Origin of the sequence: Catellatospora chokoriensis (genome assembly GCF_011297315.1) — a bacterium.
GTDB classification, from domain to species: domain Bacteria; phylum Actinomycetota; class Actinomycetes; order Mycobacteriales; family Micromonosporaceae; genus Catellatospora; species Catellatospora citrea.
Window position 1 is genome coordinate 1 of record NZ_JAAOTI010000044.1, and the last position, 57218, is coordinate 57218.

Annotated in this window: 52 protein-coding genes (1 of these 52 running past the window's edge); 28 read left to right on the plus strand and 24 right to left on the minus strand. The window is 71.8% G+C overall.

The features are described 5' to 3' along the window. The first annotated feature begins 105 nt into the window (after positions 1-105). A complete protein-coding gene (locus HAV39_RS39380; RefSeq protein ID WP_191844198.1) occupies positions 106-510 on the plus strand; it encodes a hypothetical protein in 405 nt (134 codons plus the stop codon). 113 nt (positions 511-623) lie between these two features. On the opposite strand, the gene HAV39_RS39385 is transcribed toward HAV39_RS39380, so the two are convergent. After that, positions 624-1082 carry a hypothetical protein gene (locus HAV39_RS39385; protein WP_191844199.1) on the minus strand — a complete coding sequence of 153 codons (459 nt, stop codon included), beginning with the start codon at positions 1080-1082 and terminating at the stop codon, positions 624-626. Between the two features lie 182 nt (positions 1083-1264). Here HAV39_RS39385 and HAV39_RS39390 point away from each other — a divergent pair, with 182 nt between their 5' ends. The 11 genes from HAV39_RS39390 (at position 1265) to HAV39_RS39440 (ending at position 10443) form a co-directional block, all read left to right on the plus strand. After that, positions 1265-1480, plus strand: a complete 216-nt coding sequence (locus HAV39_RS39390) for an AtpZ/AtpI family protein (RefSeq protein WP_120318337.1) — start codon at positions 1265-1267, stop codon at positions 1478-1480. Positions 1481-1508: 28 nt separating this feature from the next. After that, positions 1509-2309, plus strand: a complete 801-nt coding sequence (gene atpB, locus HAV39_RS39395; RefSeq protein ID WP_344403087.1) for a F0F1 ATP synthase subunit A — start codon at positions 1509-1511, stop codon at positions 2307-2309. 135 nt (positions 2310-2444) lie between these two features. Then, positions 2445-2651 (plus strand): ATP synthase F0 subunit C, encoded by a 207-nt coding sequence (atpE, locus tag HAV39_RS39400; RefSeq protein ID WP_120318338.1) that lies wholly within the window; start codon positions 2445-2447, stop codon positions 2649-2651. Positions 2652-2725: 74 nt separating this feature from the next. Beyond that, positions 2726-3274, plus strand: a complete 549-nt coding sequence (locus tag HAV39_RS39405) for a F0F1 ATP synthase subunit B (protein WP_191844200.1) — start codon at positions 2726-2728, stop codon at positions 3272-3274. Then, a complete protein-coding gene (locus tag HAV39_RS39410) occupies positions 3274-4095 on the plus strand; it encodes a F0F1 ATP synthase subunit delta (protein ID WP_120318340.1) in 822 nt (273 codons plus the stop codon). Before HAV39_RS39405 ends, HAV39_RS39410 begins: the two co-directional genes overlap by 1 nt. Before the next feature lie 127 nt (positions 4096-4222). Further along, positions 4223-5857, plus strand: a complete 1635-nt coding sequence (atpA, locus tag HAV39_RS39415) for a F0F1 ATP synthase subunit alpha (protein WP_191844201.1) — start codon at positions 4223-4225, stop codon at positions 5855-5857. A 2-nt stretch (positions 5858-5859) separates the two neighbouring features. After that, positions 5860-6789, plus strand: a complete 930-nt coding sequence (locus tag HAV39_RS39420; RefSeq protein ID WP_191844202.1) for a F0F1 ATP synthase subunit gamma — start codon at positions 5860-5862, stop codon at positions 6787-6789. Beyond that, the gene (gene atpD / locus HAV39_RS39425; protein WP_191844203.1) at positions 6789-8222 is read left to right on the plus strand and encodes a F0F1 ATP synthase subunit beta; all 1434 of its coding nucleotides are present in this window, start codon (positions 6789-6791) and stop codon (positions 8220-8222) included. The genes HAV39_RS39420 and atpD overlap by 1 nt, the downstream gene beginning before the upstream one ends. 128 nt (positions 8223-8350) lie before the next feature. Next, entirely contained in the window at positions 8351-9616 is a 1266-nt protein-coding gene (locus HAV39_RS39430; protein ID WP_191844204.1) for an LCP family protein, read from the plus strand. A gap of 97 nt (positions 9617-9713) precedes the next feature. Further along, complete coding sequence (locus HAV39_RS39435; protein WP_144120375.1) at positions 9714-9998, plus strand: F0F1 ATP synthase subunit epsilon; 285 nt, start codon at positions 9714-9716, stop codon at positions 9996-9998. Positions 9999-10020: 22 nt separating this feature from the next. Then, positions 10021-10443 (plus strand): DUF2550 domain-containing protein, encoded by a 423-nt coding sequence (locus HAV39_RS39440; protein ID WP_120318346.1) that lies wholly within the window; start codon positions 10021-10023, stop codon positions 10441-10443. Positions 10444-10465: 22 nt separating this feature from the next. Here the strand turns inward: HAV39_RS39440 and HAV39_RS39445 are convergent, their stop codons facing one another. From HAV39_RS39445 to HAV39_RS39460, 4 genes are read right to left on the minus strand one after another with little or no spacing between them, the layout of a single operon-like run. Continuing rightward, complete coding sequence (locus tag HAV39_RS39445) at positions 10466-11260, minus strand: ABC transporter permease (RefSeq protein ID WP_191844205.1); 795 nt, start codon at positions 11258-11260, stop codon at positions 10466-10468. A 22-nt stretch (positions 11261-11282) separates the two neighbouring features. Beyond that, a complete protein-coding gene (locus tag HAV39_RS39450; RefSeq protein ID WP_191844206.1) occupies positions 11283-12254 on the minus strand; it encodes an ATP-binding cassette domain-containing protein in 972 nt (323 codons plus the stop codon). A 48-nt stretch (positions 12255-12302) separates the two neighbouring features. Further along, entirely contained in the window at positions 12303-12689 is a 387-nt protein-coding gene (locus tag HAV39_RS39455) for a VOC family protein (RefSeq protein ID WP_373311610.1), read from the minus strand. After that, positions 12686-13264, minus strand: a complete 579-nt coding sequence (locus tag HAV39_RS39460) for a cob(I)yrinic acid a,c-diamide adenosyltransferase (protein ID WP_120318350.1) — start codon at positions 13262-13264, stop codon at positions 12686-12688. Before HAV39_RS39460 ends, HAV39_RS39455 begins: the two co-directional genes overlap by 4 nt. On the opposite strand from HAV39_RS39460, the gene murA reads away from it, so the two are divergent. Next, positions 13263-14639 carry a UDP-N-acetylglucosamine 1-carboxyvinyltransferase gene (murA, locus tag HAV39_RS39465; protein ID WP_191844208.1) on the plus strand — a complete coding sequence of 459 codons (1377 nt, stop codon included), beginning with the start codon at positions 13263-13265 and terminating at the stop codon, positions 14637-14639. The genes HAV39_RS39460 and murA overlap by 2 nt on opposite strands. 107 nt (positions 14640-14746) lie before the next feature. Here murA and HAV39_RS39470 read toward each other — a convergent pair whose 3' ends face one another. Further along, positions 14747-15067 carry a hypothetical protein gene (locus tag HAV39_RS39470; RefSeq protein WP_191844209.1) on the minus strand — a complete coding sequence of 107 codons (321 nt, stop codon included), beginning with the start codon at positions 15065-15067 and terminating at the stop codon, positions 14747-14749. A gap of 141 nt (positions 15068-15208) precedes the next feature. Here HAV39_RS39470 and HAV39_RS39475 point away from each other — a divergent pair, with 141 nt between their 5' ends. Continuing rightward, on the plus strand, positions 15209-16057 hold the full coding sequence (locus HAV39_RS39475) for a 3-hydroxyacyl-CoA dehydrogenase family protein (RefSeq protein WP_191844210.1): 849 nt from the start codon (positions 15209-15211) through the stop codon (positions 16055-16057). A 123-nt stretch (positions 16058-16180) separates the two neighbouring features. Here HAV39_RS39475 and HAV39_RS39480 read toward each other — a convergent pair whose 3' ends face one another. Next, the gene (locus HAV39_RS39480) at positions 16181-17041 is read right to left on the minus strand and encodes an ABC transporter permease (protein WP_239120237.1); all 861 of its coding nucleotides are present in this window, start codon (positions 17039-17041) and stop codon (positions 16181-16183) included. Next, positions 17038-17901 (minus strand): ABC transporter ATP-binding protein, encoded by an 864-nt coding sequence (locus HAV39_RS39485; RefSeq protein WP_239120239.1) that lies wholly within the window; start codon positions 17899-17901, stop codon positions 17038-17040. The genes HAV39_RS39480 and HAV39_RS39485 overlap by 4 nt, the downstream gene beginning before the upstream one ends. Before the next feature lie 127 nt (positions 17902-18028). On the opposite strand from HAV39_RS39485, the gene HAV39_RS39490 reads away from it, so the two are divergent. Beyond that, positions 18029-20023, plus strand: coding sequence for a protein meaA (locus tag HAV39_RS39490; RefSeq protein ID WP_191844212.1), 1995 nt, complete (start codon positions 18029-18031; stop codon positions 20021-20023). Here HAV39_RS39490 and HAV39_RS39495 read toward each other — a convergent pair. The 5 genes from HAV39_RS39495 to HAV39_RS39515 form a co-directional block, all read right to left on the minus strand. Beyond that, positions 20020-20676 (minus strand): hypothetical protein, encoded by a 657-nt coding sequence (locus HAV39_RS39495; protein WP_191844213.1) that lies wholly within the window; start codon positions 20674-20676, stop codon positions 20020-20022. The two genes, HAV39_RS39490 and HAV39_RS39495, sit on opposite strands and share 4 nt — an antisense overlap. Further along, complete coding sequence (locus HAV39_RS39500) at positions 20673-23381, minus strand: FtsK/SpoIIIE domain-containing protein (protein ID WP_239120241.1); 2709 nt, start codon at positions 23379-23381, stop codon at positions 20673-20675. The genes HAV39_RS39495 and HAV39_RS39500 overlap by 4 nt, the downstream gene beginning before the upstream one ends. After that, positions 23374-24384: a hypothetical protein gene (locus tag HAV39_RS39505; RefSeq protein WP_191844214.1), complete on the minus strand. Its 1011-nt coding sequence runs from the start codon at positions 24382-24384 to the stop codon at positions 23374-23376. The genes HAV39_RS39500 and HAV39_RS39505 overlap by 8 nt, the downstream gene beginning before the upstream one ends. A gap of 8 nt (positions 24385-24392) precedes the next feature. Further along, positions 24393-24653, minus strand: coding sequence for a hypothetical protein (locus tag HAV39_RS39510; protein WP_120318357.1), 261 nt, complete (start codon positions 24651-24653; stop codon positions 24393-24395). 92 nt (positions 24654-24745) lie between these two features. Next, the gene (locus tag HAV39_RS39515; RefSeq protein ID WP_191844215.1) at positions 24746-25348 is read right to left on the minus strand and encodes a DUF4126 domain-containing protein; all 603 of its coding nucleotides are present in this window, start codon (positions 25346-25348) and stop codon (positions 24746-24748) included. Positions 25349-25419: 71 nt separating this feature from the next. On the opposite strand from HAV39_RS39515, the gene nucS reads away from it, so the two are divergent. After that, the gene (nucS, locus tag HAV39_RS39520; RefSeq protein ID WP_155390215.1) at positions 25420-26079 is read left to right on the plus strand and encodes an endonuclease NucS; all 660 of its coding nucleotides are present in this window, start codon (positions 25420-25422) and stop codon (positions 26077-26079) included. 106 nt (positions 26080-26185) lie between these two features. Here the strand turns inward: nucS and HAV39_RS39525 are convergent, their stop codons facing one another. From HAV39_RS39525 to HAV39_RS39545, 5 genes are all read right to left on the minus strand, one after another. Next, the gene (locus tag HAV39_RS39525) at positions 26186-26773 is read right to left on the minus strand and encodes an acyl-CoA-like ligand-binding transcription factor (protein ID WP_191844216.1); all 588 of its coding nucleotides are present in this window, start codon (positions 26771-26773) and stop codon (positions 26186-26188) included. Beyond that, a complete protein-coding gene (locus HAV39_RS39530; RefSeq protein WP_191844217.1) occupies positions 26751-28274 on the minus strand; it encodes a DHA2 family efflux MFS transporter permease subunit in 1524 nt (507 codons plus the stop codon). Before HAV39_RS39530 ends, HAV39_RS39525 begins: the two co-directional genes overlap by 23 nt. Positions 28275-28386: 112 nt before the next feature. Beyond that, complete coding sequence (locus HAV39_RS39535; RefSeq protein ID WP_239120243.1) at positions 28387-29886, minus strand: aldehyde dehydrogenase family protein; 1500 nt, start codon at positions 29884-29886, stop codon at positions 28387-28389. Positions 29887-29927: 41 nt separating this feature from the next. Beyond that, the gene (locus HAV39_RS39540) at positions 29928-30611 is read right to left on the minus strand and encodes an SDR family NAD(P)-dependent oxidoreductase (RefSeq protein WP_191844218.1); all 684 of its coding nucleotides are present in this window, start codon (positions 30609-30611) and stop codon (positions 29928-29930) included. A gap of 129 nt (positions 30612-30740) precedes the next feature. Further along, positions 30741-31817, minus strand: a complete 1077-nt coding sequence (locus HAV39_RS39545) for an RNA ligase (ATP) (RefSeq protein WP_191844219.1) — start codon at positions 31815-31817, stop codon at positions 30741-30743. Positions 31818-31949: 132 nt separating this feature from the next. Here HAV39_RS39545 and HAV39_RS39550 point away from each other — a divergent pair, with 132 nt between their 5' ends. The 4 genes from HAV39_RS39550 (at position 31950) to HAV39_RS39565 (ending at position 36167) form a co-directional block, all read left to right on the plus strand. After that, positions 31950-32849, plus strand: a complete 900-nt coding sequence (locus tag HAV39_RS39550) for an alpha/beta fold hydrolase (protein ID WP_191844220.1) — start codon at positions 31950-31952, stop codon at positions 32847-32849. A gap of 233 nt (positions 32850-33082) precedes the next feature. Continuing rightward, positions 33083-34876 carry a 3-hydroxyacyl-CoA dehydrogenase family protein gene (locus tag HAV39_RS39555; RefSeq protein ID WP_373311611.1) on the plus strand — a complete coding sequence of 598 codons (1794 nt, stop codon included), beginning with the start codon at positions 33083-33085 and terminating at the stop codon, positions 34874-34876. A gap of 118 nt (positions 34877-34994) precedes the next feature. After that, the gene (locus HAV39_RS39560) at positions 34995-35321 is read left to right on the plus strand and encodes a hypothetical protein (RefSeq protein ID WP_373311612.1); all 327 of its coding nucleotides are present in this window, start codon (positions 34995-34997) and stop codon (positions 35319-35321) included. Between the two features lie 66 nt (positions 35322-35387). Continuing rightward, positions 35388-36167, plus strand: a complete 780-nt coding sequence (locus HAV39_RS39565; protein ID WP_191844221.1) for an alpha/beta hydrolase — start codon at positions 35388-35390, stop codon at positions 36165-36167. A gap of 82 nt (positions 36168-36249) precedes the next feature. Here HAV39_RS39565 and HAV39_RS39570 read toward each other — a convergent pair whose 3' ends face one another. The 4 genes from HAV39_RS39570 to mce all read right to left on the minus strand — a co-directional run bounded on the left by HAV39_RS39570 (position 36250) and on the right by mce (position 41124). Then, complete coding sequence (locus tag HAV39_RS39570) at positions 36250-37512, minus strand: coiled-coil domain-containing protein (RefSeq protein ID WP_191844222.1); 1263 nt, start codon at positions 37510-37512, stop codon at positions 36250-36252. Positions 37513-37590: 78 nt separating this feature from the next. Continuing rightward, entirely contained in the window at positions 37591-38823 is a 1233-nt protein-coding gene (locus tag HAV39_RS39575; RefSeq protein WP_191844223.1) for a coiled-coil domain-containing protein, read from the minus strand. Between the two features lie 229 nt (positions 38824-39052). Continuing rightward, positions 39053-40408 carry a crotonyl-CoA carboxylase/reductase gene (gene ccrA, locus HAV39_RS39580; RefSeq protein ID WP_191844224.1) on the minus strand — a complete coding sequence of 452 codons (1356 nt, stop codon included), beginning with the start codon at positions 40406-40408 and terminating at the stop codon, positions 39053-39055. Between the two features lie 236 nt (positions 40409-40644). Beyond that, on the minus strand, positions 40645-41124 hold the full coding sequence (mce, locus tag HAV39_RS39585) for a methylmalonyl-CoA epimerase (RefSeq protein WP_191844225.1): 480 nt from the start codon (positions 41122-41124) through the stop codon (positions 40645-40647). Positions 41125-41189: 65 nt separating this feature from the next. Between mce and HAV39_RS39590 the strand changes: the two genes are divergently transcribed. From HAV39_RS39590 to HAV39_RS39610, 5 genes are all read left to right on the plus strand, one after another. Then, the gene (locus HAV39_RS39590) at positions 41190-42371 is read left to right on the plus strand and encodes an acetyl-CoA C-acetyltransferase (protein WP_191844226.1); all 1182 of its coding nucleotides are present in this window, start codon (positions 41190-41192) and stop codon (positions 42369-42371) included. Positions 42372-42523: 152 nt separating this feature from the next. After that, positions 42524-43513: a methylmalonyl Co-A mutase-associated GTPase MeaB gene (meaB, locus tag HAV39_RS39595; RefSeq protein ID WP_191844227.1), complete on the plus strand. Its 990-nt coding sequence runs from the start codon at positions 42524-42526 to the stop codon at positions 43511-43513. Between the two features lie 354 nt (positions 43514-43867). Further along, positions 43868-46960 (plus strand): FtsX-like permease family protein, encoded by a 3093-nt coding sequence (locus HAV39_RS39600; protein WP_191844228.1) that lies wholly within the window; start codon positions 43868-43870, stop codon positions 46958-46960. After that, positions 46957-47907, plus strand: a complete 951-nt coding sequence (locus HAV39_RS39605) for an ABC transporter ATP-binding protein (RefSeq protein ID WP_191844229.1) — start codon at positions 46957-46959, stop codon at positions 47905-47907. The genes HAV39_RS39600 and HAV39_RS39605 overlap by 4 nt, the downstream gene beginning before the upstream one ends. After that, positions 47907-48563: an ABC transporter ATP-binding protein gene (locus HAV39_RS39610; RefSeq protein ID WP_191844230.1), complete on the plus strand. Its 657-nt coding sequence runs from the start codon at positions 47907-47909 to the stop codon at positions 48561-48563. The genes HAV39_RS39605 and HAV39_RS39610 overlap by 1 nt, the downstream gene beginning before the upstream one ends. Before the next feature lie 100 nt (positions 48564-48663). On the opposite strand, the gene HAV39_RS39615 is transcribed toward HAV39_RS39610, so the two are convergent. Both HAV39_RS39615 and HAV39_RS39620 read right to left on the minus strand, forming a co-directional pair. After that, positions 48664-51885, minus strand: a complete 3222-nt coding sequence (locus tag HAV39_RS39615) for a penicillin acylase family protein (protein ID WP_191844231.1) — start codon at positions 51883-51885, stop codon at positions 48664-48666. Between the two features lie 212 nt (positions 51886-52097). After that, entirely contained in the window at positions 52098-53342 is a 1245-nt protein-coding gene (locus HAV39_RS39620; protein ID WP_191844232.1) for a CDP-glycerol glycerophosphotransferase family protein, read from the minus strand. Between the two features lie 288 nt (positions 53343-53630). On the opposite strand from HAV39_RS39620, the gene icmA reads away from it, so the two are divergent. The 3 genes from icmA to HAV39_RS39635 form a co-directional block, all read left to right on the plus strand. Next, positions 53631-55304 carry a coenzyme B12-dependent isobutyryl-CoA mutase large subunit gene (gene icmA, locus HAV39_RS39625; RefSeq protein ID WP_191844233.1) on the plus strand — a complete coding sequence of 558 codons (1674 nt, stop codon included), beginning with the start codon at positions 53631-53633 and terminating at the stop codon, positions 55302-55304. A 150-nt stretch (positions 55305-55454) separates the two neighbouring features. Further along, positions 55455-56396 (plus strand): tetratricopeptide repeat protein, encoded by a 942-nt coding sequence (locus tag HAV39_RS39630; protein WP_191844234.1) that lies wholly within the window; start codon positions 55455-55457, stop codon positions 56394-56396. Positions 56397-56486: 90 nt separating this feature from the next. Then, the coding region annotated (locus HAV39_RS39635; protein WP_191844235.1) for an arginase family protein crosses the window boundary (this coding region is incomplete at its 3' end): on the plus strand, positions 56487-57218 show 732 of its 945 nt. Its footprint extends 213 nt past the window's final position.

The following is a 57218-nucleotide window of genomic DNA, read 5'->3' on the forward strand; positions in this document are numbered from 1 at the left end:
ACCCACCCACCCACTCCACCCGCTCCGCCTGGTTGATCATGAACTTGAGGGCGTGTTCGACGGCGTGTCGCTACCCTGGCACCGTGATCAGCGAGAAAAGACGGCGTGATGCTCGGTAAACGGTTGAGGTTCCTGCCGTTCATGCTGGGGGTGACCGCGGTGGTGGCCGTGGTGGCGCCGCTGGTGGCGTATCTGGTGGTCGGCTCGCAGGCCGCGTTGGGCGTGCTGGCGGGAGTGGCCCTGGTGGCGGCCAGCTACCTGCTGTCCAGTTTCGTGATCGCCTGGGCGGACTCGATCAGCCCGAAGCTGGTGCTGTCGGTCGGGCTGCTGATGTACGGCGTCAAGTTCACCGTGCTGTTCCTGGTGCTGGCCGTGATCGCGCAGACGGGCTGGGCGGGCCTGCGGCCCATGGCCATCGGCATCGGCATCGCCGCCATCGCGTGGACCATCGGCCACGCCTGGTGGCTCTGGCACGCCAAAATCCCCTACATCGACGAGCCCGAGAAGTAACACTCGGCACACCGCGCCCCGGACCTCGAGCTGTTGATCACGGCGCCGGGGAGGCGACGCGCCGTCGAACACGTCCACAAGTTCATGATCAACCCGGCGAGGGATGGCTGGGGTCAGCCGAAGATGGGTGGGCGGCAGGGGTCCTTGACGGCGCCGGAGATGAGGTTGTCGCCCTCGGTGTCCTTGCGGGATGTGCGCGACCAGTCGACGACGGTGCGGAAGGTGCCCGTGCGGCAGCTGATGCTCAGGTCCTTGGACTGGTACTTGAGTTCGGCGGCGTAGGTGGCCTTGCCCTTGAGAGTGTGTGTGCGGGAGGCCACACTGCGCCATACGTCACCGTCGCGGCGCTCGATCTTGATCTTCAGAACGAGGGTCTCGGCGCCGGGGGTGGCGCACCGGTAGCGGACACGACCGGCGAAGCTGTCGCGGTCCTCGTCGGCCTTCGGACCATCGACGACGACCGTGCAGTGCACGGGCTTGGTCGATTCCCGGTCGTCGTTGCCGCGTGGCTCACAACCGCTGCTCAATGCTGTGAGCAGCGCGAAAACTACAGGTATCGTGAGCTTGCGCATCGCCGCACCGCCGTGGGGGAGAACGGAAGGGTTGTCTCCATCTCAGCGGTTCGACGCGGTTAAATCAACATCGATCTCATCCTTGTGGAAGTTGACGTGCTGTCGACCTGGTGATGAACATCGCTCGCGTACGGGGGGTGCGTCGTCCACTGCAAGGGGTGGCTGATATTGTTCGCCGCGTCATGGCCGATGACCAGCCTCCGAAGCGCCCTCACACAGAGGGCGCCGATGCGGGTTGGGCGGCCATCGGGTATCTCCTCGGCGGAATGTTCGTCTGGGGAGGGGTCGGGTGGCTCATCGATAAGTGGCTGGGACTCCCCAACGTCGGGCTGTTGATCGGTTTGATCGGCGGCGCGGCCGCCGGGGTCTATCTGACCGTGAAAAGACTGGACGGGTGACCGTGCCCGATCGACGGAGGATGACAGGTTGATTACGCAGCCGGGTTTCCTTGCCTCGGAGTTTCCGCCGAGCGTGGATGTCTTCGACTACAAGACCCTGATTCCGTCGCTCGAAGGCAGCATGTGGGCCGGGGCCTTCACCAAGTTGAGCCTCCTGGTCTGGATGGCGGTCGCCATCGTCATCGTCTTCTTCCTCGTGACGTACCGCAACCCCACGCTGGTGCCGACCAAGAAGCAGTGGCTCGCCGAGTCGGTCTACGGCGTCGTGCGCAACAACATCGCCACTGACATCATCGGCCCGCAGGGCGTGCGCTTCGCGCCGTACCTGGCGACGATCTTCTGCTTCGTCTTCGTGACGAACCTGTGGAGCATCGTGCCGTTCGCGCAGATCTCCCCCAACTCGCACCTGGCCTTCCCGGCCGTGCTGGCAGTGCTGACCTGGCTGGTCTACATCGGCCTCGGCATCAAGAAGCACGGCGTGCTGGGCTACCTCAAGCACTCCACGGTGCAGCCGGGCGTGCCGTGGTGGGTGCACCCGATCCTGGTTCCGATCGAGTTCCTCTCGAACCTGATCCTGCGCCCGATCACGCTGGCCGTCCGTCTCTTCGCGAACATGTTCGCCGGCCACATGATCCTGCTGGTGTTCACCCTCGGTGGCGTGGCCCTGTGGAACGCGGGCCCGCTGCTGCTGAAGCCCGCCGCGCTCGGCAGCTGGGTGTTCGCCGTCGTGATGACGCTGTTCGAGCTGTTCATCCTCAGCCTGCAGGCATATGTGTTCACGCTGCTGTCGGCGACCTACTTCCAGAGCTCGATCTCCGAAGAGCACTGAGCTCCGGCGCACCGAGACACCCGCGCCGAGCGGCGCGACACACTCTGGCTTTCGATCCACAACTGAAGATCGTTCATACCTGTAACCAAAAACGTGCGCGTGACTGGCACGCGTCGAACTCAGGAGGAAACCAACATGACCGGCAGCCTTAACGTCATCGGCTACGGCATCGCCGCCCTCGGCCCGGGTATCGGCGTGGGTCTGGTCTTCGCCGCCTACATCCAGGCGACCGCCCGTCAGCCCGAGAGCGCCGGCCTCACCCGCACCTACATGTTCATGGGCTTCGCCGTCGTCGAGGCGCTGGCCCTGCTGGGCCTGGTTCTCGCGTTCGCCATCAAGTAAGTAGCGGGCCCGAGCGCCGAGCCGATCCGGTGACCGGTCCACGACGACCGGTCACCGCCGAAGGGGAGTGACCAATGAACATCGCACAAGAGGCGCCTGGCGCGCCTGAGGAGCACGCGTACAACGTGCTCGGTGTGCCGCTGGCTGAGGTGATCGTCGGCCTCATCGCCTTCGGTGTCCTGCTGTTCGTGCTGACCAAGTTCGTGTTCCCGCGTATGGAGAGCATGTTCCAGCAGCGCGTCGAGGCCATCGAGGGTGGTCTCGTCAAGGCGGAGAAGGCTCAGGCCGAGGCCGCCGCCCTCCTGTCGCAGTACAAGGCGCAGCTGGCCGAGGCTCGCACGGAGGCCGCGCGCATCCGTGACGAGGCCCGCGCCGATGCCGAGGGCATCCGTGCCGACGTGCTGGGCAAGGCCCGCGAGGAGTCCGACCGCATCATCGCGGCCGGTCGCGAGCAGCTGGCCGGCGAGCGGGCGAGCATCGTCCGTGAGCTGCGCACCGAGATGGGAACGCTCGCGGTCAGCCTGGCCGGCAAGATCGTTGGCGAGTCGCTGGAGGACGAGGCCCGTCGTCGTGGCACCGTCGAGCGCGCGCTCGCGGACCTCGAGAGCGCCGGAGCCCGCTGATGCAGGCGGCAAGCCGAGAGTCGTACGCCGCGGCGCGCGCGGCGCTGGAGGCCTCCACCGGAGGCGCCGGCGCCGCCGCCACGGCGGTGACCGCGCAGGAGCTGCTGTCCTTCGCGGATCTGCTGGCTCGCGAGCCGCGGCTGCGCCGCGCGCTGTCCGACCCCTCCCGTCCCGGCGAGGAGCGCGGCGAGCTCGCCGCGGGCCTGCTGGCGGGCAAGGTCGGCCAGGGCACGGTCGACCTCGTCAAGGTGCTCGCGTCCGGCCGCTGGTCGGCCGCGTCGGAGCTGCTGGAGGCCGCTGAGCGGCTCGGCGTCGACGCGCTGCTGGCCTCGGCCGAGCTGGCCGGCGACCTCAACGAGGTGGAGGACGAGCTGTTCCGCTTCGGGCAGATCGTCGACGGCGACCCGCAGCTGGCCGCCACGATCGGCGAGTTCGTCGTGCCGGTGGCGCGCCGGGCCGAGCTGGTCCGGGGTCTGCTGCAGGGCAAGGCGAAGCCGGTCACGGTGACCCTGGCGGAGCTGGCGGTGCGGGGCTTCGGCGGCCGCACGTTCGGCAACGGCATCACCCGCCTGGTGGAGCTGGCCGCGGAGCGCCGCGAGGCGCAGGTCGCCTACGTCACGGTCGCCGAGTCGCTGACCGAGGCGGAGGAGGCCCGGCTGGCCTCGTCCCTGTCCGCCATCTACGGCCGTCAGGTCTCGGTGAAGGTAACCGTCGACCCCGCGGTGCTGGGTGGGCTGCGCGTGCAGGTCGGCAGCGACCTCTACGACGGCACCATCGCACGGCGGCTGGCCGCAGTCCGCAACGCGCTCGCCGGCAAGTGAGCGCCGGAGTGCCGGCAGACGCCTGATGCGCCGCTTGAGCGGTGGCGCGCCGGGACGAACCGCACTCCGTGAGAACCGCAACCGAACCTGACTTTTGACAGTCACGACACCCGTTAGGAAGCTGAGGATGGCCGAGCTGACCATCTCGTCCGAGGAGATCCGTGGAGCGCTTGAGCGTTTCGTCTCCTCGTACGCGCCCGAGATCTCCCGCGAGGAGGTCGGCGTCGTCACCGAGGCCGGTGACGGCATCGCCAAGGTGGAGGGTCTCCCCTCGACCATGGCCAACGAGCTGCTGGAGTTCGCGGACGGCACCCTGGGTGTCGCGCTGAACCTCGACGTCCGCGAGATCGGTGTCGTCGTTCTGGGAGCCTTCGAGGGCATCGAGGAGGGCCAGCCGGTCAAGCGCACCGGCCGCGTTCTCTCCGTGCCGGTGGGCGACAAGTTCCTGGGCCGCGTGGTGAACCCGCTGGGTGAGCCGATCGACGGCCTGGGCGAGATCGCCAACGAGGGCTTCCGCGAGCTGGAGCTGCAGGCTCCGAACGTGATGGTCCGCAAGTCGGTGCACGAGCCCCTGGCGACCGGCATCAAGGCCATCGACGCGATGACCCCGATCGGCCGTGGCCAGCGTCAGCTGATCATCGGCGACCGCAAGACCGGCAAGACCTCGGTGGCGCTGGACGCGATCATCAACCAGCGTGACAACTGGAAGTCCGGCGACCCGGTCAAGCAGGTGCGCTGCATCTACGTCGCGATCGGCCAGAAGGCCTCCACCATCGCGTCCGTCAAGGGCACGCTGGAGCAGGCCGGCGCGATGGAGTACACCACCATCGTCGCGTCGCCCGCGTCGGACCCGGCCGGCTTCAAGTACCTGTCGCCGTACGCCGGCTCGGCCATCGGCCAGCACTGGATGTACGCCGGCAAGCACGTTCTGATCGTCTTCGACGACCTGAGCAAGCAGGCCGAGGCCTACCGCGCCGTGTCGCTGCTGCTGCGCCGCCCGCCGGGCCGTGAGGCCTACCCGGGTGACGTCTTCTACCTGCACTCGCGTCTGCTGGAGCGTTGCGCGAAGCTCTCCGACGAGCTGGGCGCGGGCTCGATGACCGGTCTGCCGATCATCGAGACGAAGGCCGGCGACATCTCGGCGTTCATCCCGACCAACGTCATCTCCATCACCGACGGGCAGATCTTCCTCGAGGAGTCCCTGTTCAACTCGGGTGTGCGTCCGGCCATCAACGTCGGCACGTCGGTCTCCCGGGTCGGTGGCTCGGCGCAGACCAAGCCGATGCGCAAGGTCTCCGGCCGCCTGCGTCTGGACCTGGCCCAGTACCGGGAGCTGGAGGCGTTCGCCGCCTTCGCCTCGGACCTGGACAAGACCTCGCTGGCCCAGCTGGAGAAGGGCGGCCGGCTGGTCGAGCTGCTCAAGCAGCAGAACTTCTCGCCGTACCCGATGGAGGAGCAGGCCGTCTCGATCTGGTCCGGCACCGAGGGCAAGCTCGACGACATCCCGATCGCCGACGTGCGCCGCTTCGAGGCCGAGTTCCTGCAGCACCTGCGCAGCTCGCACAGCGACGTGCTGAAGACGATCGCGTCCGGCACCTGGGACGACGACGTCGCGGCCAAGCTCGACAGCGTGATCACCGAGTTCAAGAAGGGCTTCCTGCCCGCCGAGGACTCCCAGGTGGTCGTGGACGTCGAGGCCGAGGCGCTCGAGGGCGACGAGAAGACCGAGACCGTCACCCGCATCGTGGCTGAGAAGAAGTAGCCATGGCCGGGCAGGTACGAGTTCTTCGTCGGCGGATCAGGGCGACCCGCTCGACGAAGAAGATCACCAAGGCGATGGAGCTGGTCGCGACCAGCCGCATCGCCAAGGCTCAGGACCGTGTCGCGGCGTCGCTGCCCTACGCGAACGCCATCACCGGCGTGCTCACCGCGCTGGCGTCGAACACCACGGCCCAGCATCCGCTGCTGGTGCCGCGGGACCCGGAGCACCGGGCCGGTGTGCTGCTCATCACGAGCGACCGCGGCCTGTGCGGCGGGTACAACGCCAACGCGATCAAGCTCACCGAGCAGCTCATCGCGCGGCTCAAGGCGCAGGGCAAGCAGGTGGCGCTGTACGTCATCGGCCGTAAGGGGATCTCCTACTACACCTATCGCGGGCGCGAGCTCGCCGGTAGCTGGAGCGGGTTCTCCGAGCAGCCGCGCTTCGAGGACGCGCGCCGGGTCGGCGAGCTGCTGATCCAGGCGTTCGTGCACGGTGCGGACGACGGTGCGGACCACGCGGGTGAGGACGGCGTGCTGGGCGTGGACGAGTTGCACATCGTCTACACCGAGTTCAAGTCGCTCATCAGCCAGAACGCCGCCACGAAGATCTTCGCGCCGATGCAGGTCGAGGAGCGCGAGGGCAACAAGGGCGAGCTGCTGCCGGCGTACGACTTCGAGCCGAACGCGGAAGAGCTGCTGGACGCGCTGCTGCCGAAGTACATCAACACGCGGATCTACGCGGCGTTGCTGGACTCGGCGGCCAGCGAGTCGGCGTCGCGCCGCCGGGCGATGAAGAGCGCCACGGACAACGCCGAAGAAATGATCAAGTCGCTGACGCGGGAGATGAACTCCGCCCGCCAGGCCGCGATCACCCAGGAAATCAGCGAGATCGTCGGCGGCGCGAACGCGCTGGCGGCGGCGGGGAGTGAATGATGACCACTGCTATTGACACCAAGGCGGGCGTCGGTCGAGTCGTCCGGGTCATCGGCCCGGTCGTCGACGTCGAGTTCCCGCGCGACGCGATGCCTGAGATCTTCAACGCGCTCCAGGTCAACGTGACCCTGAGTGAGGGTGAGCGCACGCTGACCCTGGAGGTCTCCAACCACCTCGGCGGCAACGTCGTGCGTGCCATCTCGATGCAGCCGACCGACGGTATGGTCCGCGGCGCGCAGGTGACCGACACGGGTGCCCCGATCAGCGTGCCGGTCGGCGACGCCACCAAGGGCAAGGTGTTCAACGTCCTCGGCGAGTGCCTCAACCTCGAGAAGGGGCAGAAGCTCGAGGTCACCGAGCGCTGGCCGATCCACCGCAAGCCTCCGGCGTTCGCCGAGCTGGAGCCGAAGACCGAGATGCTGGAGACCGGCGTCAAGGTGATCGACCTGCTGGCCCCGTACGTCAAGGGCGGCAAGATCGGTCTGTTCGGCGGCGCGGGCGTGGGCAAGACGGTGCTCATCCAGGAGATGATCATCCGCGTTGCCCGTAACTTCGGTGGTACGTCCGTCTTCGCCGGGGTGGGTGAGCGCACCCGTGAGGGCAACGACCTCATCGCCGAGATGGCCGAGGCGAACGTGCTGGGCGACACCGCGCTGGTGTTCGGCCAGATGGACGAGCCCCCGGGCACCCGTCTGCGGGTCGCGCTGTCCGCGCTGACCATGGCCGAGTACTTCCGCGACGTGCAGAAGCAGGAGGTGCTGCTCTTCATCGACAACATCTTCCGCTTCACGCAGGCCGGTTCCGAGGTGTCCACCCTGCTCGGCCGTATGCCGAGCGCCGTGGGTTACCAGCCGACCCTCGCCGACGAGATGGGTGAGCTCCAGGAGCGCATCACCTCGGTGCGTGGCCAGGCCATCACCTCGCTGCAGGCCATCTACGTGCCCGCGGACGACTACACCGACCCGGCGCCGGCGACCACCTTCGCCCACCTGGACGCGACCACGAACCTCGAGCGCAAGGTGTCCGACAAGGGCATCTACCCCGCCGTGGACCCGCTGGCCTCGTCCTCGCGAATCCTGGCCCCGGAGTACGTCGGCGCGGAGCACTACGCCGTCGCCACCGAGGTGAAGCGGATCCTGCAGAAGTACAACGACCTGCAGGACATCATCGCCATCCTCGGTATGGACGAGCTGTCCGAGGACGACAAGGTCACCGTGGCCCGGGCACGCCGGATCGAGCGGTTCCTGTCGCAGAACACCTACGCGGCCAAGCAGTTCACCGGTGTCGAGGGTTCGACCGTGCCGGTGAAGGAGACCGTGGAGGCGTTCAAGAGGATCTCCCAGGGCGACTACGACCACGTCCCGGAGCAGGCCTTCTTCATGTGCGGCGGCCTCGACGACCTCGAGAAGAACTACCGCGAGCTGACCAAGTAGGTCCGTTCGCAGCAAAGGGGCGCCTCTCCCACCCGGAGCGGCGCCCCTTTGCCGTCGAGCCCGGTCGGGTTCGTTCGGTGGGACAATGCAGGAGCCAACGTCGCATCTGCCTCGTTAGCCACATCATGGTGGCGAAACGGTGGCGTACGGCGGCGCGGTGGGCACGCTGGAGCGTGCTGGGCGGTACGGCGCTGATGCTGCTCAGCGGCGCCTCCCTGGTCACCGTGGACCGGGTGATCGCGCGCTACGAGGGCGCGATCCACAAGGAAGACCTCTTCGGCGACGAGTCGGGCCGCCAGGCGCCGCCGCGGCCGGAGGACATCAAGGGTCCGCTCAACATCCTGCTGGCGGGCATCGACCCGCGGCACGGCGACCCGTTCTGGATCCCGCGGGCCGACTCGATCCTGGTCATGCACATTCCCGCCGGCCTGGACCGCGGCTACCTGTTCTCGCTGCCCCGGGACCTGCTGGTGGCCATCCCTCCGTTCGCCAAGTCCGGCTACCCCGGCAACCCCGCGGACAAGCTCGCCCACGCGATGTACTTCGGCTCGATGGTGCCCGGCGACCGGCGCGCCAACCACGCGCAGGGCTTCGAGCTGCTGGCCGCGACGGTCAGCCAGTACACCGGGATCGCCCGGTTCGACGCCGGAGCGATCATCGACTTCAGCGGCTTCAAGGACGTCATCGACGCGCTCGGCGGGATCGACATGACGGTCGACGAGCGGGTCGCCTCGATCCACCTGGAGCCCGACGGCGATCCGCGGGACCGGGGTCCCGGCAGCACCGGCTACGTCGGCGAGCAGATGGTCTACGAGCCGGGCCTGCGCCATTTCAAGGGCTGGCAGGCGCTGGACTACGCCCGGCAGCGCTACGTGACCGGCGGCGACTATGCCCGCCAGCGGCACCAGCAGCAGCTGGTCCGCGCGATGATCTCCAAGGCGTTCAGCGACGACGTGCTGACCGATCCGGTCCAGATGGACACCGTGCTGCGGGCGGCCGGGCAGTCGCTCACCTTCAGCGGCCGCGGGCACAGCGTGATCGACTGGGCGTTCGCGTTGCAGGACCTGCGCCCCAGCACCGTGCACATGATGAAGCTGTCCGGGGGCGGGGTGGGCCGCTACGTCGTCGACAAGGGCAAGGACGACGACGAGGGCGACGGCGGCGGCGATGACGGCGACGACGGTGGGGACGACGGCGACGACGGCGATGACGGGGACGACGGCGGGGACGACGACGACAAGAAGGACGACAAGAAGAAGAAGTCCAAGCCCAAGATGAAGTACCAGTACCTCGGCGAGCAGCTGGACTCCTACGCCCGCCAGTTCCTCGCTTCGGTCGCCGCCGGCTCGGTTGAGAACTTCGTGGCGTTTCATCCGGAAATGTTAAGTAAGTGAGAGTGGCCCGCAGCTCACACTGACCGGTCCTGGTGGGGACCGCTGATCACCGGCGGTTAGACTCGCTGCACCAATCTTGCACACCTGAGGAGTCATCGTGGCCAAGCTGCTCCAGGTCGAGCTCGTCGCCGTCGAGGAGAAGGTCTGGTCCGGGCAGGCCGAGATGGTCATCGCCCGCACCACCGAGGGCGAGCTGGGCGTGCTGCCCAGCCACGCGCCGCTGCTCGGCCAACTGGCCAACCCGGGCGGGGTGCGCATCATCCTCCCCGGCGGCGAGGAAAAGGCCTACGACGTCCACGGCGGCTTCCTGTCGGTCACGACCGAGGGCGTGACGGTCCTGGCGGAGACCGCGACCCCGGTCGCCCCGGCCGCGCGCCACTGAGCGACCAGCGCCCCCGACGACGATGAGGTCGCTGCTCGAAGTAGTCGCCATCGGCCTCGTCGTCCTGCTCGCCCTGCTGGCGGGCCTCTTCGTGCGCCGCGAGGTGTTCGCGCGCGGCCACGGCACCGTCGAGCTCTACCTCCGGCTGCGTCAGACGGCCGGAGGGCGCGGCTGGGCACCCGGCTTCGCCCAGTTCCGCGGCGACGAACTGCGCTGGTACCGGATGTTCAGCCTCTCCCCGCGCCCCCGCCGTACGCTCTCGCGCCGCGACCTGAAGGTGATCGCCCGGCGCGCGCCCAGCGAGGAGGAGTCGGTCCTGGTGCCCGCCGACTGGGTGGTGCTGCAGTGCGCCGACTCGCGGGCCCAGGTGGAGATCGCCATGCCGCTGCACACGGTCACCGGTTTCCTCTCCTGGCTCGAAGCTGCGGCGCCCTACTCGACGTAGCGCATGCGGGGCCGCACCCTGATCAGGGTGCGGGCGCGCGGCGGTAGCGGTGCAGGGCGAGCGGGATCGCGAGCAGCAGGGCCGCGGCGACCCAGGTCAAAGCCAGGGGGTACGCCGAGGACGGGGTCGCGCCGGAGCCCGCGGGTTCGTTGCCCCACAGCAGGCGCAGCGCCGTGACGACGGCGGAGACGGGGTTCGCCTCGGCGAGCGGGCGCAGCCACGACGGCATGGTGTCCGGCGGCGCCAGCACGTTCGACACGAACGTCAACGGGATCAGGCACACCGGCACCAGCACCCGGGCCGCGCCAGGACCGCGTACGGACAGCCCCACGACAACGGACAGCCACGTGACGGCGTACCCGAAGGTCAGGACCAGCAGGAAGCCCGCCGCGGCCGCTGCGGGGCCGTGGTGGACGCGCCAGCCCGCGATCACTCCCGTCGCCGCCGCGACCGCCGCCGTCATCGCGATCCGGACCAGGTCCGCCGCGGTACGCCCGAACAGCACCGCGGACGCGGGCACGGGCAGCGTCCGGAACCGGTCGACCATGCCGCGGCGCACGTCCTGCGCGACGCCCACCGCGGCCATTCCTGCGGTGACGGCGACCGCCTGCACGAGCAGGCCCGGGGCCAGGAACCCGGGATAGGAGGCCACCCCCGGCACGGCGACCACGCCGCCCAGCACCACGCCGAACAGCAGCATGAACAGCACCGGTTGCAGCAGGGGCAGCGCCAGCAGGCGCGGCTCCCGCCGGCCGCGCAGCAGCCCCCGCCGGGCCGTGACCCACACGTCCTGCGCCGCCGCCGCCAACTCGCTCACACCGTCCCCCCGCTGCGCTCGCTCATGCGCGAGCCTCCTCGTCGGCGAGGGTCGGGGTGGCGGCCTGGCCGGTGAGCTTGCGGAACACGTCGTCGAGGCTCGCCCGGTGGATGCCGATGTCGACCGGCTCGATGCCCGCCGCGTCCAGCCGGCGGACCAGCTCGACCAGGGCCGGGGTGCCCGCCACGACCGGTGCCTGGACCAGGTGCTGATCCAGGAAGACCACGGCCCGGCCGCCGCAGACCCGGTTCAGGATGTCCTCGGCGACCTGGGTCTCGGCCCGGTTGCCCAGCACCACCTGCAGCCGGTCGCCGCCGATGCGCCGGGTGAGCTCCTCCGGAGTGCCGCGGGTGAGCACGTGGCCGCGGTCGAGCACCACGATCTGGTCGGCGAGCTCGTCGGCCTCGTCGAGGTGCCGGGTCGCCAGCAGCAGGGTCGTGCCGGCGCGCACCCGCTCGCTGATCACGTCCCAGATGCCCAGCCGGCTGCGCTGGTCCAGCCCCGCGGTGGGCTCGTCGAGCAGGACCACGGGCGGTGCCGTCACCAGCGCGCCGGCCAGGTCGAGCCGGCGGCGCATACCGGCCGGGTAGCAGCGCACGGGCCGGTGGGCCGCCTCGCTCAGGTGGAATCGCTCCAGCAGCTCCTCGGCCCGCAGCCGGGCCCGCCGCCGGCCGAGCCGGTGCAGCCGGCCGAGCTGCTCCAGGTTCTCGAAGCCGGTGAGGAAGTCGTCGACGGCCGGGCGCTGCCCGCACATGCCGATGTCCTGGCGCGCCCAGCGCGGACGGGACAGCACGTCGACGCCGTTGACCAGGCAGCTGCCCGCGTCGGGGCGCAGCAGGGTGGCCATGATCCGCACCGCGGTGGTCTTGCCGGCCCGATCCGGCCCGAGCAGGCCCAGCACGGTGCCCTCCGGCACGCTCAGCGACAGGCCGGCCAGCGCGGTCACCGAGCCGTACCGCTTGACCAGCCCTTCCGCGACGATCGCAGCGGCCATGGACACACGGTAGTCACGGTATGGACCTGGCGCGCCGGATCCGCCCTTTTACCGGGTCGCGACCAGTTCGACCTCGTAACCCTGCTCGTCCTCCAGGTATGCGGCGTGGGTGTCCGGGCCGCCCGCGTGCGGGTGCCGGTCGGCGAACAGCAGCCGCCAGCCGTGCTCGCCCGCCGCCGCGACCAGCCCGTCCACGTCGGCGGGAGACCCCGCGTGCAGTGCCAGGTGGTTCAGCCCGGGTGCGCGCCGCTCGTGCCGGTCGCCGACCAGGTCGGGCGAACTCTCGAAGACGACGTACGCCGTGCCGTGCCGCCAGGAGACCCCGGCTTCCCAGCGCTGGTGCTCGACCCAGCCCAGCTCGGTCAGCAGCCAGCCCCAGGAACGCTCGGTCGCCGCCAGGTCCGGCACCCACACCTCGACGTGGTGCAGGCTCACCGGTTGGCCCCGGGCACCCACTTCACGTCGGCCGTGCCGTCGGAATTGGCGACTCTTCCGAGGATGAACAGCAGATCGGAGAGCCGGTTGAGATACTGTGCGGGCAGCGGGCCGGTGCGCTCCGCGTCCACGCTCAGCAGCGCGAACGAGGAACGTTCCGCGCGCCGGGCGGTGGTTCGCGCGACGTGCAGCAGGGCCGCACCCGGCGAACCCCCCGGCAGGATAAAAGAATCCAGCTTGGTCAGTCGTGCGTTGAACTCGTCGCACCAGCCTTCCAGGCGGGTGACGTAGTCCTGCGTGACGCGCAGCGGCGGGTACTTCGGATCGGGGGTGATCGGGTTGCACAGGTCGGCGCCCACGTCGAACAGATCGTTCTGGATGAGGGTCAGCACGTTGCGCACATCGTCGGCTAGGTTGCCCAGAGCGAGCGCCACCCCCAACGCGGCGTTGCACTCGTCCACATCGGCGTACGCGGTGATGCGCGGATCGGTCTTGTCCACGCGCTCGCCGTTGCCGAGCGCGGTGGTGCCGGCGTCGCCGGTCCTGGTGTAGATGCGGGTGAGGTGAACAGCCATGACAGCGAGCCTAATGGTGGCCGACGGTGGTGACTCCGTCGGCGCGTTGCTGGCGGGCGTCCGGACGGGGGGTCCGGCTTCTACGATGGCCGACGTGGATGTGATCCGGGTCAAGGGCGGCGTACGGCTGGCCGGCGAGGTCGGCGTGGTCGGCGCGAAGAACAGCGCGCTCAAACTGATGGCGGCGGCGTTGCTGGCCGAAGGCGAGAGCGTGATCACCAACGTGCCGCGCATCACCGACATAGCGCTGATGGGGGAGGTGCTGCGGCGGCTCGGCGCGGACGTGCTCTTCGAGGACGATCGGGTGCGCATCAACGTGCCCGCGAGGCTGCACCCCGAGGCCGATTACGAGCTGGTCCGCCGGTTGCGGGCGTCGATCTGCGTGCTCGGGCCGCTGCTGGCGCGCTGCGGCAGGGTACGGGTCGCGCACCCGGGCGGCGACGCGATCGGCTCCCGCGGGCTGGACATGCACGTGTCCGGCCTGGCGAAGATGGGCGCGGACATCAGCGGAGAACACGGCTTCGTCGTCGCCGAGGCCCCGTCCGGCCTGCACGGCGCGAAGATCAGCCTGGACTTCCCCAGCGTCGGCGCGACCGAGAACCTGCTGATGGCGGCCGTGCTGGCGCGCGGCACCACGGTGATCGACAACGTGGCACGCGAGCCGGAGATCGTCGACATCTGCCGGATGCTGACCGGCATGGGCGCGCGCATCGAGGGCGCGGGCACCTCCGAGTTGACCGTGCACGGCGTCGACGCGCTCCGGCCCGTCGAGCACGCCACCATCGGCGACCGCATCGTCGCCGGCACCTGGGCCTTCGGGGCCGCGATGACCCGTGGCGACGTCACCGTGCGCGGCATCGACCCGCGGTGCCTGGAGATCGCCCTGGACAAGATCCAGCAGGCGGGCGGCTCGGTCGACTACGGCCCCGACTGGTTCCGGGTGCGCATCGCCGACCGGCCCACCGCGGTCGACGTACGCACCCTGCCTTTCCCGGGTTTCGCCACCGACCTGCTGCCGATGGCCATCGGCATGGCCGCGGTGGCCGACGGCGTCTCGCTGATCACGGAGAACATCTTCGACGGGCGGTTCATGTTCGCCGAGGAGCTCAAGCGGCTCGGCGCGGACATCCGCATCGAGGGCCACCACGCGATGGTCCGGGGCCGGGAGAACCTGTCCAGCGCCGAGGTCACCGCGAGCGACATCCGGGCCGGAGCCGGGCTGGTCATCGCCGGCCTGTGCGGCGACGGCGTGACCACGGTCCGCGCCGTGCACCACATCGACCGCGGCTACCCCGACTTCGCCGGCGACCTGCGGGCGCTCGGCGTCGAGGTCGAACGCGCCGAAACCCCCGCCGACCCCGAATACGGCTTCTGACCCACCCCCGGTGCCTGCGGCGCCGCCCTTCCGTGCGCGGGCGCTGCGGGCTGCGGCGGGCCGCGGTGGTGGGACCGGGTGCCGGCGGCGTTGACGGCAACCGGGGATCAGCGGGTCTCGCCGACGACGCGGCGGGCGCGGCTGACCTCGTCGGCGAAGACCAGCACCCGGATCCGCCCGTCGGGTGCGGTGGCGAGTGTGGCTCGGATGCCGACGCTGTGCAGGTGCTCGCGGATGAGCGTCGCGTCGGCGAGGGTACGAACGACGGCGGCGCTGGCGAGCAGGCCGTAGTCGTCGAGGGCGGGGCTCGGCACGACCGGGGCGGGTGTCTCGGCGTCGCGCTGCAGGCCGCGGTGCAGCACCACGGCGAGGACCGCGATCGTCAGGATCGCGACCATCGGGCCGGCGAGATAGGCACTAGCAGGCATGATCCCAGTCTGCACCTCGGTGGCGGGGTCGCGAGGCCGTTCGCACCCTCCTGAGCGATCGTTTAGGCTCGACGCGTTCGGCCGCGCGTCCACCGGCCGCCGGACGACACCGGATCATGTTCCCCAGTGGGAGGCAGTGCAATGGCAGGGAAGCTCGCGGTCATCGGGGCGGGACTCATGGGCGCCGGCATCGCCCAGGTGGCGGCGCAGGCCGGTTGGCAGGTCACGCTGCGCGACCTCGACGACGCGGCCACCGGGCGCGGCCTGGACGGCATCCGCACCTCGCTGGGCCGGTTCGCGACCAAGGGCACCATCACCGAACAGGACGCCCAGGACGCGCTGGCACGTATCACCACCACCACGGACCTTGAGGCCGCGGCCGAGGCTGACATCGTGATCGAAGCGGTCTTCGAGAAGCTGGAGATCAAGCAGGAGGTCTTCCGGGCGCTGGACCGCATCTGCAAGCCGGACGCGGTGCTCGGCACCAACACCTCCGCCATCCCGATCACTCAGATCGCCGCCGCCACCTCCCGGCCCGAGATGGTCGTGGGCACCCACTTCTTCTCCCCGGTGCCGATGATGAAGCTCTGCGAGCTGGTCCGCGGCCACCGCACCAGCGACGAGACGCTGGCCACCGCGCGGGCGTTCGCCGAGGGCATCGGCAAGACCTGCATCGTGGTGAACCGCGACATCGCGGGCTTCGTCACCACCCGCCTGATCGCGGCGCTGGTCGTGGAGGCGGTCAAGCTGGTCGAGTCCGGCGTGTGCACGCCCGAGGACCTCGACACGGCCTGCAAGCTGGGCTTCGGCCACGCCATGGGCCCGCTGGCCACCACCGACCTGACCGGCGTGGACATCCTGGCGCACGCGGCGCGCAACATCTACACCGACACCGCCGACCCGAAGTTCTTCCCGCCGGAGTTGCTCCAGCGCATGGTCACGGCCGGCGAGCTGGGCCGCAAGAGCGGCAAGGGCTTCTACACGTACTGAGCACTCCGCTTCCGCGCGCTTCACCACGCCGCGCGCCGCGGCCCTGTTTTACATAGACGCTGGCCTATTACATCGAGTATTTGTAGATCGGAGTCGATGTAATAGGCCAGCGTCAATATTCGGTCAGCCCTCGCGCTTGGTCGTCCAGCGGAAGCCGACCAGGCACAGGATCAGGCCGCCGACACACCAGGCGGCGAGCACCAGAGCGACCCGGCCCAGCTCGTACGAGCCGGTGACCTCCTGGGCCGCGAACGACTCGGGCAGGAACACGCTGCGCAGTCCCTGGCACATCCACTTGAGCGGGAACAGCGCGGCGAACTGCTGCATCCAGTGCGGCAGGGCGTTGTACTGGAAGAACACGCCCGAGGTGAACTGGAGGATCAGCGCGATCGGGGTGACCACGGCCGGCCCGGCCCGGCCGCTCTTCGCGACGCCCGAGAAGGCGATGCCGCACAGGGTGCAGGCGACCAGACCGAGCACGCTGACCCACCCGAAGGTGAACCACTTCTGCCCGGTGTCGGGCAGGTTGATGTCGTAGAAGGCCACCGCGACGCCGAGCAGCAGGACGACGGCGATGAACGCGAGCGCCGCCACGCACAGGATCTTGCCGGCGAAGTACACCCACTTCGGCATCGGCGTGCCGCGGTAGCGCTTGAGCACACCCCGGTCGCGCTCGATGGGGATGGTGATGGCCAGGTTCTGGAAGCCGGTGGCCATGATGCCCGAGGCGATCATGCCGGTGACGAAGTACTGCGACAGGGTCACCGCGGGGATCTCGCCCGGCGGGGTGATGACGACGTTGGCGAAGATCGACCCGAAGATCAGCATCAGCATGACGGGGAAGAGCAGCGTGAAGACCAGGGACTCCCGGGTACGCACGAACTGCTTGAACTCGATCCCGCCCTGCGCCAGGGCCAGGCTCAGCCCGCTCGCCTGCCGCACGGGCGGCTGCGCCGTCTCCCGCTCCGTGGTCTGTGCGCTCACGACGCCTCCTGCCCGTTCTCGCCGATCATCTTCAGGTAGACGTCCTCCAGCGTGGGCCGGGTGACGGTCAGCTCCGGCACCTCGCCGCCGAACGAGGCGGCCAGCCGCTGCACCACCTCGGTGGGCCGGTCGGTCTCCTCGCTGCGCGGCCCGCCCTCGTCGCGCCAGCTCACCGTGGCCGTGGCCAGGTGCCGCCCGCCCAGCTCGGCCGGGGTCGACACGGCGATCATGGCGCCGCGGGCGATCACGCCGACCCGGTCCGCGAGCGCCTCGGCCTCGTCCAGGTAGTGCGTGGTCAGCAGGATGGTCGTGCCGGTGTGCGAGAGCTGGCGGATGAGGTCCCAGAACTCGCGCCGGGCGGCCGGGTCGAAGCCCGTCGTCGGCTCGTCGAGGAACAGCACCTCGGGCTGGTTGACGATGCCCAGTGCCACGTCGAGGCGGCGCTTCTGGCCGCCGGAGAGGGTGTGCGTGCGGGCGTTCGCCTTCTCGGCCAGCCCGACCCGCTCGATGACCTCGTCGGGGTCGGCCGGGTTCGGGTAGAAGCGGGCGAAGTGGCGCACCACCTCGTGCACCTTGAGCTCGTCGAACTCGCCGGTGCCCTGCAGCACGATGCCGACCCGGCGCCGCCAGTCGCGGTCGGCCTTGGCCGGGTCGATGCCGAGCACGGACACGGTGCCGGAGTCCCGGGTGCGGAAGCCCTCCAGGATCTCGACCGTCGTGGTCTTGCCCGCCCCGTTGGGGCCCAGCAGCGCGAACACCTCGCCCGGCGGGACGGCCAGGTCGACCCCCGCGACGGCCACGTTGTCCGCATAGGATTTCCGCAGCCCGGAAACGCTGATCGCCAGCTCTTCGTGAGTCACACCCGGCACCATACGTCAGGGCCGCATCGAGACCGGCCGGTGCTCGGCCGGGCGCGAGCGACGCCACGAACCCCCAGTGAGATTCTTCACCGGCACAAGTTACTGAACGTTCACTTAGCATCGGCGTATGGAGCCACGTCTGCCCGATCGTGACCGTCCCTGGGTCATGCGCACCTACGCCGGTCACTCGAACGCGGCGGCCACCAACGCGCTCTTCCGGCGGAACCTGGCCAAGGGCCAGACCGGCCTGTCCGTCGCCTTCGACCTGCCCACGCAGACCGGCTACGACCCCGACCACGAGCTGGCCGCGGGCGAGGTGGGCCGGGTCGGCGTGCCGGTGGCGCACCTCGGCGACGCGCGGGCCCTGTTCGACGGCATCGACCTCGCCGCCGCGAACACCAGCATGACCATCAACGCCACCGCGATGTGGCTGCTCGCGCTGTACGTCACCGTCGCGCAGGAGCAGGGCGCGGACCCGGCGGCGCTGGCCGGGACCACCCAGAACGACATCATCAAGGAGTACCTGTCGCGCGGGACGTACATCTTCCCGCCCGGCCCGTCGCTGCGGCTGACCACCGACGTCGTCGCGTGGACCGTGGCCAACGCGCCCGCCTGGAACCCGGTCAACATCTGCTCGTACCACCTGCAGGAGGCCGGCGCGACGCCCGTGCAGGAGGTCGGCTTCGCGCTGGCCACCGCCGTCGCGGTGCTGGACCGGGTGCGCGACGGCGGCCAGGTGCCGCCCGAGCGCATGGGCGAGGTCGTGCAGCGGGTGTCGTTCTTCGTCAACTCCGGCGTGCGCTTCGTCGAGGAGATGGCGAAGATGCGCGCGTTCAACCGGCTCTGGGACGAGATCACCCGCGACCGGTACGGCGTCACCGACGCCAAGCAGCGGCGGCTGCGCTACGGCGTACAGGTCAACTCGCTGGGGCTGACCGAGTCGCAGCCGGAGAACAACGTCGCCCGGATCGTGCTGGAGATGCTCGGCGTCACCATGTCCCGCGACGCCCGCGCCCGTGCCGTGCAGCTGCCCGCCTGGAACGAGGCCCTCGGCCTGCCCCGCCCCTGGGACCAGCAGTGGTCCCTGCGCCTGCAGCAGGTCCTGGCGTACGAGTCCGACCTGCTGGAATACCCCGACCTGTTCGCCGGGTCGCACGTGGTCGAGGCGCTGGTCGACGAGATCGCCGACGGGGCCCGCCGGCAGCTCGCCGAGGTGCTGGAACTCGGCGGCGCGGTCGCCGCGGTGGAGGGCGGGCATCTCAAGAGCGCCCTGGTCGCCTCGCTGGCCCGCCGTCGCGGGCGGGTCGAGTCCGGGCAGGACGTGGTGGTCGGCGTCAACCGGTTCGTCGAGACCGAGGCGTCGCCGCTGACCGCGGCGGGTGCGCAGGCCGTCGAGCAGGTCGACCCGGCCGCGGAGAAGGCCGCGATCGACGCCGTGCAGCGCTGGCGGGCGGAACGCGACGGCTCGGCGGCCGCCGACGCGCTCGACCGGCTGCGCGCCGACGCGGCCGGGTCGCGCAACCTGATGGCCGCCACGCTGGAGTGTGTGCGGGCCGGGGTCACCACGGGGGAGTGGGCCGGCGTGCTGCGCGAGGTGTTCGGCGAGTACCGCGCGCCCACCGGGCTGAGCAGCGGCGTGTCCGGCAGTGCGGACGGCTCGCTGGCCCGGGTCCGCGAGCGGGTGCAGGCCACGGCCCGCGAGCTGGCCCGCCCGGCGCTGCGGCTGCTGGTCGGCAAGCCGGGCCTGGACGGGCACTCCAACGGCGCGGAGCAGATCGCCGTACGCGCCCGCGACGCCGGATTCGAGGTCGTCTACCAGGGCATCCGCCTGACCCCCGCGCAGATCGTGGCAGCGGCCGTGCAGGAGGACGTGGACCTGGTCGGCCTGTCCGTGCTGTCCGGCTCGCACCTCAACGCGGTGCCCGCGGTGCTGGCCGGGCTGCGCGCGGCCGGCCTGCCCGACCTGCCGGTAGTCGTCGGCGGCATCATCCCCGAGGACGACGCCGAGGTGCTGCGTGAGGCCGGGGTGGCCCGCGTCTTCACCCCCAAGGACTTCGCCTTGACCGACATCATGGCCGAGCTCGTCACGGTCGTACGCGAACGCCACGGCCTCGGGGGTTAGGCGAGGGTGAGGGCGGTGGTGGCGAGCATGCCGGCCAGGATGGTGAGGGCGATGGCGCCGGGGTCGAGACGCGCGCCGAACCAGCGGTCGGCCAGGTCGCGGGCCGGGAGCAGGCCCGAGAGCGGGGCGCCGAGCAGGATCAGCCAGCCGGCGAGCAGGCCGATCGGGCCCTGGGCCTGCAGGAAGGCCGCGAGCAGGGTGACCACCGCGGAGCAGGCCGCGCCGAGGGCGAACAGCAGCGGGAGGATCAGCGGGGGCAGTTTCTCGCCGCCGCGCCGGGCCCGGTCGATACGGGCGGCCGCGGTCTCCAGCAGGGCGATCGGGTCGGTGGTCGCGGAGGCGGGCTGCTCGGGCAGTGGCAGCGGCGGCGGCACGGGGCCCAGGCGGCGGCCGCGGCGGCCGCGTACCTCCTTCAGTTCGTCCCACAGCGCACCCGCCGCGAGGTCGGTCTGCGCGACGAGCCGCTGCGCGTGCGCCATCCGGGCGCTCGCCGCGATCACCGCGTCGTCGGCGGCGGCGAGGTCGTGTTCGATGGTGGCGATGCCGTCCGCGTGGGACTGCACGGCCGCGGTCAGCGCCGTCTCGTGCCGCCGGGACGCGGCGACCAGGTCGGCGATCAGCGCGCGGTAGCGGACCGTCGGCGGGGAGGTCACGGGGCCACCTCGTACGGGATGATGATCTGCGCGCGGTGATGCACCGCGCGGTCGAAGTGCAGGGCGCGGTTGAGCCGGGGGAACCAGGGCGGGCCGCCGGGCTGCGGGTAGAGGGCGGACAGCTCGGGCCCGTGCACGTCCAGTGCCACCCAGGCTCCGATCGCGTCGAAGCGCGCCCCGGGGCCGCCGAGGTCGTCGCGCAGCCGGGCGACGGTGCGCCACCAGCCGAGCAGGTGGGTGCGCCGCTCCGGCCCCCGGGCCAGCACGGTGCGCAGCAGCTCGTGGCCGCTGGGCAGGCCGGGGCCGGGTCTGGCGGCCAGCTTGGCGGCGACCGCGTCCATGGCGAAGCCGAACACGTAGTGCGGCTGCTCGTCGGTGGCTTCGGCGAGTTCGGCCAGCAGGGCGGTGACACCGTCGGCGTCGTACCAGTCGCAGCGGTGGCGGGCGTCGAGCACCGCGTGCAGCGACTTCGCGGGCGTGGTCGCGTCGGAGTCCAGGCACAGCACGCTGAACCGGGCCGAGCCCGAGGTGTGCTGGCTGCCCAGGGCGTGCCCGGCAGCCAGCAGCACCGCGCAGGCCTCGTCGGCGCGGGTGCCGAGCACGGCCAGGTTGCGGCCGGGCGCGCGGTTCAGCCGCAGCGTGGCGGGGCGGCCCGCGACGTCGATGGTCTCGCCGAGCAGGGCCACCGCGCCCACCGCGGCGGGCAGCTCCGGCGCGGGCGGCGGCGGCAGCAGCGGGAACAGTGGGCGGGAGTCCCCGTCGAACAGCCGTGGCGGTTCGGCTCCCTCGGGCCGGGCCGACCACAGCTGCTCCTGCAGCCCGAGCCAGGTCGCGCGGTCGCCCGCGTCGGGCAGGCGCACGATGGTGTTCGCCGATGGCACGCCCGAGTCGGCGTTGACCACGGCGTGGCAGCGCGGGATCAGCTCGGCGGCCAGGTTCACATCGGACAGGATGCGGCGGGCCTTGGGCAGCGCGATGCGCAGCGTGAACTGCGAGACCAGGCCGGAGCGGCCCCACAGCGCCTCGATGCCGGACACGTCCTGGCTGGCCAGCACCAGGTGGATGCCCTGCGAGCGGCCCCGGCGGGCCAGGTCCTCCAGCAGGTCCACGGCCTCGCTGGTGACCGCGTCGCGCGCGCCCAGCAGCACCTGGAACTCGTCGATGACGGCGACGATGCGCGGCCAGGCACCGGCCGGATCCTCGGCCCGCAGCTCGGCGAGCTTGGTCGCCTCGTGCTGCTTGGCGGCGGCGGCCCGGCGCTTGAGCTCCTCGGCCAGGTGCCGCAGCAGCGCCAGGCCGAACTCCCGGTCGCCGTTGACGTTGACGCCGACCAGCCGCACCTGCGGCAGCCAGCTGGGGTCGCGGGTGCCGGGGGCGAAGCGGGCGAAGGACACGCCCTCCTTGAAGTCCAGCAGGTACAGCGACAGCTCGGCGGGGGAGTAGCGGGTGGCCAGCGCGGCCAGCCAGCAGTAGATCAGGTTCGTCTTGCCCGAGCCGGACGGGCCGCCGATCAGGGCGTGCGGCGGATCGTCGCCGAGCACCAGCTCGACGAGGCGGCCGTCGGTGCCCTCGCCGATCGGCGCGCGCAGCGCCTCGGCCGAGGACTGCCGCCAGATCTCGTCGGGCAGCAGCGCGGCGAACGGCACCGGCGGCGGTCCGGCGGTGGCCTGCTCGGCCAGCGCCCGGCAGACCCCGGTGACCAGGGCCGCGCCGGGCGGGGTGTCCAGCCGCACCGGGATCTCGCCGGTGAGGCTGGTGCGCGCGGTGCCGTTGGCGCGGATCGCGATCGTCTCCACGTCGGTGTCGGCGGTGAGTTCGAAACCCCGGCTGATCAGGTGTACGCCGGCCGCGACGCCGGTCCGGGCGACCCGGTCGAGCTGGGCGCGCTCGGCTTTGGACAGCTCCGCGCCGTTGGGGTCGGCCAGCAGCACGGCCACCCGCCACGGCTCGGGGCGGCGGCCGGTCTCCGCGGCGAGTTCGGCCACGCTCAGGTAGACCCCACCGAGCACGTTCTCGTTGATCCGGCGGATCTGCTCGGCGAGGTCGTCGAGCAGCGGGCCGAGCCCGCCCGGCCCGAGATACGAGATCAGGCCCGCTGGGGCCAGCGGGGCGAGCCCGGCCAGCGCGCCGCCGAGCCGGCCCGGGTCGTACACGCTGATCCGCAGCGAACCGGGCGGCACCGACGCCAGCGCGCGCAGCAGCATGGCGCCGATCAGGGCGTCCACCGCGGCCGTGCCGTCGCCGGACACGCCCAGGTGCGCGGTGTCCAGCAGCGGCACCAGAGCCGGGACGGGCACGTTCGGGGCGGGTTCCTGCACCAGCGAGCCGATCCGCAGCAGTCCGGGGGTGAGCCCGGCCTGCGGCTCGGGGCGCATGCCGGGTCGCCACGACGCCCACGTGCTGCCCGCGGTGCCCGGCGCGGCCGCCTCGGCGAGCCCGAGCAGGCCCCGGCCGAGCTTCGCGGTCTCCCGCTCGCGGCGGGCCCGTGCCTCGGCCAGCGCCGTGTCGCGCGTCGACAGCAGCTCGTCGCGCCGTTTGGGGGCGGACAGCCGGACGGCGTCGAGCTGCGCGAGCGCGGCGGTCCGGGCGGCCGCGGTGGCGGCCAGCGAGGCGCGGGCGGCGTGCCGGGCCGCGGCCAGTTCCCTGCGTACCGCCGCGACGATCCCTCGGCTGGTCGGCGCAGTCGCGGCGTCCTGCTCAGCCACCGCTGCGGCGGCGAGCCGTGGGCTGCGTGACGCGGCCCAGCTCGTCGACGGCGGAGCGGCGGCGGCCGCTGTCGGTGATGCGCAGCGCGGCCCGGTGAGCCTCGGCCCGTTCCGTGGCCCGCTGCTGCGCGGCCCCGGCGGCGGCCCGCTCGGCCTCGATGATCTGGTTCAGCTCGTCGGCTGCCCGGCCGTTGGCCCGCAGGAGCGCGGCGACCAGCAGCGCGGCGGCGGTGGCGGCGTCCACCGGGTGGGTGGGCGCGCGGTCGGCGGTGCGCTGGGGCGAGGTGTGGCAGACCCGCGCCACGATCTCCTCGGCCGCCTCGGCGGGCAGCTGCGGCAGCAGCTCCGCGGGCAGCGGCAGGGCCGCCCGGCGCACCCGGGCCAGGTCCTCCAGCCGCGGCGGGTAGCCGACCAGGTCGGCGGCGAGGTGGCGCAGCAGCGGCGGCGCGGTCGCGGCCAGGCCCAGCCCGACGGCGGGACCCGCCGCGACCAGGTGCCGGTGCAGCCGCCTGCGGTCGCCGTCGTGTGCCGCCTGTACGCAGCGGCGCAGCAGCTCGGCGCTGGACTGCGCGGCGTCGGCGCGGTCGCCGGTGAGCGTGGACGCGGAGAAGGACTCGCCGGTCAGCGCGGCGATCCGCTCACCCCACCAGTCGGCCAGCCGGCAGTCCCCGGAGCCGCTGACCTCGCCGCGCGGGGCCTGCGCGGGCACGGCGGCCTGCCAGCCCTCGTCGTGCCGGGCGTGGGTGTCGACGGGCATGCCCAGCGCCAGCGCGTACTCGTCGAGCCGGTCCTGGGCGACGCGCAACGCGGCGGCGGCGTGGTCCAGGCGTTCGACGGCGCGGCTCAGGTCGGGCACGCTGACGGGGGTCGCGCTGTGGTGCAGCACCCAGGCCAGCAGCCCGGTGGCGCTGCGCAGGCGCTCGGCGGCGGCGGAGACCTGCGGCAGTGGCAGCTCCTCGCGGGCGACACGCAGCTGGTCGGCAAGATCTTGAACGAGGCTCATGCCGCCGCTCACAACGTCGCGACGTACGACTCGGCCTGCTCCACCGCGTGCAGCGTCGCGGTGAGGCACTCCTCGAGTTCCGAGGCGGCCTGGGCGAGTGCGGCCTGCGCGGCGGTGACGGCCTCGTGCCCGGAGCCCTCGACCGCGGTGGCGAGGCTGAGCTGGGCCTCGCCGAGCCGGTCGTTGGCGGAACGGACCGCGTCCTGGCCTTCCTGCACATGCAGCATGGCGGCATCGATGGCGGCTTTGACCTCGGCGACGCTGGCCACGGCACCTCCACGGGGGATCGGATGGAATTCCTCCGCGAGAGTATGACGTTTTAGCCCGTTTGTAACCCTTTCGCCACGCCTGACGACGGTAGCTACTTTTCCGACAGTGCCCTGACCGTGCGCCGCTGCCGCCGCCTTCGGGAAACGGTCACCATCCACCAGACCAGGCCGATCAGGAAGACGACCACCAGGAACGGGATGATGACGGCGACGACCGACAGGCTCGCGCTCGCGCCGTCCTCGACCGTGGACACCACGGGAGCCGCCACGCCGAGCGTCGCCGCGTTCATGACCGGGCGGGCGACCGCCTTCGTGCTGTGCACGGTGAGCGCGATGAGCAGCCCGATCACGATCGGTATCCACAGCTTCTGCGTCCACAGCGCCGACGGGTCGGTGACCGTGACCGTCTCGGAGCCCGAACCCGCGGCGAACGCCATGCCGCCCGCGGTCGGCCGGACCACGGTCTGCACCACGTCGTTGACACTGTCCACCACCGGCACCTTGTCGGCGACGAACTCGATCGCCAGCAGCACCGCGAGGATCAGCAGCACCCACCCGTTGCTCAGCCACGACCAGGCCGAGGGCAGATTGATCAGGTTCGTGTAGCGGTCCAGCATGCCGATCACCAGCAGCGGGATGTACGCATTGAGCCCCGCGGCCGTGGCCAGCCCCGTGCCGGTCAGAAGTTCGAGCACGATCCCAGCATGCCCCGCCCGCGCCACGGACGCGAACGCTACGGCGGATACGCGTCCCTTAGGCTGGTTCGGTGCGTCTCGTCATCGCCCGGTGCACCGTCGACTATGTCGGACGGCTGTCCTCCCACCTCCCCTCCGCCAAACGCCTGCTCATCGTGAAGGCGGACGGTTCGGTCTCGATCCACGCCGACGACCGGGCATACAAGCCGCTGAACTGGATGAGCCCACCCTGCAAGCTGGTCGAGGAACCCGGCGTGTGGCGCGTGGTCAACAAGGCCGGCGAGGAGCTCAGGATCGCCCTCGAAGAGGTCTTCGAGGACACCTCCCACGTCTTCGGCCCCGACCCCGGCCTCCAGAAGGACGGCGTCGAAGCCCACCTCCAGGAACTGCTGGCCGCCGCCCCGCACACCTTCGGCGAGGGCTTCACCCTGGTCCGCCGCGAGTACATGACCGCCATCGGCCCGGTCGACCTCCTCTGCCGCGACGCCGCCAAGGCCCACGTGGCCGTGGAGATCAAACGCCGCGGCGAGATCGACGGCGTCGAGCAGCTGACCCGCTACCTCGAACTCCTCAACAGAGACCCGCTACTGGCCCCCGTAGCCGGCATCTTCGCCGCTCAGGAGATCAAACCCCAGGCCCGAGTCCTCGCCGAAGACCGCGGCATCCGCTGCGTCGTAGTCGACTACGACCGCCTCCGCGGCACCAAAAAAGACGAACTAACCCTCTTCTAACCCCAAGATCGCGACGATCTTGCGCGGCCTGTGGGTACGACACGCCCCAAACGGGCATATCCACGACAGTTCGCGCAAGATCGTCGCGATCTTGGGGTTAGGGGGGCTAGGGGGTGAAGCCTCGGCCGACTTTTTCGAGGGCGTTGTCGACGACTGTGGTGAGGTCGAGGGTGCCGTTGGAGTCGACCCAGGCGAAGAGGGCGGGGAGCATGGCGCCGACGCAGGCGCCGGCCATGATCTGGACCTCGAGGTCGTCGTCGGGGCGGCCGATGCGGGGTGCGATGGCGGTGCTGATCAGCTTGATGTTGCCGATCAGGCCGTCGAGCAGCCGGGCGCGCAGCGCGGGGACCGAGTTCTGCAGACGGCTGCGGAAGAGGATCTTGTCGCGGTCGGCGTCCGGCAGGTTGCTCATCGTGGTGCGTACGGCGTGCCGCAGCGCGTCGATCGGCCCCAGCTCGGCCGGGGCCGCGGCGACGGCGCCGGCCAGCATCGGGTCGTACTCGTCGTCGAGGACGACGTCCTCCTTGGTGGCGAAGTACCGGAAGAACGTGCTGGGGGAGATCTCGGCGGCGGCGGCGATCTGCTCGACCGTGGTGGCGTCGTAGCCCTGCTCGGTGAACAACCGCAGCGCGTGCTCCTGGATCAACCAGCGGGTCTTCTGCTTCTTGCGCTCACGCAACCCCGACGAGCTCATGTGCGGATTCTCCACCATCGCCGGGGTCGGGGCGGCGGGCGGGCAGCAGCAGGGCGGTCAGCGCCGCCCCGACGACCGCGATCGCGGCGCAGCTCCACAGCACCGCGGCCATGCCCGCGACGAACGCGTCGTGCGCGCTCGCGGCCAGCTCCGGCCGGCCCAGCGCGGCCGCCACGGCGTACGCCCCGGCGGCCGAGTCCTGCGCGGTCCGGGTCGCGTCGGCGCCGAGCCCGGCCACGTCGACCCGTCCGGTGTAGACGGCGTTCAGCAGGCTCCCGAGCAGGGCCACACCCAGCGCCCCGGCGGCCTGCCGCATGGTCATGGTCAGCGCGGTGCCGGAGCCGGCCCGCTCCGGGGGCAGCGCGCCCAGCACGGCGTCCATCGCCGGCGCCAGTGCCAGCCCGGTGCCGAAGCCGACGATCGCGCACCAGGCGGCCGTGAAGCCGTACCCGGTGGTGGGTCCGCTGCTCGCGCCGAGCGCCAGCCCGGCCGCGGTGACGACCAGGCCCGCGGTCACCGGCAGCCGGTGGCCGATCCGGACGGACAGCCGGGCCGCGAGCGGCGACGCCACGAACAGCCCGCCGATCAGGGGCAGCAGCCGCACTCCGGTGTCCAGGGCGTCGTAGCCGAACCCGAACGACAGGTACTGCGGCACGACGAAGAGCAGGCCGAACAGGCCGAAGGAGAGGATCGTGGCGGCGACCGCGCCCCACAGGAAGCCGGGGTCGCCGAACAGCCGCAGGTCGATCATCGGGTGCCCGGTGCGCCGCTCCCACCACCCGAACGCGGCCAGCAGCAGCAAACCGCCGGTCAGCGCGGCCAGCACCAGCGGGTCGCCCCAGCCGCGTTCGGGGGCGGCGACGATGCCGTACACCAGGGTCACCAGGCCGGTCGTGGAGAGCAGGCCGCCGGGCAGGTCGGCCGGGCGCGGCTGGGGATCGCGGTTCTCCGGCATGAGCAGCGCCACCGCGATCATGCCGAGCGCCGCGACCGGCACGTTGATCAGGAAGATCGAGCCCCACCAGAAGTGGTCGAGCAGGTAGCCGCCCACGATCGGCCCGAGCGGGATGCCCAGGCCGAGGCCGAGCATCAGCACCGCGACCGCCTTCGGCCGCTCGGCGGGGGCGAACAGCGCGGGCAGCACCGCGACCGCGGTCGGGGTGAGGATCGCCGCGCCGAGGCCCATCAGGGTGCGCGCGACCAGCAGCGCGCCCAGCCCGTCGGCGAACACGGAGATCAGCGAGGCCGCGCCGAGCACCGCCAGCCCGACCAGCAGCAGCCGGCGGCGGCCGTACCGGTCGCCCAGTGCTCCGAAGGGCAGCATCAGACCCGCGAACACCAGCACGTACGCGTTGACGACCCACTGCAGCCCGTCGGTGCCCGCGTCCAGGTCCGTCGCGATCGTGGGCAGCGCGATGTTGAGCACCGTCCCGTCCAGTCCCACCGTGAGCACGCTGAGCACCAGCGCGCCGAGCGCCCACCAGCGCCGACGATCTGACATGACATCGCCTCCAAAATGATAGTCACTAGAAAATGACAGTAGTTATCATAATTATGGAGCGCGAACAGCGAGGCCCCCGGCGGGTGCGCCGGGGGCCTCGTAGTGTCTCGGATCAGCGGTTGCGACCGTGCAGCAGCTTCGTCACGGTGAGCGCCAGCCGGACCGCCGACGGCTTGCGCTCGAAGGTGAGCAGCGCGGGCAGGCTCGGCAGCCGCCGCCGGGCGATGGCCTTGGCCCGGGTGAACTCGCGCAGGCCGTCCGCGCCGTGGATGCGGCCGAAGCCCGACGCGCCGACGCCGCCGAAGGGCAGCGTGGGCAGCACCGCGAACGAGAACGCCGAGTTCACCGCGGTCATGCCGGTGCGCAGCCGGCGCGCGATCGCCATGCCGTGGCGCTTGGAGAACACCGCCGAGCCCAGCCCGTACGCGGAGTCGTTGGCCAGCGTGATCGCTTCCTCGACCGAGGCGACCTTGGTGACCGTGATGGTCGGCCCGAACGTCTCCTCGCGCACCGCGGCCGAGGTCTCCGGCACGTCGACCAGGATGGTCGGCTTGACGTACGCGCCCTGCACCGAGTCGGGGCCGCCGAGCAGGGCGCGGCCGCCGCTGCTCAGGGCGTCGTCGATGTGCCGGGCGATGATGTCGCGCTGGCCGGGCATCGTGATCGGGCCGACCTGCTCGCCGACCGTCAGCTTCTCGGTGCGCGCCACCAGCTTGCCCACGAACGCGTCGTACACCCGCTCGTGCACGTACGCCCGCTCGATGCCGACGCAGGCCTGGCCGGCGTTGAAGTTGGCGCCCCAGGCCGCCGCCTCCGCCGCCGCGTCGAGGTCGGCGTCGTCGGCCACGATCAGCGCGTCCTTGCCGCCGCACTCGATGAGCACCGGGGTCAGCGACTCGGCGCAGGCCGCCATCACCTTGCGGCCGGTCGCCGCCGATCCGGTGAAGGCCAGCTTGTCCACGCCCGACCGGCACAGCGCCGCGCCGGTCTCGCCGGTGCCGTGCACGATCTGCAGCACCGGGTGCTCCGGCACGACCTCGCGGAACGCGTCCACGTAGAACTGGCCGACGGCCGGGGTGTACTCGCTGGGCTTGAACACCACGGCGTTGCCCGCGGCCAGCCCGTACGCGATGGAGCCGAACGGGGTGAAGATGGGGAAGTTCCACGGGCCGATCACGCCGATGACGCCGAACGGCTGGTACTCCAGGTGCGCGGCGTACTCCGACTGCATCAGCGAGCCGCCGACCCGGCGCGGGCCGAGGACCTTGCGGGCGTGCTTGGCGGCCCAGGCGGCGTGGTCGACCGAGACGACGATCTCCAGCAGCGCCTCGTCGACCGGCTTGCCGCCCTCGCGGTGCATCAGCTCGGCCAGCTCCTGGATGCGGTTGACCAGCAGGCTGCGCCAGGCCAGCAACCGCCGGCGGCGCTCGCGCCAGCCCAGCCCGGCCCACCACGCGCCGGCGACGCGGGCCCGCGCGACGGCGGCGGCCACGTCCGCGGCGGAGGCGACGGGCAGGCGGGCCACCTCGTCGCCGGTGGCGGGATTCGTCGAGATCAGCTCGCCGGCCTCGACGACACTCGCGCCGGGCGGCAGGGATGAGGTGGTGGTCACGCGCGCAGTCTAGGCCTACTGGTCAGTAATCCGAAACATCCTCACGCATGGAGGTGGTCCTCGATCAGCCGGGCCGCGATCGCGGCCGGATCGGGGAGCTCGTTGTTCTCGAACAGGTCGAGGAAGCGCTGCTGCCCGGCGAACCGGGCGGACCGGATCGTCTCCTGCATGCCGGTGTCCATCACCCCCGGGTTGACGATCTCCACCCGGATCCGCGGCTCGTCCGCGTACTGCTCGGCCAGGTGCGCGAAGAACTCCTCGCCCCCGCGCTTGGTCGCCGAGTACGCCGACCAGCCGTCGATGATCCGGTGCGCCGCGCCGGAGGAGACGAACATGATCACGGCGCGAGCCGTCGCGGGCAGGGCCGCCAGCAGGGAGTTGGTCAGCAGCATCGGCGCGGTCAGGTTCACCGCGACCGCGTTGGCCAGCTCGTCGGGCTCCAGGTCGCCGATCGGCCCGATCGGGGCGACCACTGCGGCGTTGTGGATCAGCACCACCTCGTCGGCGTCCGCGATCAGCTCGTTCAGCTCGGAGGCGTGCGGCAGGGTGGACGGCTCGGCCAGCTCGCAGTGGCGCAGGATAAGCCGCGGACCGGCGGCGATGCGCTGCGCGTCGGTGAAGCCGCGACCCAGCGCCAGCACCGTGGTCTCCTCGTCGGTCTCGAACTGGTTCAGCAGCGCCTCACCCAGCCCGCGGGACACTCCTGTGATCACGACATAACGCACGCTCACAGGCTAGTCCGTCAACCACCCCGCCCACGCGACCGCCGTCAAAGAACGGCCCACGCCCGGATCTTGGCGGTTTCTCGTCGCTCTGGCGACCAGGAACCGTCAAGATCCGGGACCGTACGGCCGTCACTCGTACTCGGTGCCGCCCTTGCGGGTGAGGTAGGCGGGGGAGACGAGCTTGCCGATGGCGCGGCCGCCGGTCACGGGGCTGTAGCGCTCCGGCAGCGAGCGCACGACCAGGCCCTCGCGCAGGTTCGCGCCCGTGCCGGACACCGTCTCGGTGCCGTCGGCCAGCGCGATCAGCTCCTGCTCGTCGTAGGCGCCCCGGTAGAGCACCGGGACCAGGGGCACCCCGTGCTCGGCGGCGAGCGGCGCGTATTCGTCCAGCGTCAGCCAGCGCACGCCGCCCCCGGCGTCCACGCACACGTCGAACACCGCGTAGCCGGGGCGCACCCCGGCGTTCGCGCCGTACGGCAGGTCCTGCACGCCCCGGCCGAACACCTCGCCGAACACGCCGACCCTGGCCGCGCCGAACACGCCGGCGACCCCGGCCGCGAACGCGGGCACGTCGAACGTGCGGATCGCGCGCCAGTAGAGGTTGTGGCCCGTCTCCTTGATGGCCAGGCGCTGCTTGCCGAAGCCCTTCGAGGACGCGTACACCTCGCCGGTGGCCGCGACGAACGTCATCAGCGTCGCCGAGCCGTGGATCTTCTCAGTGGCGATCACCGGCTCGCCGGCGGTGAACAGGTCCGGGTAGCGGCGGATGTTCTCCACCTCCAGCCAGGGCAGCAGGTCGGCGGCGGGCTCCATGTCCCCGGCCAGGTGCACCGGCACCGGCGGGTGCCACTTGACCACGCCGAGCAGCTCCGCGAAGTCCGTGCCCGCCGCTGCCGCCTGGGCCAGGTCCACGTCGGACAGCGCCTTCGGCAGGCAGACGATGCCCTGGGACAGCTCGCCGCGCAGGCGTACCGCGGTGATGCGGTCCTTGTTCGCGCCCGCCAGCCGACCGGTGAGGCCGAGCTCGGCGATCAGCGGCTCCGGCAGCACGGAGCCTTCGGGCAGGTAGACGGCGTGGTCCCCGGTGCGGAAAGCGCCCTTGGCGACCACCGCGCGCAGCCGTCCCACCTCGGCGAGCTCGAGCGCGTCGGCGTTGGGGTGCGGGTGGATCACCAGCCGTTCCGCGGTGACCTTGAGTGTCGACATGCCGAGCATCGTCCCGGCCCCGCATCCCCCCAGCAACCGACTTAAGCGTCGGCGCGGATTGTGTGGGCGGACACCACTGGCGCGAGGCGTCCAGTGTGGCAGCATCCCGCGCACGGCGTGGGAGGAGCGGAGATGGCTCAGCAGGTGGCATACCGGATGGAGAGCGTGCCCGTACGTGGTGGCGAGCTGCGGGTGGGCGTGTGGGGCCAGGACGGTCCGGTGCTCGTCGCGGTGCACGGCATCACGTCGTCGCACCTGGCCTGGACGCTGATCGGGCCCGAGCTGGGCCGCGACCACCGGGTGGTGGCGGTCGACCTGCGCGGCCGCGGCGGCAGCCGCGACCTGCCCGGCCCCTACGGCATGGCCGAGCACGCCGCCGACATCGCCGCGGTCGTCCGGGCGTACGCCGACGCCGCCGTCCCCCTGATCGGCCACTCGATGGGCGGCTTCGTGGTCGCGGAGACCGCGCGCCGCTTCCCGGAGCTGGTCGAGCGCCTGATCCTGGTCGACGGCGGGGCTCCGCTGCCGCTGCCGCCGGGCATCGACGCGTCGGCCGGCCCGGCCGCGCTGGAGGAGGCGATCGCCACGACGGTGGGCGCCGTCTTCGCCCGGCTGAACATGACCTTCCCGGACCGGGACGCCTACCTGGCGCTGTGGCGGCAACACCCGTCCTTCGGCCCGTGGCCCGAGGGCGCCGACGCGTATCTCGACTACGACCTGGTGGGCGAGGAGCCGCGGATGCGTGCCGCGTGTCGCATGGAGGCCGCGGTCCGCGACGGGCAGGACCTCTACGCGCTGCCGGGCATGGCGCCCGCGCCGCTGCCGCGTCCCGCGGTGTTCCTGCGCGCCCCGCGCGGCATGTTCGACGATCCGGACGCCCCGCTCTACACCCCGGGCCGGGCGAGCGAGTGGCTGCCGGGCGCGGCTGAGTCCGACGTGCCGGATGTGAACCACTACACGATCACGCTGGGCCGCGAGGGCGCGGCGGCCGTGGCCGCCGCCGTCCGGGCGGGCACCCGCCAGCCACGCTGACCTGCGCGGCGACGGCATCCGTCCGCCTGCTCGCCGCCGGGGCCGTCAAGAAGGGCACCTGCCACAACGCATAGCGATGTGCCGAGCTGCTGCTCGTCTCGCTGCCGCGAGCCGACGATGCCCTTCCTTTCGCTTGTGCACGAGTGGCTATGTTCACTTTCGGCACACGATGTGGGAACGCGGGCCCCATGGCAGACTCCCGAGTAGCCTTAGCGATCGTTTGGGAGATGGGGATGGGCACTGTGGCTCGCGAAATCAACACGGTGGGCGTGGTCGGCCTCGGCACCATGGGCGCCGGCATCGTCGAGGTATTCGCGCGCAACGGCCTGAACGTCGTGGCCGTCGAGATCAGCGAGGGCGCGCTGGAGCGGGGCCGGGCCAACCTCTCCGGCTCGACCGACCGGGCCGTGGCCAAGGGCAAGCTGTCCGAGCAGGACCGCGACGCGCTGCACGCCCGGGTCGACTTCCAGGTCGGGCTGGCCGCGCTGCACAGCGTCGACTTCGTGATCGAGGCCGTGCCCGAGCACCTGGACCTCAAGCAGGCGATCTTCGCCGAGCTGGACAAGGTCTGCCCGCCGCACGCCATCCTGGCCACCAACACCAGCTCGCTGTCCGTCACCGAGATCTCCGTGGCCACCCACCGGCCCAACCAGGTCATCGGCGTGCACTTCTTCAACCCCGCGCCGGTGATGAAGCTGGTCGAGATCATCCGTACCGTGGTGACCGCGCCGGAGGTCGTCGCCGACGTGGAGGCGCTGTGCGCCCGCCTCGGCAAGACCGACGTGACCATCAGCGACCGGGCCGGGTTCATCGCCAACGCGCTGCTGTTCGGCTACCTGAACCACGCCGTGACGATGTTCGAGAACCACTACGCCACCCGTGAGGACATCGACGCGGCCATGAAGCTGGGCTGCGGCCTGCCCATGGGCCCGCTCGCGCTGATGGACCTGATCGGCCTGGACACGGCGTACGAGATCCTGGACACCATGTACCGCCGCGGCGGCCGCGACCGCCGCCACGCCCCGGCGCCGCTGCTCAAGCAGATGGTCACCGCGGGCCTGCTGGGCCGCAAGACCGGCCGCGGCTTCTACACCTACGAGAAGCAGGGCTCGCCGGTCGTCGTCGCCGACGAGCTGACCCCGGCCGCCGGAGCGCACGAGGCCAGCCCGCGCCCGATCGGCACCGTCGGCGTGGTCGGCTCGGGCACCATGGCCACCGGCATCATCGAGGTCTTCGCCAAGGCCGGGTACGACGTGCTGAGCGTGACCCGGGGCGCGGAGAAGTCCGCCAAGGTCTGCGAGTCGGTCAAGACCTCGCTGAACAAGGGCGTGGTGCGCGGCAAGCTCACCGAGGCGGAGCGCGACGCCGCCATCGGCCGGATCACCTGGTCCACCAACCTGGACCACCTGGCCGACGTGGACATGGTCGTCGAGGCCGTCGTCGAGGAGCTGAGCGTCAAGAAGGCGCTGTTCGCCAGCCTCGACGAGATCTGCAAGCCCGGCACCGTGCTGGCCACCACCACGTCGAGCCTGCCGGTCGTGGAGTGCGCGATGGCCACCCACCGCCCCGCGGACGTGGTCGGCCTGCACTTCTTCAACCCCGCCCAGGTGATGCCGCTGATCGAGGTGGTCGCCACCATCCGTACCAGCGCCGCGACCCTGGCCACCGCCGACGCGGTGGTGTCGAGCCTCGGCAAGACCGCCGTGGACTGCGCCGACCGGGCGGGCTTCATCGTCAACGCCCTGCTGTTCCCGTACCTCAACGACGCGGTGAAGATGCTGGAGGCCAGCTACGCCACCGCCGACGACATCGACGCGGCCATGAAGCTCGGCTGCGGCTACCCCATGGGCCCCTTCGAGCTGCTCGACGTGGTCGGCCTCGACGTCTCCCTCGCCATCCAGCGCGAGCTCTACCTCGAACTCCGCGAGCCCGGCTTCTCCCCGGCCCCCCTCCTGGAGCACCTCGTCACCGCCGGCTACCTCGGCCGCAAAACGGGCCGCGGCTTCCGCGACCACACCCACCGCTGACCTGCTCCACCGCGACGATCTTGCGCGAACTGCGGGGATGACACGCCCTAATCGGGCATATCCCTAACAGTTCGCGCAAGATCGTCGGGTCTGGTGGGGTGCGCCGTATCTTGGGGACATGAGTCCGCGTCGTAACAACAAGAAGGATCGCCCGGAGCGCGATCTCGATGAGGCCATGTCGCGACGCGGGGTGGAGTACGTCCATGACGATCCGGACGGGGAGTTCACCGTCCGGCACCTGAGCGGCGAGAGGTCGGACAAGACCTACAAGTGCCCGGGGTGCCACCAGGACATCCGGCCCGGCGTGCCGCACGTGGTCGCCTGGCCGTCGCAGGGCTGGGGCGACGCGGGCGACCGCAGGCACTGGCACAGCAGCTGCTGGGGGAGCCGCCACCAGCGCAAACCCAACGTCGAACGGTCGCGCAACGCACCCCGTTACGGCTGAGCGGCCTGGTGTGATCACCGCGACGTCAGGGGGCAGGGCGGACCGTCGCGCGGGCAGACTGTAGGCGTGACCGCGATCCGTGCCAACTCGATCCTGCCCGCCCGGCGGCAGGACATCGAACTGCATACCGCCGACGGGTTGACGCTGGTCGGGGAGCTGGCGCTCCCCGCCGACCGCGACCCGGTCGCCACCCTGATCTGCCTGCACCCGCTGCCGACGCACGGCGGCATGATGGACAGCCACGTGTACCGCAAGGCCGCCTGGCGGCTGCCCGCGCTGGCCGGGATCGCGGTGCTGCGTTTCAACAGCCGCGGCACGTCCAGCGTGCGCGGCACCAGCGAGGGCGCCTTCGACCACGCGGTCGGCGAGCGCTTCGACGTCGCCGCCGCGATCGAGTACGCCGAGTTCCACGAGCTGCCGAACCTGTGGCTGGTCGGCTGGTCCTTCGGCACGGACCTGGCCCTCAAGTACGGCTGCGACCCGGCGATCGCCGGTGCGATCCTGCTGTCCCCGCCGCTGCGCTTCTCCCAGCCCGAAGACCTGGCGGTATGGGCCGACTCCGGCCGCCCGGTGACCGCGCTCGTGCCCGAGCACGACGACTACCTGCGCCCGGCCGAGGCGAGGGAGCGCTTCGCCGCGATCCCGCACGCCGAGGTCGTCGGTGTGCCCGGCGCGAAGCACCTGTGGGTCGGCGACGCCGAGACGGTGCTGGACGAGATCGTCCGCCGGGTCGCCCCCGCGATCGAGGTCCCGCTCCCCAAGGACTGGCCCGGCCCCATGGAGTACGGCGACGCCAGCGCGTACGCCGACCGCACCGTCGCCGCCTTCGCCGACAAGCCGGTCTGACCGCGGCACCGCCGCCGACCGCGGCCGGGTACGAAAAAAGCCGCTGTGCGTCCTGGGACGCGCAGCGGCTTCTTCGTGACTGTTACCGGCTGGAGGCCTCGGCGTCGCTGCTGCGCCCGTCCAGGCTGATGGTGGGCTCGTTGCCGGCCAGCATGATGGTGGGCTCGTCCCCGGCCTGCGGCTCGACCGGCTGTGCGGGCTGCGGCGGGCCGGACGGGGCGGGCGCTGCCTGAGCAGCGGGCGGCGCGGGCACGGACAGGGTCTGCGTCGGCGGCTCCTCGTCGGGACGCGACGCCTCGGCGCGCCGGCGCTCGGCCTGCTCGGCGTCGCGCTGCGCCGTGGCCAGCCGCTCCAGCTCGACGTGCAGCTGCTGCTTCAGCTCGGTCAGCCGGTGCTCCACCTGCGTGATGTCGGCCCGCATCGCCACCAGCTGCGCCTGGCCGTCCTCGTACTGCTGCTTGGCGGTGTCGGCGGCGGCCTGCTCGGCGGCGGCCCGGCCGCGGGCGAGCGCCACCTCCTGCTCGGCCTGGTCCGTGCGCTGGGTCGCCTGGGCTTCCACCTCGGACAGTTTGGCCGCGGCCGCGGCGGTCGCCTCGGCGAGCTGCTGCTCGGCCTGGGCGGCGGCGGCGGCCAGGCGCTGCTCGGCCTCCGTGGCGGCGGCCGCGAGCTGCTGCTCGGCCTGGGCGCGACTGTCCGCCGCGTGGCGCTCGGACTCGGCGCGCGCCGCGGCGATCTCCTTGTCGGCCTGGATGCGCCGGGAGGCGGCCTCCTGCGCCGCGGCGGTGCGCAGGCCCTGCGCCTCGACCTGGGCGTGCGCCAGCAGCTCGCGCGCCTCGGTGCGCAGGCGCTGCGTCTCGTCCATCAGTTCGACGCGGTGGCGCTCCTCGGCCTTGCGCTCCTCGGCGCGGCGGGAGGCCAGCGCCAGGTCGAAGTCGCGGGACGCGGTGGCGGCCCGCTCGCGGGCGTCGGTGAGCAGACGCTCGGCCTCGGCGCGCTGGTCGGCGATCTCCTGGGCGGCACCGTTGCGAAGGTCGTCGGCCTGGTCCTCGGCGAGCGAGAGGATCTGCTCGACCCGCGCGCCCAGGTGCCGGAAGGAGACCCGGGACGGCACGGCGCGGCGGGCGGCGTCGGCGAGCTCCAGCTGGAGCTGCTGCACCTGGCCGGCCAGCGCCTGCAGCTGCGAGATGGCCTGGTCACGTTCGGCGGCCAGAGTCGCCAGTTCGGACTCGACCTGGACGACGTATCGGTTCACCTGCTTCTTGTCGAAGCCCTTGAGGGATGTATCGAAGCTTGGTTCCGATGAGACGCCCTCACCGAGCGCGAACAGGTCTCCGCCGTGCGACATGCGGTCCATCTTCACATAAAGAGTCACGCCGCGCCCGACAGGTGCCGGGCGCGGCGTGATCAGATGTGGATCGGGTCGTTATTCGGCCTTCTCGGCCTTCGGCTTCTCCTCGGCCGCCGGAGCGGGCGCGGGGGCGCCGACGCCGGGCACGATGCCGGCCAGGCCGGACAGCATCTGGCCGAGCTGCGCGGTGACCGCGTTCTTCTGGCGGGTGAGGTCGTCGACCTCGCGACGGGCGGCCGTGGTGGTCAGCTCCGCCTCGTTGCGGGCCTCGGACACCAGGCGGTGCGCCTCGGCCTTGGCCTCGTTGACGGCCTTCTCCGCGGCGACGCGGGCCTTCTCGGTCGTCTCGACGGCGGTGCGCTCGGACTCGACCCGGCGCGCCTCGGCGCGCTGCTCGATCTCCTTGGCCCGGTCCTCGGCGGCGCGGGCGCGCTCCTCGGCCTCGCCGACCAGCTTCTGCGTGGCGGCGACGGCGGAGGAGTGGCGCTGCGACTCCTCGCGCTCGGACTTCTCGCGGCGCTCGGCCAGCTCGAGCTGCAGGGCCTGCAGGTCCTTGTCGCGCTTGTCCCGGGCGTCGGCCAGCATCTTGGAGGCCTCGGCGCGCTTCTCCTCCGCCTCGCGGGCGGCCTTGGCGCGCAGCTGGGTGATCTCCCGCTCGGCGGTGGCGCGCAGCGTCGCGACCTCGCGCTCGACGGTGGCCTTGAGCTCGGCCACCTCGTGCGAGGTGGCGGTGCGCAGCTGCTTGGTCTCGCGGTCGGCGTCGGCGCGCAGCGTGTCGGCCTCGCGGCGGGCCTGCACCCGGACCTCGGCGGCCTCGCGCTCGGCGGCGGTGCGCAGGTTGCCGGCCTCGCGCTCGGCGGTCGCCTTCATGGCGGCAGCCTCGGCACGCGCCTTGTCGGTGATCTCGCGGGCCTCGAGGCGGGCCGCGGACAGGATGCCCTCGGACTCGCGCTTGGACTCGCCGCGGTGGTCGTTGGCCTGCTCCTCGGCGAGGCGCAGGATCTGCTCCACGCGGGTGCCGAGGCCGGACAGGGTCGGACGGCTGTTCTCTTCCAGCTGCTTGCTCGTGTCGGTCAGCTTCTGCTCGACCGAGTTGAGGCGCTGCTCAGCCTGGCGCAGACGACGCTGGGCGTCGTTCATGCGCTGCTCGGCCTCCGCACGTGCCTGCTCCGACTGGGCAAGCTGAGCGTTCAGACGACCGACAAACGCGTTTACCTGCTCGCGGTCGAAACCGCGCAGGACGACTGTGAAGTCTTGTTGGGTATTCGCGCCATCGAAGAACGCGACGGAGGAGGGCTGCTGGGACATTGGCACATACTCGCAGATGACCCCGGGTGTCGCGCAAGGGCGTGGGGGTACTTTCGCCCACCGGATGTGGGCCGATGGCACGAAGGTGCCGGTGACCATAACGGATGGAAGATCCATACCGGAAGCTAATTGTCAGTATTGCCCGAAATGACAGACGGCGGAAGCGCTCCGTTGCGCTTCCGCCGTCCGGGTCCTTCGGCAGCCAGCCTCACCTGTGGTGAGCCAGGGATCACACGCCGCGGAAGCGGTTGATCGCGGGCAGGTGGCGGGCCCGCTTGGCCTGATCGCGTACGCCCAGACCCTCCGCGGGAGCCAGGCACAGCACGCCGACCTTGCCCTGGTGCGCGTTGCGGTGCACCTCGTAGGCGGCCTGGCCGGTCTGCTCCAGAGGGAACACCTTGGACAGCGTCGGGTGCACGCGGCCCAGGTCGACCAGGCGGTTGGCTTCCCACGCCTCGCGGTAGTTGGCGAAGTGGCTGCCCACGATCCGCTTGAGCGACATCCACAGGTAGCGGTTGTCGTACTGGTGCTCGTAGCCGCTGGTCGAGGCGCAGGTGACGATGGTGCCGCCCTTCTTGGCGACATACACGCTGGCGCCGAAGGTCTCCCGGCCCGGGTGCTCGAACACGATGTCGGGGTCCTCGCCGCCGGTCAGCTCCCGGATGCGCGCGCCGAAGCGCTTCCACTCGGCCGGATCCTGGGTGTGCTCATCGGACCAGAACCGGTAGCCCTCGGCGGCGCGGTCGATGACCAGGTCGGCGCCCATGCGGCGGCAGATCTCGGCCTTCTCCGGAGAGGACACCACGCACACCGGGATCGCGCCGCCGTTGAGCGCCATCTGCGTGGCGTACGAGCCGAGGCCGCCGCTGGCGCCCCAGATCAACACGACGTCGCCCTGCTTCATGTTCGCGCCGTGGTGCGACACGAGCTGCCGGTACGCGGTGGAGTTGACCAGCCCCGGGCTGGCCGCCTCCTCCCAGGTCAGGTGGGCGGGCTTGGGCATGAGCTGGTTGGACTTGACGATCGCCAGCTGCGCCAGCCCGCCGAAGTTGGTCTCGAAGCCCCAGATGCGCTGCTGCGGGTCGAGCATGGTGTCGTCGTGGCCGGCCGCGTCCTCCAGCTCGACGTTGAGGCAGTGCGCCACGACCTGGTCGCCGGCCTGCCACTTCGTCACCCCCGGGCCGGTGCGCAGCACCACGCCCGCCGCATCCGAACCCACCACGTGGTACGGCAGGTCGTGGCGCTTGGTCAACGCCGACAACCGTCCGTACCGCTTCAGGAAGCCGAACGTCGACAGCGGCTCGAAAATGGACGTCCACACGGTGTTGTAGTTGACCGCGCTGGCCATTACCGCGATCAGCGCCTCACCCGGCCCCAGCTCCGGAGTCGGCACTTCCTGCAGGTGGAGTGCCTTGCGCGGGTCCTTGTCGCGAGTGGCCAGTCCGTCGAACATGGCGGTCTCGTCCTCGCGTACAACCATCCCCTGGTAGGAGGCGGGCACCGGCACGTCGGCCAGGCTGCGCAGCCGCGCGGCGGGGTCGGCCGCGTTCTCGGCTTCCATGATCACGTCGAGGATGTCTTGCACGGCGCCACCTCCGTGGTGAGGGAACTGCGGCGTCCCGCGCTCGCGCTGCGGGCGGAGTTCCGGGTCTGCGGGCCATCCTTGGCGGGCCCTCCTGCGGGTCGCCATGTGGTCGGGCACACATGTGCGGTTCAGGTGAGCCGGACGTTACTGGTCGGTAGCTTTCGCGGGAACGGGTGTGTGAAAAAGTCCACGCTTTACTTAACGATCATTCAGTCGAGGTGGCCCGCAGGCGCCGTTCAGTGGCCGTGGCCGGGCTCCACCAGCTCGACGAGCACGCCGCCGGCGTCCTTCGGGTGCACGAAGTTGATCCGCGAGCCCGCGGTGCCGCGCTTGGGGGCCTCGTAGAGCAGCCGTACGCCGCGCTCACGCAGCGCTGCGCAGGTCGCGTCGATGTCGGCGACCGTGTACGCCATCTGCTGGATGCCAGGGCCGCTGCGGTCCAGGAACTTGCCGATCGGCGAGTCCGGGCGCAGGGGGGCGAGCAACTGCACGGCGCCGCCGTCGGGGTTCGGCCCGACCTGGAGCATCGCCTCGCGTACGCCCTGCTCCTCGTTGGTCTCCGTGTGCACGCAGGTCATCCCGAACGTACCTTCGTAGAAGGCGATGGCGGCGTCGAGATCCGGCACCGCGATGCCCACGTGATCGATGCGCAGCAGACCCACGAGCTGTGACGGAGTGCTCTGTGATGAGGTCGACAGGGATCCGGGTTCGGTCATGCGGTTAGTCTGACCGAACCATCGTTAAGGCGATACGTGAACCAGGCCACTCGGAGGGGTACACCATGACTTCTGTGATCGTGAGCGGAGCGCGCACCCCGATGGGCCGCCTGCTCGGCAACCTGAAGGACCTGTCGGCCACGCAGCTCGGCTCGGTTGCCATCAAGGCCGCCCTGGAGCGCGCCGGGGTCTCCCCCGACCAGGTGCAGTACGTGATCATGGGGCAGGTGCTGCAGGCCGGCGGCGGCCAGATCACCGCCCGCCAGGCCGCGGTCGGCGCCGGCGTGCCCATGAGCGTGCCCGCGCTCACCGTGAACAAGGTCTGCCTGTCCGGCCTCGACGCGATCGCGCTGGCCGACCAGCTGATCCGGGCCGGCGAGTTCGACATCGTGGTGGCCGGCGGCATGGAGTCCATGACCAACGCCCCGCACCTGCTCATCGGGCAGCGCACCGGCTACAAGTACGGCGACGTCGTGGTCAAGGACCACATGGCCCACGACGGCCTGTCCGACGCGTGGGACAACTGCTCCATGGGCGAGTCGACCGAGCGCCACAACGGCCGCTACGAGATCAGCCGCGCCGAGCAGGACGCCTTCGCCGCCGCGTCGCACCAGCGCGCCGCCGCCGCGATCAAGGACGGCCGCTTCGCCGAGGAGATCGCCCCGGTCACCATCCCGGCCCGCAAGGGCGACCCGATCGTGGTCAGCGAGGACGAGGGCGTACGCCCTGACACCACCGCCGACACCCTGGGCAAGCTGCGCCCGGCGTTCGCCAAGGACGGCACCATCACCGCCGGCTCCTCCTCGCCGATCTCCGACGGCGCGGCCGCGGTCGTGGTCATGCGCAAGGAGAAGGCGCAGGAGCTGGGCCTGACCTGGCTCGCCGAGATCGGCGCGCACGGCAACGTGGCGGGCCCCGACAACTCGCTGCACGCCCAGCCCGCCAACGCGATCAAGCAGGCGCTGGCCAAGGAGGGCCTGACCACGGCCGACCTCGACCTGGTCGAGATCAACGAGGCGTTCGCCGCGGTCGGCATCCAGTCCACCCGCGAGCTGGGCATCGACCCCGAGATCGTGAACGTCAACGGCGGCGCGATCGCCCTGGGCCACCCCATCGGCATGTCCGGCGCGCGCCTGGCCCTGACGCTGGCCCTGGAGCTGAAGCGCCGCGGCGGCGGCGTCGGCGCGGCCGCCCTCTGCGGCGGCGGCGGCCAGGGCGACGCCCTGATCCTCAAGGTCGCCCCCTGACCCACCACCGCCCGGGGGCGCCGCCTCGCGGCGCCTCCACCCGTGGCGCAACTCTTGAAGAGTCGCGGCATTCCGGGCAACCGGAAGCCGCGACTCTTCAAGAGTTGATGCGCATTGCTGACCTGTCCCGCCGTCTGTGAATGGTTGACCTGATGACCGAGTCGAGCACGCCGTCCCCGTCGCCCTCGCCGCAGCGGTCGGTGGCCGAACTCGTGGCACGGGCGAGGGAGGGCGAGGCCAGGGCGGTCGCTCGGCTGATCACGCTGGTGGAGTCGGGGGCGGCGGCACTGGCGGAGATCGCGGCGATGCTGGCGCCGACCGCGGGCGACGCGATCGTCGTCGGGCTGACCGGCTCGCCGGGCGTGGGCAAGTCGACCACCACCAACGAACTCGTGCGCGCGTACCGGGCCGCCGGCAAGCGCGTCGCGGTGCTGGCGATCGACCCGTCCAGCCCGTACACCGGCGGCGCGATCCTCGGCGACCGGATCCGCATGCAGGACCACGCCACCGACCCCGGCGTCTACATCCGGTCCATGTCCAGCCGTGGCCACCTCGGCGGGCTGTCCGCGGCGACCCCGGCGGCGGTGCGCGTGCTGGCCGGCGTCGGCTTCGACGTGGTGCTGGTGGAGACCGTCGGGGTGGGCCAGGCCGAGGTCGAGATCGCCTCGCTGGCCGACACCACGCTGGTGCTGCTCGCGCCCGGCATGGGCGACGCGATCCAGGCGGTCAAGGCGGGCATCCTCGAGATCGCCGACATCTTCGTCATCAACAAGGCCGACCGCGACGGCGTCGAGGCCACCCACCGCGACATCCAGGGCATGATCGCCCTCGGCGGCTCGGACCGCGGCCCGGGCGACTGGCGGCCGCGCGTGGTCAGGGCCGTCGCGGCCCGGGCCGAGGGCATCGACGGCATCATCGCCGCGATCGAGGAGCACCGCACCTGGCTGGTCGACACCGATCAGCTGACGGTCCGCCGCCGCCGCCGTGCCGCCGCCGAGATCGAGGCACTGGCCCTGGGCCAGCTGCGCGCCCGCTTCGCCGAACTGCCCGGCGAGGGCCTGTCCGCCCTCGCCGACAAGGTCGTCACCGGTTCCCTCGATCCGTACGCGGCGGCCACCCAGCTCCTGGACGAACTGGTCTGACCGCTTCCGGCCGCGCCCGGACAGATAGGCCCCACCGTATTTGCTCTGCACCCATTCCCTTGCTCTGCACCCGCGGACGCAACAGCCGGTCGGTGGTCGCGGCCGTTGCGTAGGTGGGTGCAGAGCAAGGAATTGGGTGCAGAGCAAATGCGCCGGCGGCCAATACCCGGCCGCATACGTCCGGTCGTCTGGTGCGCGACGAGGGGGAGCGAGCTAACGCTCCGTGAGCAGGTGATTTCGCCTGGAGAGCCGCTCGGACGCGGGTTGGCAACGATAGGCGAAGCGGCTTCACGGGCGGACTGACCAATCGCTAAGGTGTCGGGGCACATAGGGCTCTTACGCGTGGAGGCGATGGTGACCGGTTGGTCCGTCATGATGCGGGGCATCCGGCACCGCTCCGGCCGATCGCTGGTGGTGTTGTCGCTCGCGGCCTTCGCCACCGCCGCGGCGGTGCTCGCCCCGGCATACGGCCGGGCCGCGCAGCAGTCGGTGCTGACCGACGCGCTGAGCGCGGCCCCGGCCAGCGCCGCCGCGGTCACGGTGACCGCCGAGGGCAGCGCGAGCTCGGCCGAGGCGGCACACCAGCCGGTCGGTGACACCCAGTCGACCGTGAACGGTGCGCTGGTCAGGGCCCCGCACCTGGCCGCGGTGCTGGACCGGCCGGTCGGCTCCGTCAGCACGGACACGTCGCTGACCGCCGGCGGCTCGCGGTTCGCCGCCCGGCTGGCCTGGCACCAGGGCGCCTGCGCGCACCTGCGGATCACCGGCGACTGCGCCATCGACGCCGAGCAGGTGCTGCTCAGCGAGCGTGCCGCGGTCGAGGCCGGGGTCGAGGTCGGCGACAAGGTGTCGGTGCGTCCGGCCCAGGGCGAGGCATCGCCCCGGTCGTACGAGGTCGTCGGGCTCTACACCCCGCTCGCCCCCGACGAGGCCTACTGGGGCAACAACGGCTACTTCGCGCAGGCCCAGTCCGGCGGGGAGGGCGCGGCCCGGCTGGACGCCGTGTTCGCCGGCGCCGAGGACGACGTGCGGCTCGGCGACGCGGTGCCGGTGGCCCTGTCGGTGGCATACCCGCTGCGGCCCGAACTGGTGCGGCTGGACGACGTCACCGCGCTGCGCGGTGAGCTGGGCACGCTCGGCCTGGCGCTGAACGGGTTCGAGCTGCAGGTCGAGACGGCGCTGCCGGCGATCGTCGAGGACGCGGCCAAGGACCAGGACGCGCTCGCCCGGACCGTGCCCATCATCGCCGTGCCGCTGGTGCTGCTGGCCTTCGTGGTGCTGCTGCTGCTGGTCGCGGCGCTGACCGAGGAGCGCGGCCCGGAGCTGGCGCTGGCCCGGCTGCGCGGCTACGGCAGCGGCGGCACGATCCGCTTCGGACTGGGCGAGACCCTGCTCCTGATCGTCCTCGGCGCTCCGCTGGGCCTGGCGGTCGGCATGGGCGCGGTCGAGCTGGCCGCCCGCTCGGTGCTCGCCGAGGGCGTACACGCCGAGATCCGGTGGCCGGTCTTCGCCGCCGCCGCGGGCGGGCTGCTGCTCGCCTGCGTCGCGGCCTGGCTGGCCGCCCGCGCCACGCTCGGCCGCAGCGTGCTGGGCCTGCTGCGGCGGGTGCCGCAGCGCGGCACCTGGCGGGCGGGCGTGCTGGAGGGCGTGGCCGCGGCACTGGCGGTCGCCTCGCTGGCCGCGGCGCTGCGGGACCGGTCGGCTCCGCTGGCGCTGCTGGCCCCCGCCGCGCTCGCCATCGTCGCGGGCGTGCTCGCCGGCCGGGTGCTGAGCCTCTGGTCGCGGGTGCGGCTGGGCCTGGCCCGCCGTCGCGGCCGGCTGCCCGCCATGCTGTCGGCGGCGCAGCTGTCGCGCCGGCCCGGCGCGGCCCGCACCGTCGCGGTGCTCACCGCCGCCGTCGCGCTGCTGACCTTCTCCGCCACCGCATGGGACGTCGCGTCGGACGCCCGCGCCCAGCGGGCCGACGACGCGCTCGGCGCGCCGACCGTCTACGCCGTCTCCGCGGCGCACCCGCAGGCGCTGGTCAAGGCGCTGGCCGCGGCCGACCCGACGAACCGCTCGATGGCCGTGGTGCGGGTCGACGAGCTCTACAACAACCAGCGGGTGGAGCTGATCGGAGTGCAGTCCGAGCGGCTGCCCGCCGTCGCCATCTGGCGCGACCACGACGCCGCCGCACTGTCCGCCCTGGCCGGCCGCCTGCGCGCGGACGTGCCGCAGGTCGCCGAGGTCGGCGGCCAGCTGAGCGCGCGGGTCTCGGTGAGCACGCTCGGCGAGACGCCGGCGATCCTGGGTGCGGTGGTGTCCGCGCCCGGTGAGCCGCCGAACATCGTCTGGCTGGGCCGGTTGAAGCAGGGCGTGCGCGCCTACACCGCCGCCGCGCCGGCCTGCGCGAACACGCCGTGTCGCCTGGTGGGCCTGGCCGTCTCCCGGCAGACCGGGGAGGCCGGCCCGGTGCAGGTCCAGCTGTCCGTCGAGGAGCTGCGCTCCGGCGGGCAGGTGCTGCCGGTGCGCTTCGCCGAGTCGGCGGCCTGGCGGTTCGTGGTGGACCGCACGCCCAACGCGACCGTGCGGGTCACCCCCGGCCCGCAGCTCGGCCTCAGCGTGAACTCGGCCGACAAGGGTGACGTGCTCGTCTCGTACCTGGACACGCCCGCGGAACTGCCCGCGGTGCTGGCCGGCCCGGCGCCGAGCAGCGACGACCCGGACCACTTCGACCTGCCCGCGTTCGGCGAGGCGCCGCAGTCGTTCGGCGTGCTGGAGAAGGCGGCGATGCTGCCCCGCGCGGGCGAGCGCGGCCTGCTGTTCGACCTGGACCTGGCGACCCGGGCGGCCGCGGTGACGCAGGGCCTGTCCGACGCGAGCGACCTGCGTTACGAGGTGTGGGCCGGGCCGGACGCCCCGTCCGACCTCGCCGCCAAGCTCGCCGGTCAGGGCGTGCGGGTGCTGCGCACGGAGACCGTGCCCGACGAGCTGGCCCGGCTGGGCCGCCGCGCCCCCGCGCTCGGGCTGCGGCTCTACCTGCTGGCGGGCATCGCGGCCGCGCTGCTCGCGCTGGGCGTGCTCATGCTCAGCACCCGGCTGGGCGCCGGTGACCGCCGCACCGAGCTGGCCGCGCTGCGCGTCACCGGCGTACGCCAGCAGGTGCTGCGCCGCAGCCTGCGGCGGGAACGGTTCGCGCTGATCGGCCTGCCGATGATCGTCGGATTGCTGGTCGGGGTCGGGGCCGCGGCCCTGATGCTGCCCGGCATCCCGCTGGTCACCGTCGGCACGCCCGGGGCGCCGAACCTGACCGGAGACGTGCTCGGCACGCTGGTGCCCGGGCTGACCCTGGACGCGTTGCCGCTGGCGATCGCCGGCGCGGTGCTGGTGCTCGTGGTGGCGGTGTTGCGCGGCGGCCGGCTGGTCAAGCGGGCCACCCCCGAACTGATCCGAGGAGGCGGCCGGTGAACGGCACCGTTACCTGTCGCGGCCTGGTCTACATCTACCGGCTGGAGGGTTACGACGTCGTCGCCCTCGGCGGGGTGGACCTGGACATCGCGCCCGGCGAGTCGGTGGCCCTGCTGGGCCCGTCCGGCTCCGGCAAGTCCACGCTGCTGTCGCTGCTGGCCGGGCTGATCCGGCCGGCCGCCGGGCGGGCCACGGTCGGCGAGACCGACCTGGCCAAGGCGTCCGAGTCCGACCTGGCCCGGATGCGGGCCACCGAGGTCGGCGTCGTGCTGCAGGGCGCCGAGCGCAACCTGCTGCCGTACCTCACCGCCGAGCAGAACGTGCGCTTCGCCCAGCGGGCCGCGCGTGCCCACGGCGTCAGTGCCGCCGAGCTGCCCGCCCCGCGGGACGTGCTGGCACTGGTCGGCCTGCTCGGCGTACGCGGGCGGCTGCGCCAGCGCCCGCACGAGCTGACCCCCGGCGAGCGGCAGCGGCTGGCCCTGGCCGTGGCGCTGGCGCACAAGCCGGGGCTGCTGCTGGCCGACGAGCCGACCAGCCAGCTCGACTCGGTCGCCCGCGACGAGGTCATCGCCGCGCTGGAGTCGGTGCGCCGGGCCGGCACGACGGTCGTCGTGGTCACCCACGACCCCGAGGTCGGCGCGGGCATGGGCCGCCAGGTCACCATCCGCGACGGGCGGGTCGGCGGCGAGGGCCGGCTCGGCGAGGAGTTCGCCGTGGTCGGCCGGGACGGCTCGGTCCACCTGCCGCCCGACGTGCTGGCGATGCTGCCGCCCGGCACCCGGCTGCGGGTCCACCCGCGCCCCGACGGCACGGTGCTGCTGGCCCCGGCCCACGCCGCCCAGCCGGGCAGCGAGGTCGTGCCGGCCGACGAGTACGAGCCCGAGGACGACGGGACCGCGTACCGGCGCGGGCAGATCGTTCCCGACTACAGCCGTGAGGTGGCCTGATGACCCGCAAGCTGCTGGCCGACCGGATCACCATGGCGTACGGCAAGGACCGGGCGGTGCTCCGCGAGATCACCGCGGCCGCCCAGCCGGGCCGCATCCTGGCCGTCACCGGCGCGTCCGGCGCGGGCAAGACCACGCTGCTCTGGGCGCTTGCCGGGCTGCTGCGCCCGGTCGAGGGCCAGGTCACCCTCGACGGGACCCCGCTGCGGGACCGCGACCAGGCCGTCACCCACGGCATCATCCTGATCCCGCAGCACAACGGCCTCGCCCCGACCCTGACCGCGGCCGAGAACGTCCTGGTCGCGCTGGTGTCGGCGGGCGTGCGGGCCGCTGACGCGCGCCGGCTCACGGCTGAGGCGCTGGAGCGGGTCGGCCTGGCCAACCAGGCCGAGCAGCTGGTCGAGGAGCTGTCCGGTGGACAGCAGCAGCGTACGGCGATCGCCCGCGGCCTGGCCCTGCGCGGCCCGGTGCTGCTGGCCGACGAGGTCACCAGCGAACTCGACGCCGCCAACCGCCAGACGGTGCTGACCCTGCTGCGCGCCGAGGCCGAGCGCGGCGCGGCCGTCGTCTTCGCCACCCACGACCCGCAAGCGGCGGCCGCCTGCGACGACGAACTCCACCTCGTCGACGGCTACGCCGCCGCCCCCATCCACTGACCGACCGTCCCCTTTTCCCAACTCTTGAAGACTTGCGGCCTCCGAATAGCTCGGAGGCCGCAAGTCTTCAAGAGTTGCCCCAGGGGGATGGGCGGGCGGGTCAGCGGGGGTAGATCTCGAACTCCCAGAGGGAGTAGCCGTAGGTGGTGGCTCGTTGGACGCCCTGCATGCGGACGTAGCGGGCGTTGACGGGGGTGAAGGCGTTGTTGTCGACGGCGCCGTTGCCGGTCGTGGTGGACCAGGCGGTGGTCCAGGTGCTGCCGTCGGTGGAGACGTCGATGCGGTACGAGCGCCCGTACGCCGCCTCCCAGCGCAGGATGGTCCGGCCCACGCTGCGTACGCTGCCCAGGTCGACCGTGATCTGCCTACTGTCGGCGTAACTGCTGCTCCAGCGGGTGGTCGGGTCGCCGTCGACGGCGTTGCCGACCGGGTAGAACAGCTGGCTGCCGTTGGCCGAGACCGGGCGGCCCTGGGCCAGGTTGGCGATGTCCTGGCCGCGCCGGGCCGGGAACGACACCACCTGCTGGTAGGTCGGCCGGTTCTGCCACGCGGTCAGCGGCGCGGTGATGCCGCCCAGCGCCGACTGCAGGATAGCGTCGGCGCACCACTGGTCTCCGGCGGCGCAGTGCTCGTCGCCGGGGTACACCGCGCTCGCCGCCTGCCCGTTGGCACTGCCCAGGGTGGACAGCAGCACCGAGCGGCAGGCGCTGAGCACGCCGTTGCCGCAGTACGAGCGTCCGAGCCCGCCCGCGACCGGGTCGCCGAGCACGGTGCGGACGTCCTTCTCCACGTATCCCCACCAGCCGTGCTGGAACGACGAGCCCTTGTGCGCCTGCGCCGAGTTGAGCGAGCCGGGCAGGCTGGAGCCGGGGCCGTTCTGGCCGCCGGACGGGGACTCGTTGATCGACATGGCGTCGACCAGTGACCGGTAGAGGTCGTTGCCGAGCGCGCCCTGGAACTGGCCGCTCACCAGCAGCGGCCACCAGGCGTCGAAGATCCGGATCGCGTCGGCGTGGGCGTACACCTTCGAGCCGGGGGTGGTCTCCACACGCCGGGCACCGGCCTGCTGCCAGGCCTTGAGCTTGCTGACGGCACTCGCCAGCGCGGGGTCGGTGACGGCCTGGCTCTCGATCACGCGGAGCAGGTCGTCGAGCACCTTCCAGCCGCGCAGGTCGGTGACCCCGGCGTTCTCGACCAGGGCGGCCAGCGAGGACCGGGTGAACTTGTGCCCGCCGGCGAGCGCCGCCTTGACGGGGGCGTCGAGCAGGTCGGCGCGATGCACCGAGCCGAAGCTGAAGTCGCCGTCGGCCGCGCCGAAGTCCTTGGCCTGCCGGTTGTTCCAGCTGACGTAGTAGTCCTGGTTCACCGACTGCGGGTGGGTGGCGTTGGCCGCCCAGGTCGCGTTGTTGGTGTCAGGCTGGTAACCCAGCCACTCGTAGGCGGCGTCGCCGCGTACCGGCAGGTTGGGGTTGTGTCCTGCGGCGCGCTGCGGGTTGCTGCCGGACATGAAGTAGGCGGTGTCGGTGGAGTTCACGTAGAACCAGTTGAACGAGTAGCCGACGTTGCCCGCGGCGGCCTTGAAGTCGGCGGGGGTGCCCATCGCGGCCGGGTCGTTGAACATCTGGAAGCCGATGGCCGAGTCGGCCTCGTGGCGGTAGGTCGAGCGCAGGCGGGTGAAGGCGTGCGGCGCGCCGCCGACGGTGCCGCGCCAGGCCACCAGGCCGAGCTTGGTGCGATACGTGACCAGCTTGTACGACCCCGCGGCGGTGCCGTCGGCGGTCGTCGGCGTCCACGCGTTGGTGTGCGACAGCTCCTCCATCGCGGTGCACACGCCGCGGTAAAGGTACTTGTTGCTGTTCAGCGTGGGGGCGCTGCCGTCGGTGGTGCACAGCGGCAGGGAGTACGCGTCGGTGATGTCGTGCGCCGCCGAGGTGGCGCTCCACGCGTAGTCCTGGCCGCGGCCGAGCAGCACGTACAGGTTGAGCCCGGCGAACGCCGCGCCACGGGCGCTGATGCCGGGGCCCTGCAGCTCCTGCACCATCAGCAGCTGCGGGGAGAAGTAGCCGGTCTGCGGTCCGAACACGGCGATCGGGTGGCCGGTCGCCGAGTGCGCGGCGGAGATCACCGCGGCGTTGGACATGCCCTTGCCCTGGTGGCCGATGGTCAGGCTGCCCAGGGCCGCGGCGATGTCGGACTGCGCGGTGACGGCGCTGTTGGCCGAGCCGGTGGGGTTGGCGACGACGGGTTCGGGCACCGTCGAGCCCGCGTCGGGCAGCACGACCCCGGCGGCGTTGTCGTCGGCCGCGCCGTACGGGAAGCTCGTGCCGTCGTGGATGGTCAGCACGGTCTCGGGGTCGTTGCGGCTGCGGAACGCGTTCCACACCGCGTCGCCCTCGACCGCACCGTAGCGCGCCCGCGCGGCCACGCGGACCAGCGCGGACTCCATCTCACCGCCGCCACCGCCGCCGAACAGCCCGCCGACCACGCCCGCGATGGCGATCAGGTCGGTCATGGTGAACGCCACCGGGCCGCCCGCGTTGGTGATCGCGTCGAGGTGGCCGGTGAGCACGTACTCGCCGGGGCAGTTGCGGTCGGCCATGCACCTGGCGATGTAGGCGTTGACGCCCGCGATGTAGTTCTGCACGTCGGTGTAGAGCTGCGCGCCCCGCGTGCCGAGGTTCTGCAGCGCGTTGACCTGTGCCTGGAGGTCGGCTTCGGTGTACGGGGCGTTGCGCCACACGCTCTGCTCCAGCGAGCGGTTGCCCGCCGCGCCGCCCGCGAACGGGGTGAGCGTGCCGCGCCCGACGTGGCGCAGCAGGTCCATGGTGAACAGGCGGTCCTCGGCGCCGGCGTAACCGGCCCCGAACATGGTCCCGGCCCGGGTGGTGCCGGTGACGTGCGGCGTTCCGGTGGCCTTGTCGCGCACCACGGTCACGTCGGAGCGGGGCGCGTAACTGCGTTCGACCTGGCCGGCGGGCACGCCGAACGAGGCGTCGTTGAAGTAAGCCGGGATCTGCTCGTCGGTGAGCCCGGCGTAGTTGTAGACCAGGTTGGCGTACCGGTCGAGCTGGTCGGCCGAGTGCGCGGGCCGGGTGCCGAACACCTGGTGGCCGAGGATGTCGACGAGGGTGGCGTTGCCGTTCTGCCCGGGCGGCAGGATGTCGGAACACTCGGCGAGGCAGTAGTCGTTCGGGGCGAGCACCGCCGCGGCGGCGGGCGCCGATGGCGCGACCACCGCGAACGCACCGGCGGTGAGCAGTGCGAACGCGGCGGCGAGGGGGCGCCTGGGGCGGAGACGGGGGCGGGTGGCGCGTCGGGACATGGGGTGGATCCCTTCGGCAGGACGGGACGGGGGCCGCTGATCCGCATCGGACAGCAGGCCCACGCGCAGCCTGACGCGACGTGACCGCCGCCGACGCACTTACGTGAAGCAATTTCGTGTACCGGATGGTAACGAAGTATTCATCGCGATGAAAGAGATGCGCACGATCGTGCCGCCTGCCCGGCGGGCGGGCGGCAAGGTGCGGGCGGAGGTCAGGACAGTGCGGGCAGGGCCGGCCGGCCGGCGCGACCAGCCTGGTCCGGGCCGTCGACCTGCTCGCCGAGCAGCACCCGGCGCACCACGCGCTCGCTGGCCCGGCCGTCCTCCAGGGCGCAGAAGCGGTCCCGGAACGCCGCCCGCCGCTGCTGTGCCCGCTCGTCGTCGACCGCGCCGGAGGCGAACAGGTCGATCAGCTCGTCCTGGGTGGCGGCCACGACCCCCGGGTGCGCGTCGAAGATGTCGAAGTAGACGCCGCGGGAGGCTCGGTACTCCGCCCAGTCCGACGCGAAGACCACGATCGGCCGGTCCAGCACCGCGTAGTCGAACATGGTCGAGGAGTAGTCCGTGATCAGCACGTCCGCGGCGAGGTAGAGGTCCTCCACCCGGGGGTGCCCGGTCACGTCGACGATCTGTGCTGAGCCGCCCGGCGCGGCCGGCCTGCCCTCGTAGAAGTAGTGCGCGCGCACCAGGATCACGGCGTCGGGCCCGAGCGAGTCGGCCAGCGCGGCGACGTCGAGGAGGCCGGTGAGGTCGGTGGCGTTGCGGCCGCGGTGCGTCGGCGTGTACAGCACGACCCGCTTGCCGGGCTCGATGCCGAGCTGGGCACGGACCTTCGCGCCCTGGTCGGGTGCGGCGTTGACCAGGATGTCGTTGCGCGGGTAGCCGTACTCCAGCGACTCGTAACGCCCGGGGTAGGCGGTGCTCCAGGACTGCGCGGACTGAGGGTTGGCCGCGATGCTGTAGTCCCAGCGCGCGACGAGCTTGCGCAGCTCCTCGGCGGCGTTGCCGCGGCGGCGGCTGCTGACGGCCGCGAGCCCGTCCATGCCCATCAGCTTCAGCGGGGTGCCGTGGTGGGTCTGCACCACGACCGAACCCGGGCGCTTGACCACGTAGTCGGGGAAGTTGGTGTTGCCGATGAAGTACTTGGCGCGGGCGATGGTCCAGAAGTAGGCCGGTGACTCCTCGACCACGTAGTCGACGCCCGCCGGGATGTTCTTCACCCGGTCGGCCTTGACGACCCAGACGCCGCGGATGTGCGGGGCCAGCTCGCGGGCCTTCTCGTAGATCGCGGCCGGGTTGCAGCTGTAGCCCGCGCTCCAGTAGGACGAGTAGACGGCGAGCTGCTCGTCGACGGGCAGGCGCAGCTGTGCGCGGTACATCGCGTACTTCAGCGCGCGGGTCGGCTGGCGGATCACGCGGCGGGCCTGGGTCTTGATCGACCGCATCTGGCGCAGCATCGGCGTGGCTCCCCTCGCGTGCGTTCCCCCGTGGCGACGGGCCTGCCCGGCCCGTTCACTCCGTCACCCGGGCCGCCGACGGCCTGCGAACAGAGTGGGCCAGAAGATAACAGGGCGTCCCGGGTCAAGTAAACAGCAGCAGAACCGGTCGTGACCCGCTCGCGGGGAGCCGGAGCTGCGGCGCGTGATGTGACCGGCGGGTAGCGACTGGCTGAGCGATCGTTCAGGCAATCGGGCTACGCTGTGCTCGAAATCCTGTGATCCAGGTATCAGACCCCGGGAGGAAACGTGGACGCGAACGAGATCGCCGCCGGTCGCGAGCGTTGGCAGCAGCGGTACGACAAGGCGCACAAGCGCCACGCGGACTTCACCACGCTCAGCGGGGTCGAGGTCGAGCCGCTCTACGGCCCGGCCGAGGGTGTCGCGTACCCGGGCTTCGAGCGCATCGGCTGGCCCGGTGAGTTCCCGTTCACCCGCGGCCTGTACCCGACCGGCTACCGGGGCCGCACCTGGACCATCCGCCAGTTCGCCGGCTTCGGCAACGCGGTGCAGACCAACGAGCGCTACAAGCTGATCCTCGGCGCGGGCGGCGGCGGCCTGTCGGTCGCCTTCGACATGCCCACGCTGATGGGCCGCGACTCCGACGACGGCCGCTCGCTGGGCGAGGTCGGCCACTGCGGCGTGGCCATCGATTCGGCCGCCGACATGGACGTGCTGTTCGGTGGCATCGACCTGCAGAAGGTCACCACCTCGATGACCATCTCCGGGCCCGCGGTGCCGGTGTTCTGCATGTACCTGGTCGCCGCCGAGCGCCAGGGCGCCGACCTGAGCAAACTCGACGGCACCCTGCAGACCGACATCTTCAAGGAGTACATCGCGCAGAAGGAGTGGCTGTTCGATCCCGAGCCGCACCTGCGCCTCATCGGCGACCTGATGGAGTACTGCGCGCACAACATCCCGAAGTACAAGCCGCTGTCGGTGTCGGGCTACCACATCCGCGAGGCGGGCGCGACGGCCGCGCAGGAGCTGGCGTACACGCTGGCCGACGGCTTCGGCTACGTCGAGCTGGGCCTGTCCCGCGGCCTGGACGTCAACGTCTTCGCCCCCGGCCTGAGCTTCTTCTTCGACGCGCACGTCGACTTCTTCGAGGAGATCGCGAAGTTCCGCGCCGCCCGGCGCATCTGGGCCCGCTGGATGCGCGACGTGTACGGCGCGACCAGCGAGAAGGCCCAGTGGCTGCGCTTCCACACGCAGACCGCCGGCGTCTCGCTGACCGCCCAGCAGCCGGTCAACAACGTGGTGCGCACCGCGGTCGAGGCGCTGTCGGCCATCCTCGGCGGCACCAACTCGCTGCACACCAACGCCCTGGACGAGACCCTCGCCCTGCCCACCGACGAGTCCGCCGAGATCGCCCTGCGCACCCAGCAGGTGCTGATGGAGGAGACCGGCGTGGTGAACGTCGCCGACCCGCTGGGCGGCTCCTGGTACGTCGAGGCGCTCACCGACAAGATCGAGGCCGAGGCCGAGGCGATCTTCCAGCGCATCAAGGAGCGCGGCACCGACGGCACCATCACCAGCGGCATCCTGCGCGGCATCGAGGACGGCTGGTTCACCTCCGAGATCGCCGACTCGGCCTACATCTACCAGCGCGCCCTGGAGGACGGCCACAAGCGCATCGTCGGCGTCAACTGCCACACCGGCACCATCGCCAAGGATCTGGAGATCATGCGCGTCTCCCACGAGGTCGAGCGCGAGCAGGTCAAGCTCCTCCAGGCCCGCCGCACCGACCGCGACCAGGCCGCCGTCGACGCCGCCCTCAAGAAGATGGTCGACGTCTCCCGCACCGACGCCAACATGGTCCCCGCCATGCTCGACGCCTGCCGCGCCGAAGCCACCCTCGGCGAGATCTGCGACGCCCTGCGCGCCGAATGGGGCGTCTACCGCGAGCCCGCGCGCTTCTGACCGCACCAAGGCGACGATCTTGCGGGAACTGTGGGTACGACACGCGCGTATCCGGCAAAAAGGCAACAGTTCCCGCAAGATCGTCGCGATCTATGGGCGGGTGGGGACCTTTGCGGGGGGATTGTTACGGGCGTGGGAGACTGGGTAACCATGAGCGATCTCCGACCCGGACAGTCGATCTTCACGCGTGGCGCGGTGGATCTCGGCGCGCTGGCCGCGCGCAGTCAGCAGGCGCCCGCCGCGACCCCGGCCACGCCCGCGGCGACCCCGGCGGGTCCCGGTAACGGCGGAAACGGCGGCTTCCCCGGTGCGCCGGCGGGAGGCGGTCACGTGGTGGACGTGACCGAGGCCAACGTGCAGGACGAGGTCCTGCAGAAGTCGATGACCACGCCCGTCGTGGTGGCGTTCCTGGCCCCCGGCTACCCCGAGGTCGACCAGCTGGCCGACGCGCTGGCGCAGTTCAACGCCGCCGACGGCGGCAGCTGGGTGCTCGCCAGGGTGAACGCGCAGGCCGATCCGCGGCTGGCCGCCATGTTCCGGGTGCAGAGCGTGCCCACCGTGTACGCCGTGGTCGGCGGGCAGCCGATCGACGCGTTCGCCGGGCCCGTGCCGCCCGCGCAGCTGCGCCAGTGGCTGGACGCCGTGCTGCGGGCCGGTGGGGTCGAGGTGGCCGTGCCCGAGGACCCGCGCCTGGAAGAGGCCGACGAGGCCCTGATCATGGGCAACCTCGACGAGGCCGAGAAGGCATACCGCAAGATCCTGTCGGATTCGCCGAAGGACGCCGCGGCCGAGGCGGGCCTGGCCCAGGTGGTGCTGGCCAAGCGGGTGGCGGGCGTGGACCCGCAGGCCGCGGTGGCCGCCGCCGACGCCGCACCCGACGACCTGGCCGCGCAGCTGAAAGCGGCCGACGTCGAGGTGCTGGCCGGTCAGGCAGAGCAGGCGTATCAGCGGCTGGTCAATCTGGTGCGCCGCGTCTACGGTGACGATCGGGAGACGGTGCGCCAGCACCTCGTGTCGCTGTTCGCCGTCGCCGGCCCGGACGACCCCGCGGTGGCGGCCGCGCGGCGTGCCCTGGCCAGCGCTTTGTTCTAGAACCGCTAGTGGCCCGTCCCGGACGGCCCGCCTGGTCGGCGGGTCGCCGGGAACTCCCCACCAGCGTGCATGAGGCCAGGGGGGAGAGGTATGCGCCGCATCGCGGTTCTCGACGCGCCGTCGAACCTGGGCCTGCGCCCGCCGACCGAGACCTCCGTGCCCGGCTGCGCCAAGGCGCCGGGCGCGCTGCGTGACAAGAAGCTGCTGACCCGGCTCGACGCGCGCGACGCCGGCTGCCTCACCCCGCCCCGCTACGACCCCGGTGACTGGCGTCCCGGCGACGGGGTGGCGCACGCGCTGCAGATCCACTCGTACAGCGTGCGGCTGGCGGAGCGGATCGGCGCGATCGTGGACGGCGGGGAGTTCCCGCTGGTGCTGGGCGGTGACTGCTCGATCCTGCTGGGCTCGGCGCTGGCCATGCGGCGGCTCGGCGAGGAGGTCGGCGGCCGCATCGGGCTGGTCTTCGTGGACGGGCACTCCGACTTCCGGCATCCCGGCAACGCACCGTACGTCGGCGCGGCCGCGGGCGAGGACCTCGCGCTGGTCACCGGCCGGGGCCAGACCGAGCTGGCCGGGATCGAGGGCCGCCGCCCCTACTTCCGCGACAGCGACGTGGTCGTGCTCGGCATCCGCGAGCACGACGAGTACCGCCTGGACCTGCAGGCGGCCGGTTTCGCCACCCGCCCGGCGACCGCGGTGCGCGCCGAGGGCGCCCGCCGCACCGCCCAATGGGCCCGCGAGCGCCTGGCCGACTGCGCGGGCTACTGGGTGCACATCGACGTCGACGTGCTCGACCCCGCCGTGATGCCCGCCGTCGACGCC

Bases quoted from the DNA above. Each gene is read 5' to 3' on its own strand.
- HAV39_RS39385 (WP_191844199.1), bottom strand. From the start codon at position 1,082: ATGCGCAAGCTCACGATACCTGTAGTTTTCGCGCTGCTCACAGCATTG.
- HAV39_RS39390 (WP_120318337.1), top strand. From the start codon at position 1,265: ATGGCCGATGACCAGCCTCCGAAGCGCCCTCACACAGAGGGCGCCGAT.
- atpE (WP_120318338.1), top strand. From the start codon at position 2,445: ATGACCGGCAGCCTTAACGTCATCGGCTACGGCATCGCCGCCCTCGGC.
- HAV39_RS39405 (WP_191844200.1), top strand. From the start codon at position 2,726: ATGAACATCGCACAAGAGGCGCCTGGCGCGCCTGAGGAGCACGCGTAC.
- HAV39_RS39410 (WP_120318340.1), top strand. From the start codon at position 3,274: ATGCAGGCGGCAAGCCGAGAGTCGTACGCCGCGGCGCGCGCGGCGCTG.
- atpA (WP_191844201.1), top strand. From the start codon at position 4,223: ATGGCCGAGCTGACCATCTCGTCCGAGGAGATCCGTGGAGCGCTTGAG.
- HAV39_RS39420 (WP_191844202.1), top strand. From the start codon at position 5,860: ATGGCCGGGCAGGTACGAGTTCTTCGTCGGCGGATCAGGGCGACCCGC.
- atpD (WP_191844203.1), top strand. From the start codon at position 6,789: ATGACCACTGCTATTGACACCAAGGCGGGCGTCGGTCGAGTCGTCCGG.
- HAV39_RS39440 (WP_120318346.1), top strand. From the start codon at position 10,021: ATGAGGTCGCTGCTCGAAGTAGTCGCCATCGGCCTCGTCGTCCTGCTC.
- HAV39_RS39450 (WP_191844206.1), bottom strand. From the start codon at position 12,254: ATGGCCGCTGCGATCGTCGCGGAAGGGCTGGTCAAGCGGTACGGCTCG.
- murA (WP_191844208.1), top strand. From the start codon at position 13,263: ATGACAGCGAGCCTAATGGTGGCCGACGGTGGTGACTCCGTCGGCGCG.
- HAV39_RS39460 (WP_120318350.1), bottom strand. From the start codon at position 13,264: ATGGCTGTTCACCTCACCCGCATCTACACCAGGACCGGCGACGCCGGC.
- HAV39_RS39470 (WP_191844209.1), bottom strand. From the start codon at position 15,067: ATGCCTGCTAGTGCCTATCTCGCCGGCCCGATGGTCGCGATCCTGACG.
- HAV39_RS39475 (WP_191844210.1), top strand. From the start codon at position 15,209: ATGGCAGGGAAGCTCGCGGTCATCGGGGCGGGACTCATGGGCGCCGGC.
- HAV39_RS39490 (WP_191844212.1), top strand. From the start codon at position 18,029: ATGGAGCCACGTCTGCCCGATCGTGACCGTCCCTGGGTCATGCGCACC.
- HAV39_RS39505 (WP_191844214.1), bottom strand. From the start codon at position 24,384: ATGAGCCTCGTTCAAGATCTTGCCGACCAGCTGCGTGTCGCCCGCGAG.
- HAV39_RS39525 (WP_191844216.1), bottom strand. From the start codon at position 26,773: ATGAGCTCGTCGGGGTTGCGTGAGCGCAAGAAGCAGAAGACCCGCTGG.
- HAV39_RS39530 (WP_191844217.1), bottom strand. From the start codon at position 28,274: ATGTCAGATCGTCGGCGCTGGTGGGCGCTCGGCGCGCTGGTGCTCAGC.
- HAV39_RS39545 (WP_191844219.1), bottom strand. From the start codon at position 31,817: ATGTCGACACTCAAGGTCACCGCGGAACGGCTGGTGATCCACCCGCAC.
- HAV39_RS39550 (WP_191844220.1), top strand. From the start codon at position 31,950: ATGGCTCAGCAGGTGGCATACCGGATGGAGAGCGTGCCCGTACGTGGT.
- HAV39_RS39555 (WP_373311611.1), top strand. From the start codon at position 33,083: ATGGGCACTGTGGCTCGCGAAATCAACACGGTGGGCGTGGTCGGCCTC.
- HAV39_RS39560 (WP_373311612.1), top strand. From the start codon at position 34,995: ATGAGTCCGCGTCGTAACAACAAGAAGGATCGCCCGGAGCGCGATCTC.
- HAV39_RS39570 (WP_191844222.1), bottom strand. From the start codon at position 37,512: ATGTCGCACGGCGGAGACCTGTTCGCGCTCGGTGAGGGCGTCTCATCG.
- HAV39_RS39575 (WP_191844223.1), bottom strand. From the start codon at position 38,823: ATGTCCCAGCAGCCCTCCTCCGTCGCGTTCTTCGATGGCGCGAATACC.
- mce (WP_191844225.1), bottom strand. From the start codon at position 41,124: ATGACCGAACCCGGATCCCTGTCGACCTCATCACAGAGCACTCCGTCA.
- HAV39_RS39590 (WP_191844226.1), top strand. From the start codon at position 41,190: ATGACTTCTGTGATCGTGAGCGGAGCGCGCACCCCGATGGGCCGCCTG.
- meaB (WP_191844227.1), top strand. From the start codon at position 42,524: ATGACCGAGTCGAGCACGCCGTCCCCGTCGCCCTCGCCGCAGCGGTCG.
- HAV39_RS39610 (WP_191844230.1), top strand. From the start codon at position 47,907: ATGACCCGCAAGCTGCTGGCCGACCGGATCACCATGGCGTACGGCAAG.
- HAV39_RS39615 (WP_191844231.1), bottom strand. From the start codon at position 51,885: ATGTCCCGACGCGCCACCCGCCCCCGTCTCCGCCCCAGGCGCCCCCTC.
- HAV39_RS39620 (WP_191844232.1), bottom strand. From the start codon at position 53,342: ATGCTGCGCCAGATGCGGTCGATCAAGACCCAGGCCCGCCGCGTGATC.
- HAV39_RS39630 (WP_191844234.1), top strand. From the start codon at position 55,455: ATGAGCGATCTCCGACCCGGACAGTCGATCTTCACGCGTGGCGCGGTG.